We start from the raw sequence: 54,373 nt of genomic DNA, 5'->3' as shown, positions 1-54,373 counted from the left end.
CTCCTTGTTGACGTCGGTGCGCGGGGTGATGCGCACGTTGCCGTTCTTGGTCTCCTCCTTCAGGCCCTCGGCGGAGAGCGTGAAGGCGAGCAGTTCGAAGGCTTCCTTGGGGTGCTTGCTGTTGGGGTTGAGCGTGCGCAGCGCGCCGCCGGACATGCTGACGAAGTCCTGGCCGCGCAGGCCCTTGCCGGCCTCCATCGCGGGGATCTTCGCGTAGCCGACGGTCTGGTCGCGGTCGGCCATCTTGGCCACGCCGTCGGTGGGGTTGACGACGCCGCGCCAGAAGTAGTCGCCCTCCATCAGGATGCCGATCTTGCCTTCGGCGAACTGGGCGAAGGACTTGTCGCGGCCCTTGGCCTCCTGCTGGAGCTTGGGGTCACCCAGGCCCTGCGAGTAGATCTTCTGGTAGAGGCCGAGCGCGTCCTTGAGCGGCTGGGCGGCGCCGGTCCACTTGCCGTCCTTCTGCACCTCGCCGCCGGCGCCGGCCAGCAGCGGGAGCACGCCCTGCATGGAGGTGGCCTCGCCCATCGCGGTGCCGGCGTTGATCTGGATCGGCACGGGCACGCCGGCGGACTTGAGCTTGGCGCCGGCGTCGAGGATCTCCTGCCAGCTCTTCGGCTGCCAGTCGGCGGGCAGGCCCGCCTTGGTCATGAGCGTCTTGTTGAAGTAGAGGACGCGGCCGTCGGTGCCGACGGGCAGCGCGTGCTTCTTGCCGCTGAAGGTGGCCAGGCCCTGGACCGCTTCGGGGATCTGGCTCCAGCCCTCCCAGGACTCCGTCTCGGGGCCCGCCACCTCGGCCAGCGGCTTGATGTAGCCGGCCTCGGCGAACTCGCCCATCCAGATGCCGTCGATGTCGAAGACGTCCGCCCCCTTGCCGGACTTCAGGTCCAGGGAGAGCTTGGTCTTGTACTGCTCGTCGTCGACGCCGCTCGGGATGAACTTGACCTTGACGTCCTTCCCTTTCGCCTTCTGGGCCGCCTCGAACTGGGGGATGACCCACTTCGCGATGTACTCGGCGCCCTTGGCGTTCTTGCCGCCGGCGATCGCGTTCTGGGTGATCGTCAGCTCGATGGTGTCACCGCCGCCGCCGGACGACTGGCCGCAGGCGGCGGCCGACAGGGCCAGGACGGCGACAGCCGAGATTTTTCGCAATCTCATGCGAACCCTCCAGAACGTCCTAAATGGGGGTATATGCGGGTTTCGGGCAGGACGTAATTTGCAACATAGCGGACATCAGAATGTCATGACAATATGCCATGCTAGGTCCGAGTCCCGGGAGGTAGCTTGTTCGATCTGATCACGATCGGCCGCTGCGGCGTCGACGTCTATCCGCTGCAGACAGGCGTCGGACTGGCCCAGGTCGAAAGCTTCGGCAAGTTCCTCGGCGGCAGCCCGACCAACGTGGCCGTCGCGGCCGCGCGCCACGGCCTGAGCTCGGCGGTGATCACCGCGGTCGGCGCCGACCCGTTCGGCGACTACGTGCGCTCGGCCATCGCCGGTTTCGGCGTCGACAACCGCTACGTCGCCACCTTCGCCGCGGCGCCCACCCCCGTGACCTTCTGCGAGATCTTCCCGCCCGACCACTTCCCGATCTACTTCTACCGGGGCGAGCACCCTCCGGACCTGCGCATCACGCCCGAGTCCCTCGACCTCGACGCGATCAGGGCCGCCAAGGTCTTCTGGTTCAGCGCCACCGGGCTGAGCATGGAGCCCAGCCGGGCCGCGCACGCCGCCGCCCTGGCCGCCCGCGGCGACGCCGGCTGGACCGTCTTCGACCTCGACTACCGGCCCACGCTGTGGAAGGGACCCGCCGAGGAGGCGGTCCGCCAGGTGCTCCCCCGAGCCGACGTCGCCGTGGGCAATCTGGACGAGGTCGAGGTGGCCGTCGGCACCCGCGACCCGGAGGCCGCCGCGCAGGCCCTGCTCGACGCGGGGGTGAAGGTGGCGATCGTGAAGATGGGGCCCAAGGGGGTCTTCGCGCGCAGCCGTACCGAGACGGCGCTGGCCGAGCCGGTCGAGGTCGAGGTCGTCAACGGCATCGGCGCCGGTGACGCCTTCGGCGGCGCGATCTGCCTGGGCCTGCTGCGCGGCTGGCCGCTGGAGCGCACGATCCGCTTCGCCAACGCCGCCGGCGCCTTCGTCGCCGCCCGGCTCGCCTGCGCCGACGCCATGCCCACCACCGACGAGGTGACCCAGCTGATGGAAGGCCGCGCATGACAGATCTGACGCTCACCAGGGCCGACCGCTACGAGCGGCTCACCAGGATCCGGGCGACCCGGCCTGAGGAGATCGCGCACGCGGCGGCCAGGCGGCAGCGGCGCGGGCTGCCCGGCGACGGCGAGCGGCTGATGATCATCGCCGCCGACCACCCGGCGCGCGGCTCGCTCGGCGTGCGCGACCGGCCCTACGCCATGGCCAGCCGCCCCGACCTGCTCGACCGCCTGCAACTGGCGCTGCAACGGCCGGGCGTGCACGGCATCCTGGCCGCCCCCGACGTGCTGGAGGACCTGCTGCTGCTCGGCGCGCTGGAGGGCAAGCTGGCCTTCGGCTCCATGAACCGCGCCGGCATCCAGGGCGCCGTGTTCGAGCTGGACGACAGGTTCACCGGCTTCGACGCCGCCGCCATCGACGCCATGCGCCTGGACGGCGGCAAGATGCTGTGCCGTATCGACCCGGCCGACCACGGCACCGTCGCCACGCTGGAGTCCTGCGCGCACGCCGTCACCGACCTGGCCAAGCGGCGCCTCGTGGCGATGGTCGAGCCGTTCTGGTCCAGCCGGGCCAACGGCGGCCCCGTCCGCAACGACCTGTCGCCCGAGGCGGTCATCCGGGCCATCAGCGTCGGCCAGGCGCTCGGCGCCACCTCCGCCTACACGTGGCTGAAGATCCCGGCGATCCCCGAGATGGAACGGGTCATGGCCGCCACCACGCTGCCCGCCCTCCTGCTCGGCGGCGACCCGCCGGACATCGACGCCGCCTTCGCCGACTGGGGCCGCGCCCTGGAACTGCCGGGCGTGCGGGGCCTCGTCGTGGGCCGCGCCTTGCTCTACCCTCCTGACGACGACGTCGCCGCCGCCGTGGACGGCGCCGCGACCCTGGTCAGGGAGGCCTCACGATGACCCACATCCCGTACGGCAAGGCCGCCTCAGGCCCGTGGTCCGTGGAGATCACCCCCGAACTGGCCGGCTGGACCTACTCGGCCCTGCGCGTGGCCGACCTGACCGACGACGCCCCGGTGGCGTTCGAGACCGGCGAGGAGGAGATGCTCGTCCTGCCGCTGTCCGGCTCCTGCACGGTCACCTTCGCCGCCCCGGTCGAAGGCGGCACCACCACCTTCCACCTGGCCGGCCGCCCATCGGTCTTCGCCGGGCCGAGCGACTTCGCGTACCTGCCGATCCGCACCGAGGTGATCCTGCGCGGCAGCGGCCGTATCGCCCTGCCCGCCGCGCGCGCCACCCGGCGGCTGGAGCCGCGGCACGTCCCGGCCGACCGGGTCCCGGTCGAGATCAGGGGCGCGGGCGTGGCCAGCAGGCAGATCAACAACTTCTGCTCCCCCGCCGCCTTCGACTGCGACAAGCTCGTGGCCGTCGAGGTGCTCACGCCGGGCGGCAACTGGTCGTCCTACCCGCCGCACAAGCACGACACCCCCAACCCGGGCGAGGCCGTGCTGGAGGAGATCTACTACTTCGAGGGCGGGCCCGGCTACCAGCGCGTCTACACCTCCGAACGCGGTCACATCGACACCCTGGCCGAGGTCGCACCCGGCGACGTGGTGCTCGTCCCCTACGGCTACCACGGGCCGTCGATGGCCGCCCCCGGCTACGACCTCTACTACCTCAACGTGCTCGCCGGGCCGTCCGGCGAGCGTTCCATGGCCTTCTGCGACGACCCGCGCCACACCTGGATCCGCGACACGTGGGACGGTCAGGAGGTCGACCCTCGTCTGCCGTTCGGGAGGACCTCATGATCCGGCTGACCGTCGCCCAGGCGACCCTCCGCTTCCTCGCCGCCCAGCACACCGAGCGCGACGGCGCCGAGCACCGAATGTTCGAGGGGATCTTCGGGATCTTCGGGCACGGGAACGTGGCGGGGCTCGGGCAGGCGCTGGCCACGGACGCGGCGCTGCCGTACCTTCTGAGCCGGAACGAGCAGGCCATGGTGCACGCGGCGGCGGGCTACGCGCGGGCGAGCAATCGGCTGCGGACGCTCGCCTGCACCACCTCGGTCGGTCCCGGCGCGACCAACATGATCACCGCGGCGGCGGGCGCGACCATCAACCGGCTGCCGGTGCTGCTGCTGCCCGGTGACGTGTTCGCCACCCGCGTGGCCAACCCGGTGCTGCAGGAGCTGGAGGATCCGCGCTCCTACGACGTGTCGGTCAACGACGCCTTCAAGCCGGTCTCGCGCTACTGGGACCGGATCAACCGGCCCGAGCAGCTTCCGTCCGCGCTGCTCGCGGCGATGCGGGTGCTCACCGACCCGGCCGAGACCGGCGCGGTGACGCTGGCTCTGCCGCAGGACGTGCAGGCGGAGGCGTGGGAGTGGCCGGAGGAGCTGTTCGGGCGCCGGGTGTGGCACATCGGCCGGCCGCGGCCGGAACCCGCCGCGCTCGCCCGCGCCGCCGAGCTGATCAGACGCTCGGCCCGGCCGCTCATCGTCGCGGGCGGCGGGGTGATCTACAGCGAGGCGACGGAGGAACTGCGTGCCTTCGCCGAGCGGTACGGCGTGCCGGTCGCCGAGACGCAGGCCGGCAAGGGCGCCCTGCCGTACGGGCACCCGCTGGCGGCCGGCGCGGTCGGCGCGACCGGCACGACGGCGGCCAACGCGCTCGCCCGCGAGGCCGACCTGATCATCGGCGTCGGCACCCGCTACAGCGACTTCACCACCGCCTCGCGCTCGCTGTTCGACCAGGACGCGCGGGTCGTCAACCTCAACATCACCTCCTTCGACGCGGCCAAGCTGTCGGGCCTGCAACTGGTGGCCGACGCCCGCGCGGGCCTGGCCGACCTCGCAGAAGCCCTCGACGGCTGGGGTACGGCCGGCGTCTACCGCACCATGACGGCCGAGCTGACCCGCGCCTGGGACGCCCAGGTCGACGCCGCGCACGCCCTGGACGGCACACCGCTGCCCCAGCCCGCCATCCTCGGCGCGGTCAACGCCGCGGCCGGCGAGGACGGCGTGGTGGTGTGCGCGGCCGGTTCGATGCCGGGCGACCTGCACAAGATGTGGCGCCCGAGCGGCCCCGGCTCCTACCACGTCGAGTACGGCTACTCCTGCATGGGCTACGAGATCGCCGGCGGGCTCGGCGTCAAGCTGGCCGTGCCGGAGCGCGAGGTGTTCGTGCTGGTCGGCGACGGCTCCTACCTGATGATGGCCCAGGAGCTGGTCACGGCGGTCGCCGAAGGCGTCAAGCTGATCGTGGTGCTGGTCGACAACTCCGGCTTCGCCTCGATCGGCCGACTGTCGGAGAGCGTGGGCGCCGAACGCCTCGGCACCGCCTACCGCTACCGGGGCTCGGGCCGCTACGACGGCGGTCCGCTGCCGGTCGACCTGGCCGCCAACGCGGCCAGCCTGGGCGCGCGCGTGATCCGCGCCGAGACCGGCGACGACCTGCGCAAAGCCCTGGAGAGCGCGCGGGCCGCCGACGAGACCACCGTGATCTACGTGAAGGCCGACCCGCACGTGGACGCGCCCTCCTCCGAGGCCTGGTGGGACGTGCCGGTCGCCGAGGTCGGCAGCCCCGCCCGCGCCGCCTACGAGGAGGCCAAGCGCGCCCAGCACTGATTACCCGGCGCCGCCCGGGGGAACGCCCTGATCATGAAGCCATGGCGGGTGCTCGGATGGATCGCGCTGATCGCGGTGATCCTCTACTGCGTCTGGTTCATCAGGACCGTCGCCATCTCGGTGATCATCGGGGTGTTCATCACCGCCCTGCTCCTGCCGCCGTTCACCTGGCTGCGGGGCAAAGGACTGAACCGGGCCCTGGCCACGACCGTGGTCTGCCTGGGCGCGCTGGTGATCGGCGGGACCTTCTTCTGGCTCCTCGTCCCGGCCACCGTCGACGGGCTCGGGCAGCTGCGGGCCAGCCTCGGCAAGGCCCTGGACGACCTGCACAACTTCGCCCGCTCGCTCGGGCTCGACGACACCCGGCTGGCGGAGATGTCGAAGCAGGTCCAGGCGTACCTGGCCGAGCAGTCCCGCTCCATCGCCACCGGCGCGATCGCCGGGGTCCGCACCGCCGGCGAGATCGTGATCGGCGCGGTGCTGGCGCTCATCCTGGCCATCTACTTCGTCCACGGCGGCGACCGGCTGTTCGGCTGGCTGACCGACCTGGCGCCGGTCAGGGCCAGGCCGCACCTGCGCCAGGCGGGAGACGTCGTCTTCGGCGTCATCGGACGCTACATCCGGGGCATCGCGATGGTCGGGCTCGTCGACGGCTTCTTCATCGGGGTCGCGTTGTGGATCCTGGGCGTGCCGATCGCGCTGCCGCTGGCCGTACTGACGTTCGTGGGGGCGTTCCTGCCGGTGGTGGGGGCGTTCATGGCCGGGTTGTTCGCCGCGGTGGTCGCGTTCGTGGCCAAGGGCTGGCTGGTGGCGCTGATCGTGGTCGGCGTCACGATCCTGGTGCAGCAGGTGGAGGGCCACGTGCTGGCGCCGCAGATCTACGGCAGGGCGCTGGACCTGCCCGGCGCGGTCATCCTGCTGGCGATCGCCGTGGGCAGCGTGGTCGCCGGGATCACCGGCGCGTTCCTGGCCGCGCCGGTGGCCTCGGTGATCGTGGCGTTGATCAGGAATCGAGAGGCAGCTCGAGCTCCAGCTCATGCCTGATCGGGATGCCGTCCTCCGACAGCTCCGGGATGCTCGGCTTGAGCTCGCGCGTACGGGTGATCGCGTCCCGGCGCAGGGCGACCAGGTCGAAGCCGTAACGCTGGTAGAAGGCCAGCGCCCGGGTGTTGTCGTTCGTGGTGATCAGCGTCAGGCGGCGCATGCCACGCCGCTGCGCCACCTCGCGGACCGCGTCCAGCAGCGCCGTGCCCACCCCGGCGCCCTTGACGACCGCGTCGATCGTGACGATCTCCACGCTGCCGTCGCGCTCGGTGTAGGTGATCAGCCCGGCGATCCTGTCGTCGCCGGCGACCGCGACGAAACCGGGCAACGTACTCGCGTCGATCATCTCGCCCCAGGTCAGCGCGATGACGTGGGTGTCGCCCCAGCTCGCGGTCAAGATCTCGACAACCTGTTCCAGATCGCCGGGGACGATGGGTCGCACGGTGAGTGGCATAGGGCCCATTATGAGATCTCATGCGATGGGTGACATTCGACTGCTTCGGAACCCTGGTGGACTGGCGTCACGGGATCGCCACCAGCGCGGAACTGATCTTCCCCGGGTACGGCGGCCGCCTCCTCGACGCCTACATCCGGCACGAGATGGCCGTCCAGACCGAGACGCCGACGATGCTCTACCGCGAGGTGATGGCCGAGACCCTCCGCCGGGCCTGCGCCGCCGAAGGCCTGGACCTGGGCGCCGACGACGCCGGCGTACTCGCCAGGACCCTCCCCTACTGGCCCGTCTTCCCCGAGGTAGGCGCGGAACTGGGCGCGCTGCGCTCGGCCGGATGGCGCCTGGCCCTGCTCACCAACTGCGACCGCGACCTCATCGGCCTGACGCAGCGGCGGCTGCCCGTACCCTTCGACGCGATCGTCACCGCCGAGGACGCCGGAGGCTACAAGCCGTCTCTCGGCCACTTCGAACGTTTCCGTTCCGCACACGAGCCGTCGGAGTGGGTACACGTCGCGCAGGGCTACATCCACGACATGGTCCCGGCACACGCGCTGGGCCTGCGCCGGATCTGGATCAACCGCCTGGCCGAGACCCCCACCGACCCGTCGGTCCCGCAGACCATCCAGCCCGACCTCCACGGCCTGCTGGCCGCCCTTCAGTAGCGGCCACGCTCCAGACACCTCCGGGCGGCACTCCTGTAGCGGCCGCGTCACCACCGGCGCTGGTTCAGTAGCGCTGGTCCAGGACGTCGGCGATGCCCGCGAGGAAGGAGTCGACGTCCGCGATCAGGTATCCGGGGCGGACCAGCACGGTGGCGAACTTGGCGTCGCGCACGGCCTGCCCGGTCAGCGGGTTGTCGGTGGTGCCGCGCAGCGTGGCCACGATGCGGTCCAGGAAGGCGTCGATCTCGTCCTCGTTGTACCCGGTCCCCATCCGGCCCGACCGGAACGCCACCCGCTCGACCCGCGCCGCCTGCGTCTCGAACCACTCCTCGCGCAGCATCTCACCGGTCGGCTCGGTCATGGCCAGCGGCACCGGCGTCTTCGCACGCGTCTCCAGCGCCACGACGAACGCCTCCAGCGCGAAATCCACCGCCGTCTCGTTGTAGCCGCCGCGCCGGGCACGGAAGGTGGCCCGGCGCACCTCATCGGCGGTCACCGGCAGCAGCTCGCGCCCGCCCCGTCCAAGCGTGGCCTCGATGCGGCTGATGAGAGAGTCCACGTCGATGGGGTCATAGCCTGAACGCATACCCATGACGCGCGGAAAGCGGTTCAAGCGACGGTCCTCCTGAGATGTGCCGAGGGGGTGCCTATATTGTGGGGCTCTTTATCCGGAGAATGCGACCCACTCCATTACCGTTGGATCACTATGGACCTGTCCAACGTCTCGTTCCGCTACCGGCGGCGCGCCCCCGACGTGATCAGGAACGCGCATACCGTCCTGAACCCCGGCGACGTCATCGAGCTGACCGGCGCGAACGGCGCCGGCAAGTCCACCTTGCTCCGCCTGCTGGCCGGCCTGACCCACCCCACAAAGGGGCAAATAACAGCCCGCCCCACAACAGTCGGCTACGCCCCCGACCACCTCCCCACCGCACAACCGTTCCCCGTGTCCACCTACCTGGACCACATGGCCCGCATCCGCGGCGGCGCCACCTGGCGTCCGTGGGCCGACCGCCTCAACCTCACCCATCTCGTACGGCTCCCGCTCCGCGAACTGTCCAAAGGCAGCGCCCACAAAGTCGCCCTGGTCCAAGCCCTCATGGGCAAGCCGGGCCTGCTCCTCCTCGACGAACCCTTCGCCGGCCTGGACACCGACACCCGCGACGCCCTGCCCGCGATCGTGACCGAACTGGCGGCCGGCGGCACCATCGTGGTGGCCGGCGACCACGAGGCAGGCCTGCACAGCCTCCCCACCCTCCGCCACTGGACCCTGACCAACGGCATCCTCCAAGAACCCTCCCCGCCGGCGTGGACAGCCCCGCCCCCAGCCCGCACACCCGCGGTCACTGGACCAACGACCGGCCAGCCGCCCGCCCACGCCCCGAACCACACGCTTGGCCGCGCACCAGACCAGATGCCCGACCTCGTCCCGGACCACGCGCAGGCGGCATCCTCTGGCAGGGCGGAGGGATCCGGGCAAGCGGCGACCTCTGACCGAGCCGCTTTGTCCGTGTCTGCCGTGTCCGTGTCTGCCGTGGGCCTTGCACCCGGCGTGGACGCTGGTTTGCAGGTGGAAGTCGAGCGGCCGTTGGGTGGGCTGGAGGGCGGCGTGGTGGTGGAGGTGCGGGTGCCCGGTGGCGAGGTGGGATCGTTTCTGGCGCGGATGCGCGCGGAGGGTTACGAGGCCACGGAGGCGGCACAGTGATCTCGTTGACCAGATTCCGGATATCCGCCTACATCCGATCACATCGCGTCTACCAGGCACTCATCCCGATCCTGGTGCTGCTGGCGATCATCTACGCCAACCGAGCACCGGTCGGTTCCGAGGCCGCCGCATTGGCCGACTCGGCGGTACTGATCATCCCAGTCCTCGCCTGGGCCACCCGTTCCCTGCTGGACACCGAGCCCGACGAGCAACGCGCCATCTCGGCCACCACAGCCGGAACACGCACCCGCGAACTGACCGGCGGCCTCCTGGCGGCCCTGGCGGTGAACACGATCTTCGCCACTCTGGCACTGGCCTGCGGCCTGCTGATGGGACTGGAGGCCGGCCCGACGACCGACGTGCTGTTCGCCGTGACGATCCTGCACGTACTGGCGGCGCTGGCCGGACTGGCCCTGGGCGCACTGACGAGCCGGGTGATCCTGCCCTCCCCCGCCCTGTCCATCATGGCCCTGCTCTTCGGCTACCTCGCCATGCTGCTGATCAGCATCACCCCGGCCTACTGGCTGACGGTCCCGGTCACAGCCTGGTTGAAGGCGGCAGGATCGGGCGCCCTACCCTCGGACCTCCCGGCGCTGGGTGCCATCTCACTGGCGTGGTGCGTGGCAGGCCTCGCCTGGTACGCCTGGCTACGCCGCACCCGCCCCTGACGAACCCCCACCCTTAGCTGGTCGTCGCTTCCGCCCTTCGCGGGTCAACGGGGCCGTTGCGGCGGGGACCACGTCCGACGTGAGAAGCGATCCCCCCGATCGACGCCCGCACACGACGGCGGGTGGCGTGGGGTGGCGGAGCCGTAACGGATAGGGGGGTGAAGAGAGGCGACGGCGGCCTGAAGCAAAAGGAGGCCTGGAGAAGGAGATGGGCTACTCGGCGGCGGCTAGTTGGCCGCAGGCGCCGTCGATCTCGCGGCCGCGGGTGTCGCGGACGGTGACCGGCACGCCGTGGAACTGCAGGCGGCGCACGAACGCGCGCTCGTCCTCCGGCCGGGAGGCGGTCCACTTGGAGCCCGGCGTCGGGTTGAGCGGGATCAGGTTGACGTGCACCAGCTTGTTCTTGACCAGCTTGCCCAGCAGGTCAGCCCGCCACTCGTGGTCGTTGATGTCCTTGATCAGCGCGTACTCGATCGACACCCGGCGCTTGGTCTTGGCCGCGTACGCCCACGCGGCGTCCAGCACCTCGGCGACCTTCCAGCGCGTGTTGATCGGCACCAGCGTGTCGCGCAGCTCGTCGTCGGGCGCGTGCAGCGACAGCGCGAGCGTCACCGGCAGCCCCTCGTCGGCGAGCTTGCCGATCGCCGGGACGAGGCCGACGGTCGAGACGGTCACGCCGCGCGCGGAGATGCCCAGGCCGTCGGGGGCGGGTTCGACCATGCGGCGGACGGCGCCGATGACCTGCTTGTAGTTGGCCAGCGGTTCGCCCATGCCCATGAAGACGACGTTGTTGATCCGGCCGGGACCGCCGGGCACCTCGCCCGAGGCCATGGTGCGCGCGCCGGCGACGACCTGTTCGACGATCTCCGCGGTGGACATGTTGCGGGTCAGGCCGGCCTGGCCGGTGGCGCAGAAGGGGCAGTTCATGCCACATCCGGCCTGCGAGGACACGCAGATCGTGGCGCGGTCGGGGTAACGCATGAGCACCGACTCGACCAGCGCGCCGTCGAACAGCCGCCACAACATCTTGCGGGTGGTGCCCTGGTCGGTGGTGAGCTCGCGGACCGAGGTCAGCAGCGGGGGCAGCAGCGCCGACAGCTTCTCCCTGGCCGGGGCGGGCAGGTCGGTCATCGCCTCGACGTCGGTGGTCAGGTGCGTGAAGTAGTGGCGCGAGAGCTGGTCGGCACGGAACGGCTTCTCGCCGAGCTCGGCCACGGCGGCGCGGCGCTCGGCCATCGTGAGGTCCGCCAGGTGCCGCGCGGGCTTGGCCCGGCGGGGCGCTACGAAAGTGAGCTGGCCTGGCTGCTGGGACACGTTCCTGCCTCATCTCGACGGTTACCGACCAGGGTAGTGAACGTCTCGCCCGCGTTTGTCATTCCTACGGCCTCTCGCCTGTGATCGGGCGGCGATCTACAGTCATCTCGTATGGCGATTTATCGGGCGGGTGAGCAGCCGGGTGAGCACACCCAGGCCGAGGTCGTCCTCGTGGCCGGCAACCCTTACGGGAGCCGCACCCTGGTGATCGAGCGGGACGAGGACGCCTCGGTCGCCTACCTGTGCGCGCCTGATGGCACGGTCCACGGCGCCGTCTGGCTGGCCAACCACCGCAAAGCGCCCGGCGCGGTCGACCTGAGCCGCATCAACGCGGGCCTGCCGCCCGTCATGCCCCATGCCAACACCGTCCACCCCGGCGGCCGCCGCCCGCTCGGCCAGCTCAGCGCCCTGTGGTTCGAGGAGGGGGACGGCGTCGCCGTCTACGAGAACGACGACCTGCTGGCCGTCATCCCCGGCTGGGCCGACATGTCCAGGGGCATGCCCGGGTACGCCCGCGACGCCATAGGCGAGACCCCGTTCGCCTGGTCGCTGCCGGAGGCACTCGAAGGGCTGCTGCCCCGCATCTCCAACGCCCGCTCCTACTGGCGCTGGCGGCACCGCGAAGGCTCGTGGCCGGCGTTCCAGCAGTTCGTGATGGGCCACCTCGACCGCACTCTCGGCCCCGCCGGCCGTTACTGGGACGCCAGCGGCGAGCGCCTGCCCACGGTCGGCATCACCGAGCGGCCCCCGTTCGGCGAGCGCGAGTTCACCGTGCTGTCCACGGTCGGGATGAGCTGCCAGCGCATGCCGACGGTCGAGCAGTGGATCGACCGGCCGCGCGCGTACTCGCGGATCGAGCTGGCCGTCGCCACCCGCCAGGACCCCCGGGAGGTGGCGCTGGTGCTGGTCTGGCTGGCGCAGTACCCGTGGCATTCGGTCACCTGGCTCGGGCACGGGCACACCGCGCAGTGGTATCACGACCCGTCCACGTTTCCGCTCGGGGCCGACTATTCGGGCGTGCTCATGCTGGCCGACCCGCCGGACTTCCCCGACATGGCGGGGTTCGCGTTCGGAGGTGAGGCCGTACGGTGGCTGTGGCTCGTGCCCGTCACCACCGCGGCCTTAGAAGAACAGCGCCAGTAGCAGCCAGATCGGCACCAGCGTCGTGACCAGCGAGTCGAGCCGGTCCATGAGCCCGCCGTGGCCGGGCAGGATCGTGCCGAGGTCCTTGATGCCGAGATCACGCTTGATCATCGACTCGATCAGGTCGCCGATCGTGGCCAGCGCCGCCGCCAGCACCCCGATCAGCGCGCCCTGCCAGAACTCGCCGTCCATACGCCAGATGACCAGCCACGCCCCGACACCCACGCAGGCGAGCACCGATCCGGCGAAACCCTCCCAGGTCTTCTTCGGGCTGATGATCGACATCTTGTGCCGGCCGAACAGCACCCCGGCGAAGTATCCGCCGATGTCGCTGGCCACGGTCACCGCGATGAAGATCAGCACCCGGTCCGCGCCGTCCGGCGGCGACAGCAGCAGCCCGATGAACCCCGCCAGCAGCGCCGGATAGACCAGGGTGAACACCGAGGCGGTGGCGTCGCGCACGTACCCGTCGGTGCCCGAGCTGAACATCCGCCAGATCAGCATCACGAACACGAACACCGCGAACGTGCCCACCAGCGAGACCGCGCCGCCCCAGTACGCCCCGGCCAGCATGCCCGCCGTGCCCACCAGCGCCGGCGCCAGCGGCACCACGATGCCCCGCGTGCCGAACGCCTTGACCAGCTCCATCACACCGACGCCGACCGCCGCCACCACCACGAGGAGGAAGATCTCCTTGATGGTGTAGATCGAGACGATGACCGAAGCGCCCAGTGCGGCGCCGACCGCGATCGCCGCGGGCAGGTTCCTTCCGGTACGGCTGCCGCCGCTCGGGCTGGTGCCAGCCGTACTTTCTTCCACAGACTCTCCCAGGCCGGGATTTCTTGCCGATCACCCTGGAATGCCCCCAGCCCCGCGCGGGGGATGGGGGCACCACGGCTTGCCGTACTGGAGCCTAGACCTCGAGCAGCTCGGCTTCCTTGTGCTTGAGCAGCTCGTCGATCTTGGCGACGTGCTTCTGGGTGATGTCGTCGAGCTCTTTCTCGGCGCGGCGCACCTCGTCCTCGCCCGCGTCGCCGTCCTTGATCATCTTGTCAAGGGTCTCCTTGGCGGAGCGGCGGATGTTGCGCACCGACACCTTGGCGTGCTCGCCCTTGGCGCGCGCGACCTTGATGTACTCCTTGCGGCGCTCCTCCGACAGCTCGGGGAAGTTCACGCGGATCACCTGGCCGTCGTTGCTCGGGTTGACGCCCAGGTCGGAGTCGCGGATCGCCTTCTCGATCGCGGCCATCGAACCCTTGTCGAAGGGCTGGAGGATGACCATGCGGGCCTCGGGCACGTGGAACGAGGCCAACTGCTGGATCGGAGTCGGCGAACCGTAGTAGTCGGCGTTGATCTTGTTGAACATCGACGGCGTGACTCGGCCCGTGCGGATACTCGCGAAGTCCTCCTTCGCGACCGAGACAGCCTTGTCCATCTTTTCCTCGGCTTCGAGGAGGGTTTCGTCGATCACAGCGGCTCCCTGCTGTTTTGGTCGCCCGTCCGTAGGGTGGGCTCCCTGCTGCCTTGGTCGCCCGTCCGTAGGGTGGGCTCCCGTCTACTTGCCTGCCGGACTCACCAGCGTGCCGATCTTCTCACCGCGGACCGCCCGCAGGATGTTGCCCTCACCCATCAGGTCGAAGACCACGATGGGCAGGTCGTTCTCCTTGCACAGGCTGATCGCGGTCTGGTCCATGACCGTCAGATCGCGTACCAGGACCTCTGCGTAGTCCAGGTGGTCGAACCGCACGGCGTCCGGGTTCTTCCGCGGGTCGGAGTCGTAGACCCCGTCCACCTGCGTGCCCTTCAGCAGCGCCTCGGCGCCGATCTCCAGTGCGCGCTGCGCCGCGCACGTGTCGGTGGAGAAGTACGGGGTGCCGAGCCCGGCGCCGAAGATGACCACGCGGCCCTTCTCCAGGTGCCTGATCGCGCGGCGCGGCAGGAACGGCTCGGCCACCTGCTGCATCGTGATCGCGGTCTGCACGCGGGTCTCGACGCCGCGCTTCTCCAGGAAGTCCTGCAGGGCGAGGCAGTTGATGACCGTGCCGAGCATGCCCATGTAGTCGGCGCGGGCACGGTCCATTCCGCCCTGCGACAGGGTGGCGCCGCGGAACATGTTTCCGCCGCCGACGACCACGGCGACCTGCACGCCCTCGCGCACCGCCTCGGCGATCGAGTCGGCCAGATGGCCGACGACGACCGGGTCGATGCCCATCTCCTCGCCGCCGGCGAACGCCTCGCCGGACAGCTTCAGCATGACCCTTCGATACGAAGAAGCCGCCGACGTAGCTGGCTCCTGGTTCTCCTGCACGCGGCGGCCTCCTCGGTAGGTGGTTCTGATGTGGGGCTGAGGGCTTGACTAAGCCTAAGCCTGACCCACCTTGAAGCGAACGAAGCCGAGCACCTCGACGCCGTTGTCCGTGGCGTACTTGGCGATGGACTTCTTGTTGTCCTTCACGAACGCCTGCTGCAGCAGCGTGAAGTCCTTGTACCAGCCGTTGACGCGGCCGTCGACGATCTTGGAGATCGCGGCCTCGGGCTTGCCCTCGTCGCGCGTCATCTCCTCGAAGAGCGCGCGCTCCTTCTCGATGACGTCGGCGGGGACGTCCTCGGCCTTGAGGTACTTCGGCGCCATCGCCGCGGCGTGCTGGGCGATGTCCTTGGCGACGTCGGCGTTGGGCTTGTCGAGCTGCACGAGCACGCCGACCGCCGGCGGGAGCTGCGGGTCGGTCTTGTGCATGTACGCGCCGACGTAGCCGCCCTCGAGCACCGCGAAGCGGCGGATCTCGATCTTCTCGCCGAGCGCGACGTTGGCGTCGTCGAGGTGGTTCTGGACGCTCTTGCCGTTGTACTCGGAGGTGAGCAGCGCCGGCACGTCGGCCGGGCGGGTGGCCAGGATGTGGTCGACGACCTCGGCGGCGAGCTCCTGGAAGCGCTCGGCCTTGGCCACGAAGTCGGTCTCGCAGTTGAGCTCGAGCAGCGCCGCGGCACTGTCGCCGTCCTGCTTGAGCGCGACCAGGCCGTTGGAGGCGGTGCGCGACTCGCGCTTGCCGACGTCCTTGGCGCCCTTGAGGCGCAGGATCTCAACGGCGCGGTCGAAGTCGCCCTCGGCCTCCTCGAGCGCCTTCTTGCAGTCCATCATGCCGGCGGCGGTGAGCTCGCGAAGCCGCTTGACGTCGGCCATGTTCACGGAAGCCATTGCTTTTTCCTCGTGGGATCTTCGTCGTGGATCGGGTGGGGCGCCGGGATCCGGCCGCCCACCCTTCAAGCCTTCTGTGCCGGTACGGCTGTCGCCGCCGGCTGGTCGGCACGACCCGCGGGAGCCGTACCAGGAGCCTTGATCTTTACTTGCGCGCAGACCTCCGGCGCCGCTCGCGCGGGCCGGGACCGCTTTCGCGGGCCCGCCGCGCCTGCTACCCCGAGTTCGGGTCGTCAGGCGGCGGGCCCGCTCGTGCGGGACCTTCAGGCCTTCTCGGTCTCGTTCTCGACGCCGGCCTCGGCCTCGGCGGGAGCGGCCTCAGCCTCGGCGACGACCTCGGCCTCGTCCTCGGCGACAGCCTCGGCGGCGACGTCGGCGTCTTCGACGGCGACCTCGTCGGCGGCCGCGGGGGCGACCTCGTCGGCGACCTCGGGCGCGGCGGCAGCCTCGGGAGCGGCCTCGGTGACAGCCTCAGTGGCGGCCTCGGCGGCGGTGCCCTGCTCGATGAGCTCGCGCTCCCACTCGGCCAGCGGCTCGGCGGCGGCCGGCTTCTCGTCGCCGCGGGCGGCGCCGGAGCGGGCCATCAGACCGGCGGCGACACCGTCGGCGACGACGCGGGTCAGCAGGCCGACGGCGCGGATGGCGTCGTCGTTGCCCGGGATCGGGTAGTCGACCTCGTCGGGGTCGCAGTTGGTGTCGAGGATCGCGACGACCGGGATGCCGAGCTTCTTGGCCTCCGAGATCGCGATGTGCTCCTTCTTGGTGTCGACGATCCACACCGCGCTGGGCACGCGGCCCATGTCACGGATACCGCCGAGCGTGCGCTCCAGCTTCTCCTTCTCGCGGCGGCGCATGAGGAGCTCCTTCTTGGTGAGCCCCGACGCGGCGACGTTGTCGAAGTCGAGCTCCTCGAGCTCCTTCAGACGCTGAAGCCTCTTGTGCACGGTGGAGAAGTTGGTGAGCATGCCGCCCAGCCAGCGCTGGTTGACATACGGCATGCCGACGCGGGCGGCCTGCTCGGCGATGGCCTCCTGGGCCTGCTTCTTGGTGCCGATGAACAGAACCGTGCCGCCGTGGGCGACGGTCTCCTTGACGAAGTCGTAGGCGCGGTCGATGAACGCCAGCGACTTCTGCAGGTCGATGATGTAGATGCCGTTGCGCTCGGTGAAGATGAAGCGCTTCATCTTCGGGTTCCAGCGACGAGTCTGGTGTCCGAAGTGAACGCCGCTCTCGAGCAGCTGTCGCATGGTGACGACGGGGGCCATGTGCTGGTCCTCCAGGTCGGCGCGCCGTGGGGCGCGATTCTCGGTTGTGTCGCGGCAGTCGGGCACTGCCGCCCTGATGCCTCTGAGCCGCTCCTGCCGGAACCTTGCGGCCCGGACCGAGGGATCGGCTCGCGGTGAGGCATGCGAAGTCGGCCCGTCAGTGACAGGCCACCGGAAAGTCTACCTCCCGCGCTGACCTCACGGGTCAGACGGCGTCGTGGTCCTCCGTGGGCAATCCGGGCACCGGACGCTCGGGGCGCAGGTAGATGGAGTACTGCACGACCACGGTACGCGCGTCGCCCGGCGCGTCCTCCCGCGACCCCGCCTGATAGGGCGCCAGCAGCGCCTCCAGCTGCTCGCCCAGGAGGCGCATCTCCTCCGGCCCGATGTGCAGGAACTTCCGCCGCCAGGCCGATCCCGCCCGCCACTCCCGCGGCTCGCGGTCCACCTGGCCCATCGACCGCTTCAGGTCGGCGTGGGCCTCGTCGTAGACGGTGTGGATCAGCAGTTCCTTGGCGGCGCGCAGCTCCGGTGCGTCGTCGGGCTCCGTGGACACGCTCAGCCCCTGGCCGGTCGAGCGCCACACGCGCTCCCTGCCGTCGGCGCGGGGCGGGGCGTCCTCCACGAAGCCGTATTTCGCCAGCATGCGCAGGTGGTAGCTGGCGGCGCTCGGGGTGACTCCGGCGAACTCCGCGATCTCGGTGGCCGTCGAGGGTCCTTCGACCTGCAGCCGGTTCAGCATCTCCAGGCGGGCGGGGTGGGCCAGCGCGCGCATCACCTTGGGGTCACTGAGCACGTCGGTCATGTGCAAACCGTACCCGGACGAGACCTGAAGGATTGCTTTCACAGTTATGAAGGATTATCTTCATAGTTGTGAAGGGTTCCCTTCACAGTCTTTGGAGGAGCTCATGACCGTCCCCTTGCGCCGCAGGCCCGACTACCGCCTTCTCTGGGCCTCCCGGACGATCTCGGTCGCCGGTACGGAGGTGTCCAAGCTGGCCGTGCCGCTCACCGGCATCACGCTGCTCGCCGCGAGCCCGTCGCAGATGGGCCTGCTCACGGCCGCCGCCTTCGCGCCCGCGCTGCTGTTCGGACTGCAGGCCGGGGCCGTCTCCGACCGCCTGCGCAGGCATCGGCCGCTGATGATCGGCTGCGAGCTCGTCGCCGCGGCGGCGGCGCTGGCCGTACCCGCCGCGTGGCTGCTCGGGATGCTGAGCGTGCCGCTGCTGGTGGCCGTCGCGTTCGTCATCGGCACCGCCGGGGTCGTCTTCCGCGCCGCCAACTTCCCCCATCTGGCCACCGTCGTACCCGCCGGCCAGCGCACCGAGGCTATGGCCGGCCTGCAGGCGTCGTACTCGGTCGCCTCCGTGGCCGGTCCCGGGCTCGGCGGGTTGCTGGTGCAGGTGCTGACGGCGCCGCTCGCCGTACTGGTGGAGGGGGTGTCGTTCCTGCTGTCCGCCCTGCTGATGGGCCGCATCCGCACCCCCGAGTCACACACCCCCGCGGCCTCGCGCGGCATGCTGCGCGACGTCGGCGAGGGCCTGCGCGGCTGCCTCTCGAACCCCTCGCTGCGCGCCCTGCTGGGAGCCGGCGTGACCATCAACTTCTTCGCCATGGCCTACACGGCCGTCTTCATGCTCTACCTGGTCAGCGTCCTGTCCATCCCCAAGGGCCTGATCGGCGTGCTGGTGGCGCTGTCCGGGGTCGGAGGGCTGCTGGGGGCGTGGCTGACCGCCCGCCTGAACCGGCGTACCGGGACGAACCGGCTGCTCAAGTGGTCCGTGGTGCTGTTCCCCGTCGACTTCCTGACGGTCGGGCTGATCGGCGGGCCGATGTGGTGGAAGGTCCTCGCCATGGCCGTCAGCGGGGTGGCCACCGGGATGCTGGTCGTGACCTTCGCCACCTGCCTGGGTGCGGTACAGCTGCGTGAGGCCCCGGCCGAGCTGCGGGGACGGGTCAACGCCACGTTCACGTTCGCGGTGCAGGGAGTGCTGGCGGTGGGCGGTCTCGCGGGTGGCGTGCTGGCCGAGGTGGTGGGGTTGCGGGCGGTCATCCTCGTGTGCGCGGCCGGGATCGCGCTGAGCGCCGTCTGGATCTGGGCATCGCCGTTGCGGGGTTCCGAACTCGCCTCCGCCCGGCCGCGGTCTGGGGAGGTCGTGCGGGCTTCCATGTGGCCGCGCCCGTCTTCCGGGTACGGCCGGCGCGGTCATGTGCCGCCTGGGCGGGTCGACCAGACCATGGGATCGGCCATCTACGAGCTCACCCTGGTCAAGATGCGCTCACTGATGTGACCCCCGTGCTTTCTGTCCACAGGCCCGCTGACCGGCGGGGTTCGTCCACAGAACCCCGTTCACCCCCTCGCGGACCGGCGCCGCTCCCCCATCCTGGCCGCCATGATTCGCGCCTCCCTCGCCCTCCTCCTGGCCCTCGCCCCCTCCCCAGAGGCGGTGACCTGGCAGTGGCCCCTGACCGACCACGGAGTGGTACGCCGCTTCGCCCCGCCCCCTGCCCCATGGCTGTCCGGCCACCGCGGCGTCGACCTGCGGGCCGACCCGGGCGCCGCCGTACACGCCGCTGGCCCGGGCACCATCGGCTACGCCGACCAGCTGGCCGGCCGCGGCGTGGTCACCGTCCACCACCCCAACGGCCTGCGCACCACGTACCTCCCCGTCCTCCCGTCGGTGCGCGCGGGCCAGCACGTGACCACCGGCACCCGGATAGGCACCCTCCAGAACCTCGACCCGCCCCACTGCCCGCAGCACTGCCTCCACTGGGGCCTCCTGCGCGAACGCCGCTACCTGGACCCCCTCCTCCTGACCGGCACCGGGTTGGTCCGCCTCCTCCCGCACTGGCCGGCTCAGATCGGGGCAGAGTAAGACCATGCCGACCGGAGCACCCAGCCAGCCCGACGACGAGGCGGCGCAGATCATCACCGCGTTCGAACGCCACCTCAGGCTGGAGCGCGACCTGTCCCCCCACACCGTCCGCGCCTACGTCTCGGACGTGACCTCGCTCCTGCACCACCTGAGGGACCAGGACGACGGCGAAACGTGGCTGACCGGCCTGGACATAGCCACGCTCCGGCACTGGCTGGCCGCCCAGCACGCCGGAGGGCTGTCCCGGGCGACGCTGGCCCGCCGTACCGCGTGTGCCAGGACTTTCACCGCGTTCTGCCACCGCCAGGGCCTGATCCCCACCGACCCGGGCCTCCTGCTGGGCAGCGCCAAGGCGCCGAGGACGCTGCCCGCCGTACTGGACCAGCCCCAGGCCCAGGCCGCCCTGACCCCAACGGACGAGACGACCCCCAAGTCCCTGCGCGACCAGGCGATCCTCGAACTCCTCTACGCCACCGGCATCCGCGTGAGCGAACTGTGTTCCCTGGACGTGAACGACGTGGACCGCACCCGCCACGTCATCCGAGTCGTGGGCAAGGGCCGCAAAGAACGCACCGTCCCCTTCGGCCTCCCCGCCCTGCGAGCCGTCGACCTGTGGTGCGTCAACGCCCGCCCCCTCTGGAGCACCCCCAGGTCCGCCGATGCCCTCTTCCTGGGCACAAGAGGCGGACGCATCGACCCCGGCACCGTCCGCCGCATCGTTCACACCCGCCTGCGCCAGGTGGAGGGCGCCCCAGACCTGAGCCCCCACGGCCTACGCCACAGCGCCGCCACCCACCTCCTGGAAGGCGGCGCCGACCTGCGCAGCGTCCAAGAACTCCTGGGCCACTCCTCCCTGAACACCACCCAGATCTACACCCACGTCTCCATCGACCGCCTCCGAGCCGCCTACCGCCAAGCCCACCCCCGCGCCTAACTCTCGGCACCCCACCAACCCACCCCACCCCGGGGCCCGTTTCACGCTGCCCCGCACCCCCGCACCAAGTGCGACGCTCTCCGCAGCACGCTCGTTATCCAGCGGGAGTTATCCACACCCCACCCGCGACCACGCCCGGCCGTCCCCAGAACCCCGTTCGGCGATTTCCCGAGATCCCCGTCTGCGCGACAGTCATCGACATGTCCGCGAAACAAGACCTCGGCAGGCAAGGCGAGCAGCTAGCCGTCACATACCTGCAGTCCGAGGGCATGGAGATCATCGAGCGCAACTGGCGCTGCCGCCACGGCGAGATCGACATCATCGCCCGAGACGGCCCAACCCTCGTGGTGGTCGAGGTCAAGACCCGCTCCACCCGCTCCCACGGCTCCGCCCTGGAGTCAGTGAGCCCCATGAAGCTCTCCCGCCTCCGCATGCTCGCCGCGAAATGGCTGGCCGCCCAGCCGTGCGGCTACGAAACCGTCCGCGTGGACGTCATAGCCCTCGAACGCTTCGCCGGCGACTTCTCGATACGCCACATCCGGGGGGCGATCTGAATGGCCGTAGCCCGCACCAGAAGCGTCACCCTCATCGGCGTAACCGGCCGCACGGTGGAGGTGGAGGCCGACGTGGGCAACGGTCTGGCCGGCATCTCCCTGATCGGCCTGCCCGACACCGCCCTGAGCGAGGCCCGCGAGCGGGTGCGTTCCGCGATGGTCAACAGCAACTATCCATGGCCGGACGCCCGCATCACGGTCAGCCTTTTCCCCGCGAGCCTCCCCAAACGAGGCAGCCAGTTCGACTTGGCGATCGCGGTGGCCATCCTGGGCGCGGCCGGTGTGGTCCCCGCCGAACGCCTGGCGTCCTTCTCCTTCCTCGGCGAACTGGGGCTGGACGGCCGCCTGCGCCCCGTCCGCGGCATCCTCCCGTCCGTCCTGAGCACCGCGAAGGAGGGCGACATAACGGTCGTGGTCCCCACCGCGAACGCCGCCGAGGCCAGCCTCGTCCCCGACGTGAAGGTGGTCCCGGTCCGCGACCTCCGCCAGCTGGCCGAATGGCTACGCAGAGGCGACGACCCACCCGAACCGGAAATCCCAGAAACCCCGCCCACCCCCACGACCTCCCATGTACGGCCCAGCGTCGACCTGGCCGACGTCGTAGGCCAGCCGCTGGGCAGACGAGCCCTGGAAGTGTGCGCGGCGGGCGGCCACAACCTCTGGCTCCTCGGCCCGCCAGGCACCGGCAAGACCCTCCTGGCCGAACGCCTGCCCACCCTCCTGCCCGACCTGCCACTGGACCACGCCCTGGAGGTGACCGCCATCCACTCGGTAGCCGGTGTCCTGCCGCCCGACAGCCCCATGATGAGCAGGCCGCCGTTCGTAAGCCCGCACCACACGGCAACGCCCGCGGCCATAGTCGGCGGCGGCAGCACGATCATCCGTCCGGGCGCCGCGTCCCTTGCCCACCGGGGCGTCCTGTTCCTGGACGAGGCTCCGGAGTTCCAGCGCTACGTCCTCGACTCACTACGCCAGCCCCTGGAATCGGGCTACGTAACCGTCTCCCGGGCAGCGGGCTCCGTGACCTTCCCCGCACGCTTCATGCTGATCCTCGCCGCCAACCCCTGCCCATGCTCACAGCCGCAGGAAGGCAACCAAACCTGCCGCTGCGCCCCCGTCGTCAAACGCCGCTACCTGGGCAAACTCTCCGGCCCGTTGCTGGACCGCATCGACATGAAGGTCACGGTGGCCCGCTCCTCCCGCAGAGAACTGATGGCCGACCGCCACTTCGTCGAGTCCAGCGAGGTGGTGGCCGCCCGGGTGAAGGCGGCCAGAGAGCGAGCCGCCAGACGCCTGGCCCGCACCCCGTGGCGCACCAACGCCGAAGTCCCGTCCACGGCCCTCCACACCGACTTCCGCCCCACGAACGACGCCATGAAGCCCCTGTCGGTCAGCCTCGACACCGGCACGTTGAGCACACGAGGCCTGGACCGCATCATCCGAGTCGCCTGGACCCTCTCGGACCTGGCGGGAAAGGACCGTCCCGAGGTGGAAGAAGTCTCGACTGCGCTGGCCCTGTGGCTGGGGGTGGGCTGATGCCCCACAACGACGACCTCCTGGCCCGCGTGGCCCTCATGCGAGCCGCGGACGCCGGAGACAAGCTCATGGGCCGCCTGGTGGCCCAGTTCGGCGCCGTGGAAACCCTCCGCCTGATCCACGCCCACGCCAGGTCCTCAGGCACCCCCGCCCTCCTCACCACAACCCCGACCACCTGCCCCCCACCCACACCCCTGCCAATCCCCCTCCACCCAGCCACCCCGCTCGACCCCCACACAGCCACCCCGCTCAACATCCACGCAGCCGCCCCACTCGACCCCCACACAGCCACACCGCTCAGCACCGCGGCCCTCCCGACCGCGCCCCACCCCGAGTCGTCGACCGCAGCACCACACGTCAGCTCTCCTGCCACGTCCTGCCGGACCGCATCCCCCGCCATCGCTCCCAACGCGACATCCCCCATAGCCCCGCACCTCGTCTCGTCGCAGACCGCGCTCCTCCGCGCCATTCCTCGCCAGGCCGCCACTTGCGAGGGCCAGGGCTGCCATTGCCAACCGCCGTCCGTGGCCGCTCCTCCCCAGGCGGCGTCCCCGACCGTGCTCTCTCAGGCCACCTGCCATGGCAACTCACAACACCCCACCGGACAGCAGATACCGACCTGCTGCCGGGAAACTCCCGGACCTGCGGGTCCGCAGGATGTCCTGACCGGACGTGTCCTCCGGGCCGGAGACCCGCCGCACGCCTACCGCGGGGAGTGGGTCCAGCTCACGACCGAGGGCAACCTCGCGCTGCACCCGACACTCGAGCCTGAGTACCAAGGCGGCCACGCGTGCCGTCACCCTGGCGAGGAGCGCGACGGAGGCCAACGCCCCAGCGACCGGGCGGCCGCAACCGACCGGGCGGCCACGCGGGAGGCGACAGCGTCGGATGCGCAGGAAGCCAGGCTCAGTCGGCGGCTGCGGGCGTGGCAGGCGCGGCTGGAGGCCGCCGACCCGGAAGCGGATCTGGCGGCAGGCGAGAAGGCGGGCGCCCGGCTGATCATCCCCGGCACCCCCGAATGGCCCACCCAGCTCGACCAACTCGGCGACAGCCGCCCCCTCGGCCTGTGGGTGCACGGTTCGGCCGACCTCCGCTACTCCTGCCTGCGTTCGGTGTCGATCGTGGGCGCACGGGCGGCGACGCCGTACGGGATGCATGTGGCGGGTGAGTTCGCGGCGGGCATGGCCGAGTCCGGCTGGACGGTCATCTCAGGCGGCGCCCTCGGCATCGACGGCGCCGCGCACCGGGGGACGCTGGCCGCCGGGGGCACCACGATCGCCGTCCTGGCCTGCGGGGTGGACATCGCCTACCCGAGCGGTCATCACGACCTGTTCACGGAGATCAAGGCGGACGGCGCGGTCATCAGCGAATGCCCGCCAGGCGTTCACCCGACCCGCGCCCGCTTCCTGATCAGGAACCGCCTCATAGCCGCCCTCTCCCGGGGAACCCTCGTGGTGGAGGCGGCGCTGCGCAGCGGCGCGGCGAACACCGCTGCCCACGCGCTGACCCTGTCGCGCCACCTGGCGGTGGTCCCGGGTCCGGTCACCTCGGAGATGTCCGCAGGCTGCCACCGCCTGCTCCGCGACCGCAAGGCCGTCTGCGTGACCACCCCGGCGGAACTCATCGACCTGGTCGGCATGATCGGCGACGACCTGGCCCCGACCCCGCGCGGCCCCGTGGTGCCCCACGACACGCTCTCAGAGACGGCCAGGAGCGTCCTGGACGCCGTACCCGGCAGAGGTGGTGCGGGCACCGCCACAATCGCGGTAGCCGCGGGCACAGACCTCTCCACGACCCTCAGCGCCCTCGGCAGCCTGGCCGCCGCCGGCTACGTCCTCCGCACCCCCAAAGGCTGGCGCCTCAAACCCGGCGCCTTCTCCCGCCCCTGACCCCAAACCCAGAGCCCAGAGGCCCCACCTCTGGCAACCACCAACCGGGAGCACACATGGCACCAGACCGCCAGAAGAGATCGGATCGCCAGGGGACCTCGTGGTGCCGTGTCAAGCACAGCGCCCAGCGGACGAGGGCGGGCGCCCTGCTGTCCGGTGACCGAGGGCAGGCGCCCTGCTGTCCGGTGACCGAGGGCGGGCGCCCTGCGGTCCGGTGGCCGAGAAGACCCCACCGCGCGGGGTTGCCGAGGACCGCCACAGGCGGCGGACCACTATGGGCAGCCCCTTGGCGCACGGCTACCGGGAAGGCCTCGCCTCGCGGGCTTCGAGGAGCGCCACACGTGCCGGGCCGCTGAGGGCAACCCCTGGTACGCGGTGACCGGGAAGTCCGCACCGCACCTGTGTCGGCAGGGGCCGAATCTGTGTCGGCCAGGGCCAAGGGCAAGAGGGCTGGGGCCAAGGGCAAGAGGGCTGGGGCCAAGGGCAAGAGGGCTGGGGCCAAGGGCAAGAGGGCTGGGGCCAAGGGCAGAAGGGCTGGGTTGCAGGGCAAGTCGTCCGACGCGGAACAGAGCCCGTAGAAGACGTAGGCACCGGAGACGTAGGAAGCCGAAAGGCGCAAGCGGACGGGCGGTGCCGGTGACTCAAGGTGATGGGGCGCCGGACCGGGGCCGATGGGAGGCAAGGGGATGTTGAGCAGCATGCGAGAGGCCCCCAGTGTCGTCACGGACTCCAGAGGCCAACCCGGTAAGCCGAAACCCCTACTTGGAGAAGCCCTCCTTGGGCATCTCGAGGTCGGCCTTGGCCAGTTCTTCGACGTTCACATCCTTGAACGTCACCACCCGTACATTCTTAACAAACCGTGCAGGCCGGTACATGTCCCAAACCCACGCATCCTGCATCTTCACGTCGAAGAACACATCGCCGTTCCCCGCCGTCTTCACGTCGAGATCCACCGAGTTCGTCAGGTAGAAGCGCCGCTCCGTCTCCACGACGTAGGTGAACAGGCCCACGACATCCCGGTACTCGCGGTAAAGCTGCAGCTCCATCTCGGTTTCGTACTTTTCGAGATCTTCTGCGCTCATCGCGTCCCTCCTGTAGTTCCGAGGTCAGGCAACCCCGGCCCCCATTTCATTGTCACCCATCTCCCTTGCCACAGTGACGAAGGAGAACCGGTGATGCGAGCACGGACCGTGAGCTTCCAGTGCCCGCCGGTGCCGAGCGGTCGTGTACCCCTTGTGCTCGGCGAAACCGTAGGCGGGAAACTCCGTGTCCAGCGAGACCATCATCCGGTCTCGCGTCACTTTCGCCACGATGGAGGCCGCCGCCACGCATGCGGCGACCTGGTCCCCCTTCCATACCGCCAGCGACGGCGCCGGCAGGCCCGGCACGGGAAAGCCGTCGGTCAGGATGTATTCCGGGTCTGTCGTCAACTGCGCCACCGCCCGCCGCATTCCCGCCACGTTGCACCGGTGCAGCCCGCGCGCGTCGATCTCCTGCGGCGGGATGACGACAACCCCGACGTCGGCGCTCTTGGTGACCAAGGCGTAGAGGCGCTCGCGGGTGGCCGCTGTCAGGAGTTTCGAGTCCCCCAGACCCGGAATCTCCTTGCGGAGGATCACCGCCGCGACCACCAGAGGCCCGGCACAGGCGCCGCGACCGGCCTCGTCCACCCCGGCGATCGGGGTGAGACCGCGGCGGGCCAGCGCTCTCTCGTACGCGTAAAGCCCGGAATCTCGCCGGACAACGCTCGGTCGGGGGCGGAACGCAACTGTCATGACAGACGCAGCGTACGCCCCAATAGCCGCAAACCGCGACCGGAAAGGCGCTTACTTCACCTTGTCGAAGGACTCCGGTTTCTGGAAGATCTCGCCCCGGCCCAGCGGCCAGTAGCGTACGAACGCCTTGCCGACCACGTCCTCCTCGGAGATCCACCCGGCGGCGCCCTCCTGCTTGACGTGGTCACGCGAGTCCTGCGACATCGACCGGTGGTCGCCCATGAGGAACAGCTTGCCCGCCGGCACGGTGTACTTGAAGCCCTCGCCCGACGGCTCGTTGTCCGGGAACAGGTAGGACTTCTCGTCAAGCGCGACGCCGTTGACCGTGACCCGGCGCTTGGAGTCGCAGCACGCCACCTTGTCGCCGCCGACGCCGATGACGCGCTTGATGGTGTCCTGTCCGTCCCAGCCCTTGAAGACCACAATGTCACCCCGCTCCGGCTTGCCGGCGAGCTTGTTGACGAACACCCGGTCGTTGATCTGAAGCGTGTTCTCCATCGACTCCGACGGGATGTAGAAGGAGCCGACCACGAACGCCTGCAGCAGCAGCGCGATGCCGACGCCCAGCACCAGCAGGAGCACCGTCTCGCGGAATCCGCCCTTTTTCTTCTTCTTCTCGGCGGGCTCCGCCTTCTTGGTGACGGCCATCAGCGCTTCCTCCTCAGCACCCACCGCCGACGCACCAGCACCAGCGGCACCGCGAACGCGAACCCGGCGACCAGCGGCAGCCCCCCGGCCATGGCCTGCAGCGCGGGCTGCGCGAACGTCTCGGGGATCGGCAGCGTCGCCGCCCGCGAGAAAGGCCAGACGATGACGAACGCCCGCCCGATGACCTGGCTCTCCGGGATCGAACCGCCACCCGGATCGCCCTGGTGGGCACGCGAGTCGAGCGAGACCACGCGGTGGTCGCCCATCACCCACAGCCGCCCTTCGGGCACCGTGATCTCGAACGGCTCCCGCGACGGCACATTGCCCGGATAGAGGTAGCTTTCCTCATCGATCGCCACGCCATTGACGGAGATGCGGCCCTTGGAGTCGCAGCACTTCACCTTGTCGCCGCCGACGCCGATGACGCGCTTGATGTAGTCCTTCTCACCGGGAACCACACCGAAGGCCGTGCCCACCCAGCGGAAGAAGGCCGCGATCGGGTTCGACGGCTCCTCCATCACGAACTCGCCGTCCCAGGAGTCGACCCCGGAGAAGACCACGACGTCACCGCGCTCGATGTCACGCGTGTGGTAGACCAGCTTGTTCACCAGCACCCTGTCGTTCTTCAGCAGGGTGTTCTCCATCGACTCAGACGGAATGTAGAACGCCTGGATCACGAACGTCTTGATGATCAAGGCCAGTACGAGGGCCACGACGACCAGGACGGGAAGTTCCTTCCAGAACGACCCTTTCTTGTCCTTCTTTTTGGGGTCCTTGGCCTTCTGAGTCTCTTCGGCGACCACGTCCACCTCGTCCTTGACAGGGCGGCGCGCTGCGCCGTTCTCCTGGCTCTCGCTAGTCATCGCTGACGAGCCTAGATGATGCATGGGCTCGACAAGCCTCGACCGACGGTATACCCGCCCGCGAGTCGTTCCATATAAAGAAAAGCCCGGTACGGCCAAGCGGTACCGGGCTTTTGGATCGCGCCTTACTTGGCGGGCGCGTTCTCACGCTTCTCGCGGATGCGGGCGGCCTTGCCGCGCAGGTCACGCATGTAGTAGAGCTTGGCGCGGCGGACGTCGCCGCGGGTGACCAGCACGATCTTCTCGATGACCGGGCTGTGCACCGGGAAGGTGCGCTCGACGCCCACGCCGTAGCTCACCTTGCGGACGGTGAAGGTCTCGCGGGCGCCGGCGCCCTGGCGGCGCAGCACGAAGCCCTTGAAGACCTGGATACGCGACCGGTTGCCTTCGACGACTCGCACGTGAACCTCGAGCGTGTCACCGGGACGGAAGTCCGGCACGTCGCTGCGCAGGGTCGCTTTGTCGAGCTCCTGGATCTTCGTGTGCATGAGAGCTGTTACCTCAAAGTCTTCGCGAGCACGCGGAGGTCCACCCGGCCGCGGCTCGCGGCGGACACGCCTGCTTCCATGATGAACCCGGGCGTCCCCCGGGCACGGCGAACCAACCACATGACGGGTTGGCAGCGATTCAGTTTGCCACATGTTCGCGCGTGAAGCGAAACGAAGCCTGCCAAGAGAGCTCGGCCTCCAGAAGGACAACAAAAGGGCTCAGACGCAGAACGGCAGGGCCTCTCGGGCGAGGACCCCGGGGAACAAGCCCGTGGGAGGGCTCCGCCTGCACGACGCCGAAGGGGGTCCAGGTGGTCAGAAAACCCTGGGCCCGCGGCAGCCGAGGACGCGCCGCATGCAGGGATGACGAGGGCCGTTGGGCCAGGGGGCCGTGGGGGCCTCGCGCGCCCGCACGGTGGCGGGGGACGTCGGGCCAAGGGTGCGGGCGGCTCTGGCCGCACGGCTGTGAAGGGGGATGGCGAGGGGTGTTAGGGGGATTCCGGCGTGTGCAGTTCTTCGAGTAGGGCCCGGTCGTGTTTGTCGAGCGTTTCCGGGTCCAGGTCCGCCGCCAGTTCCGGCCGGTTCGCGACGGTACGGCGCAGGGCCTGGTCCCGTCGCCACCGGGCGACCTTCCCATGGTGCCCGCTCAGCAACACACCAGGCACCTCATGCCCCCGCCAAACCGGCGGCTTGGTGAAGACGGGCCCTTCCAGGAGATTACGCATCGAACCAGGAGCGAACGAGTCATCCACCACCGAGCACGCGTTGCCCAGTACACCGGGCAGCAACCGGCCGATCGCCTCCACCATCACCAGCACCGCGACCTCACCCCCGGCCAGCACATAGTCGCCGATGCTCACCTCGTCCACGCGCAGGCGCGAGCCGTACTCGGTCATGACGCGGGAGTCGATGCCCTCGTAGCGCCCGCAGCAGAACAGCAGCCACTCCTCGCGCGCCAGCTCCTGCGCCAGCTCCTGCGTGAACGGCCGTCCGCTCGGCGTCGGCACGATCATGCGGGGTGCGCCGTCGCCGATCACGGTGTCGATCGCCTCGCCCCACACCTCGGGCTTCATCACCATGCCGGGACCACCGCCGTAGGGGGTGTCGTCGACGGTCTTGTGCACGTCGTGCGCCCAGTCGCGCAGTTGGTGGAGGCGGACGTCGAGGGTGCCGCGCTCGCGGGCCTTGCCGATCAGAGAGACGTCGAGGGGGGCGAAGTACTCGGGGAAGATCGAGACGATGTCGAGGCGAAGCATGTCAGAGCAACCCCTCCGGCGGGTCGACGACCAGCTTGCCCCCGGGCAGGTCGACCTCGGGCACCAGCGCCTTCACGAACGGGATCAGGGCGTCTTCCCGGCCGCCGCCGCGGCGTACGACGAGGAGGTCCTGGCCGTGGTGGAGCACGTCGGTCACCTCACCCACGCGCGTGCCCGCGACGGTCACGACCGCGAGCCCGATGAGCTGGTGGTCGTGGAACTCGTCGGGGTCGTCGGAGGGCGCCACGTCGGCGGAGTCGATGACGAGCATGGTGCCGCGCAGTTCCTCGGCCGCATCGCGCGCGGTGAAGCCCTCGAAGCGCAGCAGCAGCACGCTCTTGTTCCAGCGGCGGCTCTCGACGACGAGCGGGCCGCGCGCGGCCGGGTCGGTGGTCAGCGCGGTGCCGGGCGCGAAACGCAGCTCGGGCTCGTCGGTGCGCACCTCCACGGTGACCTCGCCGCGGACACCATGCGGACGTCCGATCCGCCCCACTACCAGCTGCACGATCTTTTCCTTCTCTCCATGTACGGCACGCCCCAACGCGAGCGCCCCCATCGGAGAACCGATGAGGGCGCGTGAAACCAGCGGGCTAGCGGACCGTTTCGTGCAGGTCGAGCAGATCGACCCGGACGTACTTTCCGTCAGCCAGTGCGTTCACGACGGTGCGCAGCGCCTTAGCGGTGCGGCCGCCGCGGCCGATGACCTTACCGAGGTCGTCGGGGTGCACCCGGACCTCGAGAACGCGCCCGCTGCGAATGCGGCGTGCGCGGACCCGGACGTCGTCAGGATGTTCGACGATGCCCTTAACGAGGTGCTCGAGGGCCTCCTCGAGCACGTCAGCCCTCGCCCTCGGTGGGGGTCTCGGCCGGCGTCTCGGCGGGGGCCTCGGCCGGAGCCGGAGCCTCGTCCTTCTTCTTCGCCTTCTTCGGCGTGGTGCCGCTGTTGCCGGTGTCGCCACCGGACAGGGCCTCCTTGGCGGCGGCCTCGTAGACCGCGTGGCGGTCGGCGGGGGCCTCGGCCACCTTCAGCGGAGCCGGCGCGGCCTCGCCCTTGAACTTCTGCCAGTCACCGGTGAGCTTGAGCAGCTTGAGCACGGGCTCGGTCGGCTGCGCGCCCACACCCAGCCAGTAGGCGGCGCGCTCGGCGTCGATCTGGATGAGCGAAGGGTCTTCCTTCGGGTGGTACAGGCCGATCTCCTCGATCGCCCGGCCGTCACGCTTGGTGCGGCTGTCGGCGACGACGATGCGGTACTGCGGGTTGCGGATCATGCCGAGCCGCTTGAGCTTGATCTTGACTGCCACGGGTGTGGTCTCTCCTGCAATCGAGCGTGGGTGAACGGTTTGCCATCGAGTGGGGCACGATGGCGGGCCGCTCGAGGGACAGGCGCGGCCGGCGGGAGGTGAGAGGGCACCCGCCTGGTCACGGTGTTCCAACATGCCATTGTGCCAGACCGTGGGTACTGACAGCGACACGGCACGTGGGGCACGGCGGCGCGCGCCGTACCCCACGGGAAGCTATTTCTTGTCGTCGCCGGGAAGCTGGAACTTCGACGGGTCGAAACCGGGCGGAAGCTGCATCCCGGGCGGGAGTTTGGGACCGCCGCCGAGGTTGCCCAGCAGGCCGCCCTTCTTGGGGGGCGCGGCGTCGTCCTCGGGGGACGGGGCGGGCTTGCCCAGCGCCGCCTTGCGCGGGTCGCCGCTGACCCTGCGGCCCTTCTTGTTCTTCTTCTGCTGCTTGGCGGCCTTGTTACGGCCGCCCGGCATGCCGGGGATGCCCATGCCGCCGGCCATCCGCTTCATCATCTTCTGGGCTTCGTGGAAGCGGGTGATGAGGTTGCTGACCGCGGTCACCGTCACGCCGGAGCCGGCGGCGATGCGGGCCCGGCGGGAGCCGTTGATGATCTTCGGGTCGCTGCGCTCGCCCGGGGTCATCGAGCGGATGATCGCGGCGATGCGGTCGAGGTCGCGGTCGTCGATGGAGTCGAGCTGGTCGCGCATCTGCCCCATGCCGGGCATCATGCCGAGCAGGTTTTTGATGGGGCCCATCTTCTGGACCATCATCATCTGCTCGAGGAAGTCCTCGAGCGTGAAGTTCTCGCCCGAGGTGAGCTTGCCCGCCATCTTGGCGGCCTGCTCCTCGTCGAACGTCTTCTGCGCCTGCTCGATCAGGGTGAGGACGTCACCCATGTCGAGGATGCGGGAGGCCATCCGGTCGGGGTGGAAGGCGTCGAAGTCTTCCAGCTTCTCGCCCGTGGAGGCGAACATGATCGGCTTGCCGGTGATGTGCCGCACCGAGAGGGCCGCGCCGCCGCGGGCGTCGCCGTCGAGCTTGGTCAGGACCACGCCGTCGAAGCCGACGCCCTCCATGAACGCCTGGGCGGTGGTCACCGCGTCCTGGCCGATCATGGCGTCGACCACGAAGAGGACCTCGTCGGGCGAGACCGCGTCGCGGATGTCGGCGGCCTGCTTCATCATCTCCTGGTCGATGCCCAGGCGGCCGGCGGTGTCGATGAGGACCACGTCGTGCTGCTTCTGGCGGGCGACCTCGATCGACTGCCTGGCGACCTCGATCGGGTCGCCGACGCCGTTGCCGGGCTCGGGCGCGTAGGTGACGACGCCCGCGCGCTCGCCCATGACCTGGAGCTGGTTGACCGCGTTGGGACGCTGCAGGTCCGCGGCGACCAGCAGCGGCACGTGGCCCTGCTCGCGCAGCCAGCGGGCCAGCTTGCCGGCCAGTGTCGTCTTGCCCGCGCCCTGCAGACCCGCCAGCATGATGACGGTCGGCGGCGTCTTGGCGAAGCGGAGCCTGCGCGTCTCGCCGCCGAGGATGGCGATGAGCTCCTCGTTGACGATCTTGACGACCTGCTGCGCCGGGTTGAGCGCGCCGGAGACCTCCGAGCCCCGGGCACGCTCCTTGACCTGGGCGACGAACGCCTTGACCACCGGCAGCGCGACATCGGCCTCGAGCAGCGCGATGCGGATCTCGCGGGTGGTCGCGTCGATGTCGGCGTCGGACAGCCGACCCTTGGAACGGAGGGAGGAGAAGACCGATGTCAACCGGTCGGAAAGCGTCTCGAACACGTGGTTGGCCAGTCCTCGATGCGGTTATGCGTGGTCTGGACCCAGCCTAGTCGCTCCTTCAGCCATTCCAGCCGGGCACGGCCATGCGTACCGTAAGGGCGTGCTCGACCAGGTGGATGAGCGCGCTCTTGACCGAGTCCTTGGACCGGGCGTCCAGGCGCACCAGCGGGATGTGCGGCGCCAGCGTGAGCGCGTCGCGCACCTCGCCGTCGCTGTGGGGGTACTGGCCGTCCCAGCCGTTGACGCCCACGACGAACGGCAGCTGCGCCTCTTCGAAGTAGTCGATGGCGGGGAAGCTGTCGGCCAGGCGCCGGGTGTCCACCAGCACGACCGCGCCGATGGCGCCGCGCACCAGGTCGTCCCACATGAACCAGAACCGGTGCTGACCCGGCGTGCCGAACAGGTAGAGGATGAGGTCACGGTCCAGCGACACGCGGCCGAAGTCCATGGCCACGGTCGTCGTGGACTTCAGTGGTGTCATCCCGAGGTCGTCGATCCCCGCCGAGGCGTCTGTCATGACCGCCTCCGTGGTCAGCGGCATGATCTCCGACACCGCGCCGACGAACGTCGTCTTACCGACACCGAAGCCTCCGGCCACCACGATCTTCGTCGAGGTGAGGCCGGGGCTAGAGCCTGCGAAGTCCACTGAGCACCCTTTCGAGCAAAGACACGTCCGGCCTTCCGGCTTCCAGCGCTGGCTGGTGCACGCGGACCAGACCTTCTGCCGCCATGTCGGCGATCAGTACCCGCACCACGCCCAGTGGTATCCGCAGGAGCGCGGAGACCTCGGCGACCGAGCGCACCTGGCGGCACAGCTGGGAGATCGCCTGGTACTCGGGGGTGATGTGCGAGAACTCCCGGTGTTCGGCCGTGGCCGAGGACACCAGGGCCTCCATGGCGAGCTTGACCCGCGGCGCCGTGCGCCCGCCCGTCACCGCGTACGGGCGTACCGGCGAGGCGGGGTCGTTGTGGGGCGGCGGCGGGGGTTCCCAGCCGCCGCCGCTGTTCCAGCTAGGGTGGCTGTTCACGAGGCGTGCACCTCGCAGCTATGGTCGCTCACGCTGATCACCTGGTCTGGCTGGCGCGCAGTTCGGCGCGTACCGCGGGGGTCAGCACCTGCCCGGCACGGTCCACCATCAGGGTCATCTGGTAGGCGACCAGCCCCATGTCGCAGTCGGGGGCGGCCAGGACCGCCAGGCACGAGCCGTCGCTGATCGACATGATCAGCATGAGACCGCGTTCCATCTCCACGATGGTCTGGTTGACCACCCCGCCCTCGAAGACCCGGGCGGCGCCCTGGGTGAGGCTGATCAGCCCGGAGGCGATCGCGGCCAGCTGGTCGGCCCTGTCCGTCGGGAAGCCGGCGGAGGCCGCGAGCGGTAACCCGTCGGAAGAGACCACAACAGCATGGGCGACCCCGGGAACGGTGCTGACGAAATCAGTGATCAGCCAGTCGACCCCGCGCGCCGCGTGGCTCAGGTCGTTCATTCGCCCTCCTCCCTGCTATCAACGTGCTTCGAGCCAGGGGGATACGCCCTGCCTTCGCTGATGTCATCACGTGCTGCTCTGAAGCCCTGCTGGAAACTGCTCAGCCGGCTGCGTACCCGGTCGGGCGAGACGTTGCGTACCGGGGCCACGCCCTTCGGCGCGCTGGCGGTGTCGGCGGAGCCCGGCACCAGGTTGGCCTTGGGGACGCGCTTCGGCAGTCCCGCCGCCGTCGGCGCGTCTCGCACCGGCTCGCGTACGGCTTCCGCCGCGCTCCAGCCCGCGTCGGCCTTGGTCGAGCCCCAGTTGCCGCCGCCGTTGTCGTTGTGCTCGAACCAGGCCGACTCCACCGAGGCGAAGATCGGCAGGAACTCGTCGCCCTGGTTCACCGCCGGGATGGGCCCGGTGGCGGCCGATTCGGTCTCGGGGAAGTCGTAGCGGTTCTGCGGGCGCTGCGGTTGTTGCTGCTGCTGCTCGCGGTTGAACGACCAGGTGGACACCTCCTCCGATGGAGGCGCGGGCTGGCGTTTGGGCAGCGGGGGTTCGTTGCCCCAGCCGCCACCGCCGGTGTTGCGTGAGGGCACCCACACGTCCGAGGTGTCGGGGCCGCCGCCGCGCGGGTCGGACGGCCAGCCGCCGTTCCCGCCGCCGCCACCGCCGGCGGGGACGCCGCCTTCGGAGGGCCATTGGGGCATCGAAGGCCACGAGCCGCTCGCCGGGTTCGACGGGAAGGAGGGGTGGCCGCCGGGCATCTGCTGGCCCCACTGCATGGGCTGGCCGTTGAACGGCTCGACCACGGGCGGGGGCGGGGGCGGCGCGCTGACCGGGCCGGGTCCGGTGCCCGCGCCGGCCATGGCGGCGGCCTGGGCGCCGAGCAGCGCCTCCGGCAGCAGGACCATGGCGGTCAGGCCGCCGGAGCCGTGGGGGCGCAGTTGCACGCGGATGCCGTGGCGGTGGGCCAGGCGGGCGACCACGAACAGGCCCATGCGCCGGGAGACGGAGACGTCGACCGTGGGCGCGTCGGTGAGGCGGTCGTTGGCCTGGGTGAGTTCCTCGCCGGTCATGCCGATGCCGGAGTCGGTGATCGACAGCATGACGCCGCCGCCGTCGATGCGGCTGCCGGAGACGGTGACGCGGGTCTCGCGCGGGGAGAACGACAGGGCGTTCTCGACCAGCTCGGCCAGCAGGTGGATGACGTCGTTGACGGCCTGTCCGGCGACGGAGACGCCGTCGGGCACCTGGAGGACGACGCGCTCGTAGTTCTCGACCTCCGACAGGGAGGCGCGGGCGACGTCGACCAGCTTGACCGGCTGGCTCCAGCGGCGGGGCGGGTCCTGGCCGGCGAGGACCAGGAGGTTCTCGCTGTTGCGGCGCATGCGGGTGGCGAGGTGGTCGAGCTTGAACAGGTTGGCCAGCCGGCTCTCGTCCTGCTCGCCCTGCTCCAGGCCGTCGATGAGGGTGATCTGGCGCTCGACGAGGGTCTGGGAGCGGCGCGAGAGGTTGACGAACATGGCGTTGACGTTGCTCCGGAGCCTGGACTCCTCGCCCGCCAGCCGTACCGCCTCGCGGTGGACCTCGTCGAAGGCGCGGGCCACTTCACCGATCTCGTCCTCGGAGACGACGCCGATGGGCGGCACCTCGGGCGTGCTGGCGTCGACGGTCTCGCGCATGGTGCGCACGGTGTCCGGCAGGCGCTGACCGGCGATGTGCAGGGCCTCGCTGCGCAGCCGGCGCAGCGGGCTGACCAGCGAGCGGGCCATCAGGGTGGTGACGATCAGGACCAGGATCAGCAGCAGGCCGGAGCCGACCGCGGCGAACAGCGCGGAGGTCTGGGCGGAGTCCTTCAGCCCGCGGCTCTGCACGTTGATCGACTGTGACAGCCGCTTCTCCACGGTGCGCATGGCGTCGATGGCGCCGGTGATCGACTCGAACCAGCGGTCGGCGTCCGCGCGGGTGCGGGAGTCGAGGTCGATGGCGCTGCCCTCGGCGGCCTGCGACAGCGCGCGCAGGCGGAACAGCGCCGCGCGGTCGACGTCGGCGCCGGTGACGGTGTCCTCGTAGAACTGCAGCTCGTCGATGGAGGCGGTCGACCGGAAGGCGGCGATCTCGCTCTCCTGCTGGGCGCGGGCGCCGCCGAAGGCTTCCTGCTCGCCGGTCTGGAACGCGCCGGTCGTGGCGGCGGCGGCCAGCAGTCCGCGCTGCTGGGAGGCGGCGTCCTTCGCGCGCGTCAGGGCGCTGAAGGCGCGGACGCTGTTGCTGAGGGTCTCGTCGACGTCGCCCTGGCCGATCTCGTCGTGGAACTTCTGGAGCGCGTCGATGATCTGGGAGTACTTGCGCATCGTGGGCAGCGCGGGCAGCTGCGACTTGATGACCGTGTCGCGGGCGAAGGCGATCTCCTCGAGGCGGCCCTGCATCTGCTGGACCATGAGGCTGACGCTCTCGCCGTGCGCGTCGGAGATGACGGCGGCCTTCTGGTTGAACGCGGTGACGGCCTTGTCGACGGGGGTGAACGTGCCGCGTAAGTCGGCTTCCGCGGGCTTGCGGCGTCCTACGGCGACGTACTGGACGGCCCGGTCACGTTCCAGGGCGAGCTCGTGGACGAGCTCAGTGATGGAATCCCCCAATTCCGCCTTTTCCAGGACACGCTGATAGGCGTTGGCCCGGCCGATGGAGTCCACGATCTGCAGGCCGCCGATCCACACACCGACGGCGGTCGGGACGGCGATGAGCGCGATGAGCCGCCATCGCACGCGCCAGTTGCGGAGTCGGAACCTACCGCCACCGGCTTTGGAGTGTGCCTGCGTGGGCACCGGACTCTGCGTGCCACGCTGGTTCGCGCCGGATCGTTTCCTCACGTGACTGGCACTTCCTCGCGGGTTCCACGGGGTGGTGAGGGATAGACGGGACAACCCTCGGAACAAGGAGCTATTTGAGCACATCCTCCTAACTCAGGCCAACACTCCGGTCTCACCGAACTCATCAAGCATTGCAAATCACCCACTCCCTGCCATATCACATCTTCATTATCACCTCAAAGGTCATTATTTCGGACATACGACCCAGCCTTCGATATTTCGGACAACACAAATCGGATGATTTCATGGCAATTGCGACCGGGGCTCCGGTACGATCTCCGCCTGTTCGCACGGCTCCCACCTGTCGCTCGGGACGCTCGCGGAACCCTTGCACCACCCCGTCGAGGAGACTCATGACTTTCGGGCCTACCCTCCGCGTGTCCGTAATCGGGCTCGTCGTGGCCGTTTCCCTTGCCGCCTGCAGCAGCGGCTCAGGCTCTCCCTCTGGTTCCTCCGCAGGTGGGGGCCTTGAGAAGACGACGATCACCATCGGGGTCTCCCCCGTGCCGTCGTCCGCGCCGGTCTACATCGCCGAAGCGCGGGGTTTCTTCAAACAAGAGGGCCTCAACGTCAAGATGGAGGTCATCCAGGCGCCGCAGGCGGTCATGCCCAAGATCGAAAACGGCAGCATGGACATCTTCAAGGGCAGTTACGTGTCGTTCCTAAACCTTCAGGACAGTGGTCAGAAGATCAAGATCCTGTCCGATACCCTCCAGGGCGCGCCCGGCATCGCCGCTGTAGTCGTCCCGAAGGACTCCAAGCTGCAGAGCGCCAAGGAGCTCAAGGGCAAGACCATCGGCGTCAACTCGCTCAAGAACCTCGGCGAGCTCTCCGTCAGCGCCCACCTGCAGATCAACGAGCTCAGCCCGCAGGACGTCAAGTTCACCGCGATCGACTTCCAGGCGCAGATCGCCGCGCTGAAGACCGGTACCGTGGACGCCGCCTGGCTCGTGGAGCCGTTCCTGTCGGCGGCGCAGCAGGGCGGCGCGCGCGTGCTGCTCGACACCAACACCGGCCCGACCGAGTCGCTGCCGATCGACGGCTGGGGCAGTACCGACGCGTGGGTGGCCAAGCACCCCAAGACCGCCGCCGCCTTCCAGCGCGCCGTCCAGAAGGCGCAGCGCCTGGCCGCGACCGACCGTTCCGCGCTGGCCGAGGTGGTCCCGAAGTACACGCAGATCCCCAAGGAAGCGGTCATGACCATGGCCATGGGGACCTTCCCGACCTCGCTCAACGCGACGCGCATCCAGCGCGTGGCCGACCTCATGCACGAGTTCGGCTATCTGAAGAGCAAGATTGATGTCCCCACTATGGTCTTCAACGGACCCGAGCAGTAGCAGGAGCGAAAACATGAGATTAACGCGGGTCGTCACCGTCGCCTTCGCGACCGTTCTCGCCCTGGCCGCGTGCGGCGGCGGGCAGAAGGAGACGCCGAAGGCGCAGGGCTCGGCCCCCGCCGGCGGGCTGGAGAAGAGCACGATCACCGTAGGCGTGGTGCCCGTGCCCTCCTCCTCGCCGCTGTACATCGCCGAGAAGCGCGGCTTCTTCAAGGCGGAGGGCCTGACCGTCAAGACGGAGATCATCCAGGCTCCGCAGGCGGTCATGCCGAAGATCCTCAACGGCAGCATGGACGCCTTCCTCACCAGCTACGTCTCGCTGATGGCCATCCAGGACTCCGGCGCGGCCAAGCTCAAGCTGTTCCAGCACGTCCAGACCGGCGCCCCCGGCATCGCAGGCGTCGTCGTGCCCAAGGACTCGCCGGTCAAGGCGACGACCGACCTCAAGGGCAAGACCGTCGCGGTCAACGTGCTGAAGGCGCTCGGCCAGACCACCACCAACGCCCACCTTCAGGCGGCCGGTCTCAAGCCGGAGGACGTGAAGTTCGTGGCGATCCAGTTCGCCGACCAGCTCGGCGCCCTGGCCTCCAAGAAGGTCGACGCCGCCTGGCTGGTGGAGCCCTTCCTGTCGGCCGCGATCAAGGAGGGCGCGACCCAGATCATCGACACGACCAGCGGTCCGACCGCGGGCATCCCGATCGACGGCTGGGGCGTGTCGGAGAAGTGGCTGGCCGACAACCCGAAGACGGCCGCGGCCTTCCACCGCGCGCTGGCCAAGGCGCAGAAGATCGCCGGTGAGGACCGCAACGCCATCAACGAGGTGGTCCCGACCTACACCCAGATCCCCGCGCCGGCCGTCGCCGCGATGAAGCTCGGCACCTTCGGCATGGAGCCGGACATGGCCGCGTTCCAGAAGCTGGCCGACCTGCTCCACGGCTACGGCTATCTCAAGGCGAAGATGGACGTCTCGACACTCATCCCCGCCAAGGTCGAATGAGCACTCTCCGCAACAGACGAGGAATCCTGGGCGCCGCCGGCGTCCTGGGATTCCTCGTTCTCGTAGAGGGCCTGGGACGTCTCGGGGTCATCGATCCCGAGATCATCCCGCTCGTCTCGACCGTGCTGGCCACCACGGCCGAGATCGCCGTCGAGGGCGAGTTCCTGTCCGAGGTCGGCAACACCCTGCTGGCCTGTCTCATCGGCCTGGTGATCGCGATCGTCACCGCGGTGCCCGCCGGGCTGCTGCTCGGCACCGTTCCCGTGGTGGAGCGCTCCGTGCGGCCGCTGGTGGAGTTTCTGCGGCCCATCCCCTCGGTCTCGCTGATCCCGCTGGCGATGTTCCTGTTCCCCGCGAGCCAGGACGCCAAGATCGCGCTGATCGTCTACACCTGCGCGTGGCCACTGCTCATCAACACGATGTACGGCCTGAGCGACGTCGACCCCCAGGCCAAGCAGACCCTGCGCAGCTTCGGGTTCGGCGGCATGTCGATCGTGCTGCGGGTCAGCCTGCCCAGCGCGGCGCCGTTCATCGCCACCGGCATCCGCATCGCCCTGTCGGTCACGCTGATCGTGGCGGTGAGCGTCGAGCTCATCGCCGGTGGCGGCGGCGGGATCGGCAACTTCCTCTCCCTGGCCAGCGGCGCCAACCGCATCGACAGGATGCTGGCGGGAACGATCTGGGCGGGCCTGATCGGCCTGGCGGCCAACGCGTTGTTCATGGCCGGTGAGCGCCGGTTGTTCCACTGGCACCAGGGATCGACATCATGATCATACGCAGGCTCGCCTGGTACTGGCTGCTGCCCGTCGCCGTCCTGGCCTGGGAACTGGGCACGCGGCAGGCCGAGGCCACCTACTTCCCGCCACCGAGCGTCATCGTGGTCCGGCTGCACGAGATGTGGTTCTCCGGGCCGCTGTCACGGGTCTTCCTCACCGACGAGGCGATCGCCGACCTGGTCCCGAGCCTGGCAAGGCTCATGGCCGGCTGGGCCATGGCCGCGGCGGCGGGGGTGGCGCTCGGCGTCCTGCTGGGCCGTTCGCGCTGGCTGTCGGCGCTGGCCGACCCGCTGATCCACTTCGGCCGCTCGGTGCCGCCGTCGACGCTCCTGCCGATCTTCCTCATCCTGTTCAAGATCGGTACGCCGATGCAGCTGGCCTCGATCGTCTACGGCGTCGTCTGGCCGGTGCTGATCAACGCCGCGGACGGGGCGCGCTTCGTCGACAAGCAGTACATGGAGACCGGGGACGTCTTCCGGCTGAGCAGGACGCAGCGGGTGTTCCGCATCATCCTGCCGGCGGCGGCGCCGAAGATCTTCGCCGGGCTGCGGCTGAGCGTCTCCCTGGCGCTCATCATGATGGTCGTCTCCGAGCTGGTCGGCAGCAGCGAGGGCATCGGGCACCGCATGCTGGAGGCGCAGAGCGAGTTCGACATCCCGGCCATGTGGGCGGGCATCGTGCTGCTGGGCATTCTCGGGATCCTGCTCAACGCCGTGTTCATCGGGGTGGAGCGGATGACATTGGGCTGGCATCGGGCCAGCCGTACCCGCTGAGACGCCCCCTTCCCGATTCGCGAGGGGAGGGGGCGTCCGCGCGTCAGCCGTACAGGCGCTCGATGACCTCTTTCTGGCGGGCGACGAACCAGGCGCGGCCGGGCTCGGCGCCGGCCAGGCCGTCGGGGCGCTCGACGTCGTGGCGGGCGTACTCCTCGGCCCACAGGGCCGGTTTCACGCGGGAGAGCAGGTTGGTCATGCCGGGGCGGGTGCGGAAGCGGCGCAGCCCGTCGAGGTCGAGCTCGGCCGCGGCGATCACCGACTCCCCCGGCCCGGCGACGGCCAGCACGCGGCCCTCGAAGTCGAGGACCTCGGAGCCGCCGTTGGTGGAGTCGCCGGGGATGGAGATGCCGCTCAGGCCGCCGCTGTTGGCCGAGACCACGTAGGCCATGTTCTCGATGGCGCGCGCCCGGCGGCCGATCGCCTTGGGCGTCAGCGCCGGGGCGGAGGCCTCCGAGGTCGGGTGGCAGAAGACCTCGGCGCCGCGCAGCGCCAGCGACCTGGCCAGCTCCGGGTAGAGGATCTCCTCCGAGGCCAGCGCGGCCAGGTTGCCGATCTCGGTCCTGGCCACCGGCAGCACCGCGTCCATGCCGTAGACGCCGAGGTAGCGCTCCCACACGTCGTAGGGGCTGGGCGAGTACATGGAGTGGAGCCTGCGGTAGCGCAGCACGGTCTCGCCGTCCGGGGAGAGGATCACGCAGGCCTGGAAGAACAGCTCGGGGAAGTGCTCGTCGCTCTCGTAGGCGTTGACGCACAGGTAGACGCCGTGGCGGCCGGCGATCTCGGCGAGTTCCTTGTACTCCTCGCCGTCGGGGGCCAGGGCCGCCTTGTCCCGCCAGGCGGCGACGCTCTCGCTGATGGGGAAGCCGGTCAGCACGTACTCGGGCAGGACGACCAGGCGCAGGTCGGGACCGATCCAGGCCTTGGAGCCGCCGAGGCCCGCGTCCACACGGGCGATGGCCGCCCTGATCTCCGAACGCGGGTCGGCCAGCCCCGTCACCGCCCGGGTCTCCAGTTGCAGGGCCAGCGCCCGGTAGGCGGTCACCGGTGCCACCACGGGTCGGCCGCGGCCGAGCGGTTGACCAGGTGGGCGCGGCGGCGGACGAACCGGTTGATCGAGACCTTGCCCATGCGCGAGCCGCCGAGGCCGGAGAGCTTGAAGGAGTTCTTCTCCCCTTCGTGCACCAGCGCCGTCAGGGAGGCGTCGTTGACGCTGACCGCGCCCACCTCCAGCCGCCGCGCCAGCGCGCGGGCCTCCTGCTCGGTGGCGGCGAAGACCGCCCCGGACAGCCCGTACGCGCAGTCGTTGGCCAGCCGCACCGCCTCGTCGGCGTCGTCCACGGCCATCACCGGCAGGATCGGCCCGAACGTCTCCTCGGTCATGAGCGCCATCGAGTGGTCCACGCCCGACACCACGGTCGGGCGGCACCACAGCCCGCCGCCGTGGTGCTCGATCTGGCCGCCGGTATGCACGACCGCGCCGCGCTCGACGGCGTCGGCGAGGTGGCGCTCGATGACGCCGGCCTGGTCGGCCGCGATGATCGGGCCGATGGGGCCGCCCTCGCAGGTCAGCGTCACCTTGGCCGCCTTGTCGGCGAGCAGCGCGAGGAACTCCGCGTGTACGGCCCGCTCCACGTAGACGCGCTCGATCGACTGGCAGGCCTGCCCGGCGTTGGCGGTGCCGCCCCACAGGACGGCGGCGGCGGCCCGGTCGAGGTCGCTGCCGGCCAGCACGATGGCCGGGTCCTTGCCGCCGAGTTCCAGGAAGGCGGGGATGAACGCCTTGGCCGCGGCCTCACCGACCTTGCGCCCGGTGGGCACGCTGCCGGTGAACACGACCGCGTCGACGAGGTCGATCAGCGCGGCGCCGGTCTCCCCCGCGCCCTCGACCACCCGCAGGGGCAGCTCCTCGGGCACCAGCCTCATGAGCGGCTCGATGAACCTGGGTGTCACCTCGCTGGGCTTGACCAGCACCGCGCACCCGGCGGCCAGCGCCGGGATCGCGTCGATGAGGCCGAGCAGCAGCGGGAAGTTCCACGGGCTGATCACCCCGACCAGCTCGTACGGCACCGCCTCGCCGCCGACCACGATGCCGGGCAGGCCGGCGGGCTCGTCCTGGGGCGGGGCGAGAAGGGCGGGGGCCTGCCGTACCCACCGCTCGATCATGCCCGCCACGATCTGACGTTCCAGCACCGACTCGCCGGTGCGGCCGGTGTCGGCCACGAGCGCGGCGAGCAGTTCTTCGTCGGTGGCCAGCGCGGCCCCGAAACGGTTGAGCACGGCCCCTCGGTCCGCCTCGCGCCAGGCGGGCGCCGCCGCGCGCAGCTCGGCGGCCGTGGCCGTGAGCAGCGCGGGCGACGGTGGTGCGAGCAGGCGGTCGGTTTCCCCGGTGAGCGGGTTCCTGACCTGCGTCATGGTTACCTTCCGTTGGTGGTGCACCACTGGGCCCAGGTGGTGGCACCCCGGCCCAGTTGCTTGTTGTAGAACGACGACCAGGAGTTCTCGCTGGCGCCGGGGTCGGTGGGAGCGGCCTGGTAGAGCGGGTACTGCAGGTCGACCTTGGCACGCAGCCACGGCTCGACCTCAGCGTAGGAGTTGAGCGCCCAGCTTCGCGCGTGGTAGGTAAGCTGGCCCTGGACGCTCGCCTCCGGCAGGCACATGAAGGGCGCCCACGGGCTGGTGCGGCTCCAGCTGATCTTGGTCTTCATGGCGAGGGTGGGGACGGTGCCGTCGACGGTGCGGGCGGCGCGCTCACGGTCGTCGACGTAGAAGTCGAACATCTCCATCGCGCTGTAGTGACCGTTCTTGAGGCCGAAGCTCTCGCCGAGCGTGGTGGTGAAGTTGGTGTTGACCGGGATGTCGCTGGTCCACGCCGTTTCCTCGTGCCGCTGCTGCAGGGGCAGGCCGACGTAGGAGGGGGTGACGTTGAACGGGCCGAAGGCCACCCTGTCGTTGTTGATCGGCACGACCGGGTAGATCTTGCCGTCGACGGGGTTGGTCCACTCGGTGAGGATCTGCGTCGGGTTGGTGGGGCTGGTGTAGAAGACGATCTCGCGGGAGAGCTGGTGGATCTGCGTGGTGCCGGGCACGCGGTAGAGCCGGCGGATGTTGTAGCCCTCGAGGTTGAACAGCTTCTGGCCGTGACGGATCTTGGGGTCGAGGGCGTTGCCCTCCACGTTGGCGTAGACCGAGCCGGAGATGCGGAAGACCATGTCCTGGCCGTCGGGGCGGCCCATGGACTGCAGCTGGAGCTGTCCGGCGTCGTCGGTGACCGTCCGGTAGATGGGGCCCGGAGCCCAGGGGTCGTCGATGTCGGCGGCGACGGCGGCTCCCGGTGCGAGACCGGTCAGCATGACGGCGGATAAGGCGATAGCGAAGGACGGTCCACGGCGCTTCAACATCGTGTCTCCGGAGGTGGGGCGGCGATAGCGGGGGAAATACGATCATCATCGGAGAGACTCTGTCAACGCGCGTGTCGGCTCCGGGCAGAGCCCCCGGCCGCCCTCGGTCCGGGCGGCCGGGGCGGGGGTCAGGCCACCCGTCGCTCGTCGATCAGCGTGCGCTTGACGCAGACGCCGCCCTTGACCCACTGCCAGACGCGGCTCTTGCTCTTGCCGTCGTCGCTGAGCACGATCAGCTCGAACAGCCGCAGGTCCTCGTCGGCTGCCTTGTAGATCCAGCTCAGGTAGATCGTGGACGCGTCCAGCTCCCAGAACTCGCCCTTGATGCGCTCGGTGTCGAAGCCGCAGCGCCCGTTGCCCAGGTACGTGCCGGGGAACTGGAGTTCCTCGGTCCTGCCGTCGTCCCAGGTGTAGCGGTTGACCTGGTGGTAGGTCTTGTCGTCCACGATGGTGCAGGTCAGGTGGGAGCGGTGGCGGTCGATCAGGTTGCCGTCCGCGTCAAGGTGGGTGTACGTGCCCTCCCACTCGCCCTCGTGGCGGGCGAGAAGCGGCATGTCATCACGAAGCCCCATAGGAACACCTCTTGCAGGGTTGGTCATGGTTTGCGGCCGACGCCGGCGACCGCCAGTTTCAGCACCGGATGGCTCTCCTGGAACGGTTGATCGGGGTCGGGACGCCAGTCAGGCACCCCTACCAGCCCGGGATCGACCATTTCAAGACCCGCGAAGAAGCGGGCGATCTCATCCTTGGTGCGGTATCGGGTGTTCCGGGCCTCCAGCAGCGAACGGCTCTGCTCGTCGCCCCTGTTCAGGAGGTGGTGGATGAACACGTAGCTGCCCGAGGGAAGGGCGGCGACGAGTTCCTTCGTGAGGTGCCAGGGGTCTTCCTCGTCCTGGACGTGGTGGAGGATCCCGCAGAGGATCAGGCCGACCGGCCGCTTGAGGTCGATGTGCGCGGTCAGCTCGCGATCGCCCAGCAGGGCGGCGGGCTCGCGCAGGTCGGCGTGTACGGCGAGCGTGTTGACGTTCCTGGCCAGCAGCGCTCTGGCATGGACCAGGACATGGGGGTCGTTGTCCACATAGGCGACACGCACCCCGGGATCGACCGAGTGGGCCACCTGATGCACGTTTTCGGCTGTCGGTAACCCGGTGCCGATGTCGATCAGCTGGCGTAGACCGACCTCTCCGACCAGAAACCTGACGACCCTGCCCAGCACCGCGCGTTGCGCGCGGACCCCGATCTCGACACCGGGCATGAGCGCGCGGATGCGCTCACCCTCGGCCCGGTCGACACCGAAGTTGTCCTTGCCCCCGAGCAGGTAGTCGTACACACGAGCAGGGCTGGCCTCCGACAGATTCAGTCCGTAGGGAGCCTCACCATCGACGTCTGCCACGACACCCCTTACACCCAAACCTATGATCGCCCTCTGAGCCTATCCGGAAAGCCACCCTGCCATCTACACGACATACCAACATAAATACCCATAAAACCGGACAAAGTACGCGGTTTAATTTAAATCCGACGGTCAAAAGGCTAAAACTGACATATCCACTATATCTCCTTTAAATCTCTTCTCGTGCGTTACAGTGCGTGTCATCGTCGCTCACACCCCCTGGTTCATAAGGAGACACGGCATGCGGTTACGTGCCCTGGGGCGCACCGCCCTGATCGGCCTGGCGACAACCCTGGTGATTGCGGGGTGTTCTGGATCCGGGACCGAAAGCAAACCGGGGGGTACGGCCAACGCGTCGGGTCTGGAGAAGACCTCGTTGCTCATCGGCCAGTACCCCGGAGCCGACTCGGCGCCCCTGTTCATCGCCATGGAACGCGGCTTCTTCAAGGAGCAGGGACTTGATGTCAGGCAGGAGCCCATCCAGGCTCCGCAGGCCGTCTTGCCCAAGCTCAGCAACGGCCAGATGGACGTCGTCCTTGGCAGCTACGCCACCATCCTGACCATTCAGGAGGGCGGTTCGGAGAAGTTCAAGTACATCGCCGACTCCTATCAGGGAGCCAGCGGCGCGTTCGGCGTGATGGTCGCGAAGAATTCACCGATCAAGAAAATCTCCGACCTCAAGGGAAAGAAGATCGGCGTCAACGCGCTCAAGGGACTCGGCGTTCTCACCATGAACCCGCACCTGAAGATCAACGGCGTTGACCCGCAGAAGGACGTCACCTACGTCGAGATCGCGACCACCAACTGGCTGTCATCGCTGGAGAAGGGCGACGCGGACGCGGTCTGGATGACCGACCCGTACGTCAGCGAGGCGGAGAGCAAGCTCGGCGCCACCATGCTGATCGACACCATGTCTGGCCCCACCGAGAGCCTGCCCATCACCGGCTGGGCCGCCACCGAGAAGTGGATCAGCGAGAACCCCAAGACCATGGCCGCCTTCCAGCGCGCGATGGCCAAGGCGCAGAACATCGCCGCCACCGACCGTGACGCGGTGACCGCGATCCTGCCCACGTTCACCAAGATCCCCAAGGAAACGGCCGCGACGATCAACCTCGGCAACTACCCGACCTCGCTGAACGCCCAGCGCATCCAACGCGTCGCCGACCTGATGGCCGAGTACGGCTTCCTGAAGGCGAAGATGGACGTGAGCACGATGATCGTCAATCCGCAGGGATGACCGCAGCGATCGACGGAACGCGGCGCGAGCGCGACCCGCTCGCCCGCGTCCCCATAGCGAAGATCACCCGCCACGTCATCGGCGTGGCGGCTTTTCTGCTTCTGTGGGAGGTCGTCAGCCGGGCCGGGCTGTTCACCTGGCTGCCGAACGCCTCCGACTCGCTGATCAGGTTCGCCACGCTGGCCGCCGACCCCGTCTTCCTCGGCGACCTGGCCGCGACGCTGACCGCCGCGATCCTCGGGCTCGGGCTCGCGGTGCTGCTGGCCGTACCGGTGGGGCTGCTGCTCGGAACGGTGCCGGTGGTCGAGGAGACCACACGCGCCATCGTGGAGTTTCTGCGGCCCATCCCGTCGGTCGCGCTGATCCCGCTGGCGCTGTTCTTCTTCACCCCGGAGATCAACGCCAAGATCGCGCTGATCGTCTACGCCGCGTCCTGGCCCATCCTCATCAACACCCTGTACGGCGTGCGCGACGTCGACCCGGTCGCCACCGAGACCCTGCGCTCGTTCGGCTTCGGCGCGGGCGCGGTGGTGTGGCGGGTGGCGCTGCCGAGCGCGGCGCCGTTCATCTTCACCGGTGTACGGCTGGCCGCCTCGGTCACCCTCATCCTGGCCATCAGCGTGGAGTACTTCGTCGGCGGCGCCAGCGGCGTGGGCAGGTTCCTCATCGAGGCCAGCACCGGCATCGGCGAGTCGGCCATGCTCGACGTGATCGCGACGCTGATCTGGGCCGGGCTGGTCGGCCTGGTGGTCAACGCGGTGCTGCTGCGCGCCGAGCGGCGGTTGTTCAGGTGGCGCAGCTCATGATCAAGACTCTCGTCAAGCGGCTCTGGCTGATCCCCGTCGTCCTGCTCGGCTGGGAACTGGCCGCGGTCGCGGTCGCCAGCCCGTACTTCCCCGCGCCCTCGCGCATCGTGGTGCGGCTGTATGAGATGTTCGCCGCCGAGGAGGCGATCGGGCACGTCTGGCCGAGCCTGGCCAGGGTGGTCGGCGCCTGGTGCGTGGCGGTCCTGGTCGGCGTCCTGCTGGGCGTGGCGCTGGGGCGTACGCGATGGCTGGCCGACTACATCGACCCGCTCGTGGAGTTCGGCCGGGCGGTGCCGCCGCCGGCGATGCTCCCGGTCTTCCTGGTGTTGTTCAGCATGGGCACCGAGGTCCAGGTGGCCACGATCATCTTCGGCATCATCTGGCCGATCCTGCTGAACTCCATCGACGGCGCCCGCCACGTGGAGCGGATGCAGATCGAGACGGCGACCGTCTTCGGTATCCCCGCCCACCTGCGGGTCCTGCGCATCATCCTGCCCGCCGCCTCCCCCAAGATCTTCGCGGGGCTGCGGCTGAGCGTCTCGCTGGCGCTCATCCTCATGGTCGTCTCCGAGCTCAAGGGCAGCACGGAGGGCATCGGCTACCTGCTCAGCCTCGCCTCGAACAATGCCGACATGCCCGCCCTGTGGGCCGGCGTCGTGATGCTCGGCGTGCTGGGCTTCCTTCTCAACTCCCTGTTCCTCATGGGCGAGCGCCGCGTCCTCGCCTGGCACCACAACCGGAGGCGGTCATGACAGACCTGCTGATCAGGAACGTGCGGGTGGTCACCCACGAGCGTGACGAACCCGTCGAGGCGGACATCGCGATAACGGACGGCCGCATCACCGCGGTCGCCCCCGGCCTGCCGCCCGGCGACGACGTCATCGAGGGGAACGGCAAGCTCGCCTTCCCCGGCGTGGTCGACGCCCACCAGCACTGGGGCATCTACAACGCGCTGGAGGAGGACGCCTCGACCGAGAGCCGGGCGGCCGCCCAGGGCGGAGTCACCACCGCGCTCACCTACATGCGCACCGGCCAGTACTACCTCAACCGGGGCGGCCCCTACGCCGAGTTCTTCCCCGAGGTGCTCTCCCGGGCCGAGGGCCGCGCCTACATCGACTACGGCTTCCACCTGGCGCCCATGTCGAGCACGCACATCGCGGAACTGCCCGACCTGATCGAGAAGCACGGCGTGCCCAGCTTCAAGATCTTCATGTTCTACGGCGGGCACGGCCTGCACGGCCGTTCCAACGACCAGAGCCGCTTCCTCATGCTGCCCGACGGCGAGCGCTACGACTACGCCCACTTCGAGTTCGTCATGCGCGGCGTCCAGGCGGCCCGCGAGCGCTTCCCCGACCTGGCCGGCGAGATCTCGCTGTCGCTGCACTGCGAGACCGCCGAGATCATGACCGCCTACACCAAGCTGGTCGAGGAGGCCGGCGAGCTCAGCGGCCTGGCCGCCTACAGCGCCTCGCGGCCGCCGCACTCCGAGGGCCTGGCCGTCTTCATCGCCTCCTACCTGGCCCACGAGACCGGGCTGGCCAACATCAACCTGTTGCACCTGTCCTCGCGCAAGGCGCTGGACGCCGCGGTGCGCATGGCCGCCGCCTTCCCGAACATCGACTTCCGCCGCGAGGTCACCATCGGGCACCTGCTGGCCTCCGTCGAGACCGCGGAAGGGCTGGGCGGCAAGGTCAACCCGCCCATCCGGCCGCGGGAGGACGTCGAGGCGCTGTGGGAGTACGTGCTCGACGGCACCGTCGACTGGGTGGTCAGCGACCACGCCTGCTGCCGCGAGGAACTGAAGTACGGCGAGCCGCGGGACGACGTGTTCGTGGCCAAGGCGGGGTTCGGCGGCGCGGAGTACCTGCTGCCGGGGCTCGTCTCCGAGGGGCGGCGGCGCGGCCTGCCGTACGGAAGAATCGCGGCGCTCACCTCGTGGAACCCCGCGCGCAGGTACGGCCTGCGGTCCAAGGGCACGATCGCGCCCGGCTACGACGCGGACGTGGCGCTGGTCGACCCGGACCAGACGTGGACGGTGCACGCGGCCGACTCGGAGTCCACGCAGGAGTACACGCCGTTCGAGGGCTTCGAGCTGACCGCTCGGGTGACCGACACGTTCGTGCGCGGCCACCACGTCATGGACGCCGGTAAGATCATCGGCCGTCCCCTCGGCTCCTATCTCGTGAGGCCCGGTGTTCACTGAAGGCGAGCTCCTCTACCTGCGTGACCACACGATCGGCCGGCTGGCCAGCGCCGGCGCGGACCGGCGCCCGCACGTGGTGCCGGTGCGGTTCCGGCTGTCGGAGGACGGGCGGTCGCTGGAGATCGGCGCGCGCGACCTGCCCGTCCGCGGGCAGCGGCGCGCCTACCGCGACAACGCCGCCGAGAACCCGGAGCTGGCGATCGTCGTGGACGACTACACCGAGGACGGCGTGCCGCGCGGCCTGCTCATCCGCGGCACCGCCAAGCTCCACGACGACGGCGGCGAGCAGGTGGTGCGCGGCGGCGGTCCGCAGTGGCTCGAGCTGCTGCCCGCCTCGATCTCCTCGTGGGGGATCGACTCGGCCGGGTACGCGCCCCCGATCCGCCGCGCGTTCTAGCCGCCCTGCCAGGCCAGCACCCTGCGCTGTACGGCCAGCAACACCGCGTTGAGCGCGTACCCGAGGACCCCGATCAGCACCACCGCCGACCACATCCTGGGCAGGTCGCCGACCGCGTAGGCGTCCTGCAGCAGGTAGCCGATGCCATTGGACGAGCCGGGCATCAGCTCGGCGAAGACCATGAGGATCAGCGCCACGGACATGCTCAGCCGCAGGCCCGCGAACACCTTCGGCAGCGCCGACGGCACCAGCACCCGCCACAGCCGCTGGGCGGCGGTCAGGCGGAAGACCTGGGCGGTCTCCAGATGCTGCCGGTCCACGCCTTTGACGCCGTCGGCGGTGTTGAGCAGGATCGGCCAGATCGTGGCGAAGGCGATCGTGGCCAGCTGCATCTGGGTGCCGACGCTGAGCAGCACGATGAAGACCGGCACCAGCAGCGGGGGCGGGACGGCGCGGAAGAGCTGCAGCACGGGGTCGGCGTAGGCGCGCGCCTTCTCCGACCGGCCCAGGACGAAGCCCAGGACCACCCCGGTGACCACCGCGCCCGCGAGCCCGGCGGCCAGCCTGCCCAGGCTGGGGGCGAAGTGCTCGATCGCCTGGCCGGTGAGGATGTAGGAGCCGGAGAACCACATCTCGTACATGCGCGCCGCGATCTGCGAGGGCGGCGGGAAGAAGCGGTTGCCCGCCGAGCGCGACAGCGCCTCCCAGGCCAGCGCGCAGGCGGCGAACACCGCCCAGCGGATCACCGGTGGGTCCAGGGGAGCAGGCGGCGCTCGCCGCGTACCAGCAGGGTGTTCGCGAGCAGGCCGAGCAGGGCGGCCCAGACGGTGACGGCCAGCACCTCCACCGTGGCGTCGGGGACGAACGTGGACTGGGCCACGTGCACCCCGATCCCCTGGCCGGTGCCCATGAAGATCTCACCGGCGATGGTGGCGATCAGGGCGATGCCGGCCGCCAGCCGTACACCGGTGGCGATGAACGGCGCCGCGCTCGGCAGCGAGACCCGCACCATCACCGCGGTACGGCCGAAGCCGAAGGCGCGCAGCGTGTCCACGGCCACCGGCTCGACGTCGCGCAGCCCGTACACGGCGTTGAACAGGACCGGCCACAGCGCGACGTAGGTGACGACCACGACCCGGGTGGTGCCGCCGGAGCCGAGCATCATGCCGACCAGCGGGAAGAGCGCGACGCCCGGCATCGGGCGGAGGAACTCCAGCACCGCCCTGCTCGCCCGCTCCACGCCCGGCAGGCTGCCGAGCAGCAGCCCGGCCGGGATCGCGAGGGCGGTGGCCAGGAGGGTGCCGCCCGCCCAGGTGAGCAGGGTGCCCGCGAGGTGGGACAGGTAGCCGGGCTCCAGGGCGAGCGCCGCCGCCCTGGCCAGGATGTCCCCGGCGGGCGGCAGCGTGCCCCCACTCGCCCGGCCCAGCGCCTCAAGTCCGGCCAGCAACAGCGCGACGCCCACGGCGCCGCGCCGGCGGAGCCCGGTCAACCGCCCGGGGTGTAGATGAGGTCGGCGGCCTTGAGGCCGCCCTTGAGCAGGCCCTCGACCTTCATCTGGTCGATGACGCGCTGCAGGCGGGCGGCATCGGGCGCGGTCGGGAAGTCGACGAGCTTGATCGCCGCGGCGGTCGTGGCGTCCATCTTGGTGTAGGAGGGCAGTTGCAGGACCTTCTCGACGCTGACCCGGTCGGCGGCCAGGCTCTGCGCCTTGCCGAGTGCCGTGGCGAGGGCGGCGGCGGTCTTCGGGTTGGCGTCGATCCACTCCTGCTTGACGAAGTAGCCGGCGGTGGGCCAGTTCTGCGTGGTGCCGGAGGCCAGGTCGGTGACGAGGCGGAAGCCCTTGCCCGCGGCCTGGCTGGTGAACGGCTCGGTGAAGGCGGCGGCGTCCACCTGTCCCGCCTCGACCGCGGCGATCGTGTTCGGGACCGGCACCTGCACGTACTCGACCTTGGCCGGATCGGCGCCGGCGTCGCGCAGGACCGCGTTGAGCATGAGCGGCTGGACGTTCTTCAGCACCGCGACGGCGACCTTCTTGCCCTCCAGGTCCTTGACCGTCTTGATCGGCGAGGACTCCGGCACCATGACCGCCTGGACGCCGGGCTTGCCGACCGACCCCTCAGAAATGATCTTCAGTTTGGCGCCGTTGTCGATGATCTGCAGCAGGCTCACGTAGTTGGCGAAGCCCAGGTCGACCTCGCCGCTGTTGAAGGCGACGCTGCCCGCCTTGCTGTCGGTGAAGAACTGCGCGGTGAGGTCCAGGCCCTCGCTCTTGAAGACGCCCTTGTCGAGCCCCACGTGCAGCCCCGCCTGGTCGAGGAACGGCAGCGCCATCGCCTTGACCACACTCGACTCCCGGCCCGCGGCGGTCTTGCCCGGCTCCGCCGCGTCCGTCCCCGAGCCACATCCCGCCAGCGCCGTCGCGGCCACCAGGACCACTAACAGCGACATTCGGGAGAATTTCATGAAATTTCCACCTCTTCCGGCTTACGCCCCCTGCCACCCGAGCAGGCGGCGCTCGATCACGACGAACAGGGAGTTCACCACGTAACCGAGCAGACCGAGCAGCGCGATGGCGGCCCAGACCCCCGGGGTGTCGAACCCCCGCTGTGCCTGCAGCAGCTGATACCCGATCCCGTCGGTGCCGCCGAACAACTCGGAGATCACCATCATGATCAGTGCCAGCGAAAGACTCAACCGCAGACCGGCCAGGATCTTCGGCGCCGCCGCCGGGATGATGACCCTGCGGACCTGCTCGGCGCGGGACAGTCCGAACACGCGGGCCGTCTCGATCTGCAGGACCTCGACCGAGCGGGCGCCGTCGATGGAGTTCAGGAGCACCGGCCAGATGACGCCGAAGACGATCCCGGCCAGCTGCGTGGCCAGGCCTCCCTGCAGCAGCGCGAGGAAGAAGGGCAGCAGCAACGGCGGCGGCACCGAGCGGCCGAACTGGATCAGCGGCCCGGCGTAGTCCTGGGCCGCCCGCGAACGGCCGATCAGCACCCCCGCCAGCACACCGGCCGCGGCGGCCAGCACCCATCCGGTGAACATGCGGGCCAGGCTCGGCAGCAGGTTGGCCACCGCCTCGTCGGTCAGGAACAACCGGGCGGCCGGGCCGGAGAACCAGAGCTCGCGCATCCGGCCCGCGATGGCGGTCGGCGGCGGGAAGTCCGTGTCGGCCTTCAGCCGCGTGAGCACCTCCCACACGACCAGCACGGCGGGCACGAACCACAGCCTGTTCAGCACGCTCACTCCGCCGCTCCCCTGCGCGCCTCGTGCCAGCGGAACAGGCGGCGCTCCCCCGCCACCAGCAGCGTGTTGGCCAGCAGGCCGGCCGCGCCCGCCCAGAGGGTGGCGGCCAGCATGAGATCGGTACGGTTGCCGCTGCCCGCCTGGATGACGAAGACGCCGATGCCGGAGCCGCCTCCGGCCAGCAGTTCCGCGCTGACCGCGAGGATCAGGGCGACACCGGCGGCGATGCGGACACCGGTGGCCACGAACGGGGCGGCGCTGGGCAGGCTGACCCGCCACAGCACCGCCAGGGGGCCGAAGCCGAAGCTGCGCAGGGAGTCCTTGGCCAG

Annotated in this window: 58 protein-coding genes (2 of these 58 only partly in view); 24 read left to right on the top strand and 34 right to left on the bottom strand. The window is 69.7% G+C overall.

The window, feature by feature from the left end; translation table 11 throughout:
- Positions 1-1,158 carry the 5' portion of an extracellular solute-binding protein gene (locus ACFWYW_RS03145; protein WP_379620415.1) on the bottom strand. 216 nt of this gene lie to the left of the window's left edge, so 1,158 of the gene's 1,374 nt are visible here — the first part of the coding sequence; its start codon is at positions 1,156-1,158; the stop codon falls past the left edge of the window.
- A 126-nt stretch (positions 1,159-1,284) separates the two neighbouring features.
- Here ACFWYW_RS03145 and iolC point away from each other — a divergent pair, with 126 nt between their 5' ends.
- From iolC to ACFWYW_RS03120, 5 genes are read left to right on the top strand one after another with little or no spacing between them, the layout of a single operon-like run.
- The gene (gene iolC, locus ACFWYW_RS03140; RefSeq protein WP_379620413.1) at positions 1,285-2,217 is read left to right on the top strand and encodes a 5-dehydro-2-deoxygluconokinase; all 933 of its coding nucleotides are present in this window, start codon (positions 1,285-1,287) and stop codon (positions 2,215-2,217) included.
- Positions 2,214-3,119: a deoxyribose-phosphate aldolase gene (locus tag ACFWYW_RS03135; RefSeq protein ID WP_379620411.1), complete on the top strand. Its 906-nt coding sequence runs from the start codon at positions 2,214-2,216 to the stop codon at positions 3,117-3,119. The genes iolC and ACFWYW_RS03135 overlap by 4 nt, the downstream gene beginning before the upstream one ends.
- The gene (gene iolB, locus ACFWYW_RS03130) at positions 3,116-3,967 is read left to right on the top strand and encodes a 5-deoxy-glucuronate isomerase (RefSeq protein WP_379620409.1); all 852 of its coding nucleotides are present in this window, start codon (positions 3,116-3,118) and stop codon (positions 3,965-3,967) included. Before ACFWYW_RS03135 ends, iolB begins: the two co-directional genes overlap by 4 nt.
- Positions 3,964-5,784, top strand: coding sequence for a 3D-(3,5/4)-trihydroxycyclohexane-1,2-dione acylhydrolase (decyclizing) (gene iolD / locus ACFWYW_RS03125; RefSeq protein ID WP_379620407.1), 1,821 nt, complete (start codon positions 3,964-3,966; stop codon positions 5,782-5,784). The genes iolB and iolD overlap by 4 nt, the downstream gene beginning before the upstream one ends.
- A gap of 33 nt (positions 5,785-5,817) precedes the next feature.
- Positions 5,818-6,828, top strand: a complete 1,011-nt coding sequence (locus ACFWYW_RS03120) for an AI-2E family transporter (protein WP_379620406.1) — start codon at positions 5,818-5,820, stop codon at positions 6,826-6,828.
- Here the strand turns inward: ACFWYW_RS03120 and ACFWYW_RS03115 are convergent.
- Positions 6,788-7,282 carry a GNAT family N-acetyltransferase gene (locus ACFWYW_RS03115; protein ID WP_379620404.1) on the bottom strand — a complete coding sequence of 165 codons (495 nt, stop codon included), beginning with the start codon at positions 7,280-7,282 and terminating at the stop codon, positions 6,788-6,790. The two genes, ACFWYW_RS03120 and ACFWYW_RS03115, sit on opposite strands and share 41 nt — an antisense overlap.
- A 20-nt stretch (positions 7,283-7,302) precedes the next feature.
- Between ACFWYW_RS03115 and ACFWYW_RS03110 the strand changes: the two genes are divergently transcribed.
- Complete coding sequence (locus ACFWYW_RS03110; protein ID WP_379620402.1) at positions 7,303-7,944, top strand: HAD family hydrolase; 642 nt, start codon at positions 7,303-7,305, stop codon at positions 7,942-7,944.
- 64 nt (positions 7,945-8,008) lie between these two features.
- Here the strand turns inward: ACFWYW_RS03110 and ACFWYW_RS03105 are convergent, their stop codons facing one another.
- Positions 8,009-8,503: a DivIVA domain-containing protein gene (locus ACFWYW_RS03105; RefSeq protein ID WP_379620400.1), complete on the bottom strand. Its 495-nt coding sequence runs from the start codon at positions 8,501-8,503 to the stop codon at positions 8,009-8,011.
- A gap of 147 nt (positions 8,504-8,650) precedes the next feature.
- Between ACFWYW_RS03105 and ACFWYW_RS03100 the strand changes: the two genes are divergently transcribed.
- Both ACFWYW_RS03100 and ACFWYW_RS03095 read left to right on the top strand, forming a co-directional pair.
- Positions 8,651-9,649 carry an ATP-binding cassette domain-containing protein gene (locus ACFWYW_RS03100; protein ID WP_379620398.1) on the top strand — a complete coding sequence of 333 codons (999 nt, stop codon included), beginning with the start codon at positions 8,651-8,653 and terminating at the stop codon, positions 9,647-9,649.
- Between the two features lie 5 nt (positions 9,650-9,654).
- Positions 9,655-10,317 (top strand): hypothetical protein, encoded by a 663-nt coding sequence (locus ACFWYW_RS03095; RefSeq protein ID WP_379620396.1) that lies wholly within the window; start codon positions 9,655-9,657, stop codon positions 10,315-10,317.
- A gap of 213 nt (positions 10,318-10,530) precedes the next feature.
- Here the strand turns inward: ACFWYW_RS03095 and rlmN are convergent, their stop codons facing one another.
- The gene (gene rlmN / locus ACFWYW_RS03090) at positions 10,531-11,631 is read right to left on the bottom strand and encodes a 23S rRNA (adenine(2503)-C(2))-methyltransferase RlmN (protein ID WP_379620394.1); all 1,101 of its coding nucleotides are present in this window, start codon (positions 11,629-11,631) and stop codon (positions 10,531-10,533) included.
- 111 nt (positions 11,632-11,742) lie between these two features.
- Between rlmN and ACFWYW_RS03085 the strand changes: the two genes are divergently transcribed.
- The gene (locus tag ACFWYW_RS03085) at positions 11,743-12,774 is read left to right on the top strand and encodes a suppressor of fused domain protein (RefSeq protein ID WP_379620392.1); all 1,032 of its coding nucleotides are present in this window, start codon (positions 11,743-11,745) and stop codon (positions 12,772-12,774) included.
- On the opposite strand, the gene ACFWYW_RS03080 is transcribed toward ACFWYW_RS03085, so the two are convergent.
- From ACFWYW_RS03080 to ACFWYW_RS03055, 6 genes are all read right to left on the bottom strand, one after another.
- Positions 12,754-13,593 carry a phosphatidate cytidylyltransferase gene (locus ACFWYW_RS03080; RefSeq protein WP_379620390.1) on the bottom strand — a complete coding sequence of 280 codons (840 nt, stop codon included), beginning with the start codon at positions 13,591-13,593 and terminating at the stop codon, positions 12,754-12,756. The two genes, ACFWYW_RS03085 and ACFWYW_RS03080, sit on opposite strands and share 21 nt — an antisense overlap.
- A 94-nt stretch (positions 13,594-13,687) precedes the next feature.
- On the bottom strand, positions 13,688-14,245 hold the full coding sequence (frr, locus tag ACFWYW_RS03075; protein ID WP_379620388.1) for a ribosome recycling factor: 558 nt from the start codon (positions 14,243-14,245) through the stop codon (positions 13,688-13,690).
- Positions 14,246-14,329: 84 nt separating this feature from the next.
- Positions 14,330-15,028 carry a UMP kinase gene (gene pyrH / locus ACFWYW_RS03070; protein WP_379620386.1) on the bottom strand — a complete coding sequence of 233 codons (699 nt, stop codon included), beginning with the start codon at positions 15,026-15,028 and terminating at the stop codon, positions 14,330-14,332.
- Positions 15,029-15,136: 108 nt separating this feature from the next.
- Positions 15,137-15,970: a translation elongation factor Ts gene (tsf, locus tag ACFWYW_RS03065; RefSeq protein ID WP_379620384.1), complete on the bottom strand. Its 834-nt coding sequence runs from the start codon at positions 15,968-15,970 to the stop codon at positions 15,137-15,139.
- A 263-nt stretch (positions 15,971-16,233) separates the two neighbouring features.
- A complete protein-coding gene (gene rpsB / locus ACFWYW_RS03060; RefSeq protein WP_379640892.1) occupies positions 16,234-17,235 on the bottom strand; it encodes a 30S ribosomal protein S2 in 1,002 nt (333 codons plus the stop codon).
- A gap of 205 nt (positions 17,236-17,440) precedes the next feature.
- Complete coding sequence (locus ACFWYW_RS03055) at positions 17,441-18,040, bottom strand: ArsR/SmtB family transcription factor (protein WP_379620382.1); 600 nt, start codon at positions 18,038-18,040, stop codon at positions 17,441-17,443.
- Positions 18,041-18,143: 103 nt separating this feature from the next.
- Between ACFWYW_RS03055 and ACFWYW_RS03050 the strand changes: the two genes are divergently transcribed.
- From ACFWYW_RS03050 to dprA, 6 genes are all read left to right on the top strand, one after another.
- The gene (locus ACFWYW_RS03050) at positions 18,144-19,526 is read left to right on the top strand and encodes an MFS transporter (protein ID WP_379620380.1); all 1,383 of its coding nucleotides are present in this window, start codon (positions 18,144-18,146) and stop codon (positions 19,524-19,526) included.
- Between the two features lie 102 nt (positions 19,527-19,628).
- A complete protein-coding gene (locus ACFWYW_RS03045) occupies positions 19,629-20,111 on the top strand; it encodes a murein hydrolase activator EnvC family protein (RefSeq protein WP_379620378.1) in 483 nt (160 codons plus the stop codon).
- Positions 20,112-20,115: 4 nt separating this feature from the next.
- Positions 20,116-21,045: a tyrosine recombinase XerC gene (locus ACFWYW_RS03040; RefSeq protein WP_379620376.1), complete on the top strand. Its 930-nt coding sequence runs from the start codon at positions 20,116-20,118 to the stop codon at positions 21,043-21,045.
- Positions 21,046-21,245: 200 nt separating this feature from the next.
- Positions 21,246-21,599: a YraN family protein gene (locus ACFWYW_RS03035; protein ID WP_379620374.1), complete on the top strand. Its 354-nt coding sequence runs from the start codon at positions 21,246-21,248 to the stop codon at positions 21,597-21,599.
- Complete coding sequence (locus ACFWYW_RS03030) at positions 21,600-23,135, top strand: YifB family Mg chelatase-like AAA ATPase (protein WP_379620372.1); 1,536 nt, start codon at positions 21,600-21,602, stop codon at positions 23,133-23,135.
- Positions 23,136-23,659: 524 nt separating this feature from the next.
- Positions 23,660-25,024: a DNA-processing protein DprA gene (gene dprA, locus ACFWYW_RS03025; RefSeq protein WP_379620370.1), complete on the top strand. Its 1,365-nt coding sequence runs from the start codon at positions 23,660-23,662 to the stop codon at positions 25,022-25,024.
- Positions 25,025-25,782: 758 nt separating this feature from the next.
- On the opposite strand, the gene ACFWYW_RS03020 is transcribed toward dprA, so the two are convergent.
- The 14 genes from ACFWYW_RS03020 to ACFWYW_RS02955 all read right to left on the bottom strand — a co-directional run bounded on the left by ACFWYW_RS03020 (position 25,783) and on the right by ACFWYW_RS02955 (position 37,370).
- Positions 25,783-26,106, bottom strand: a complete 324-nt coding sequence (locus tag ACFWYW_RS03020; protein WP_184965553.1) for a DUF2469 domain-containing protein — start codon at positions 26,104-26,106, stop codon at positions 25,783-25,785.
- A gap of 24 nt (positions 26,107-26,130) precedes the next feature.
- Positions 26,131-26,799 carry a ribonuclease HII gene (locus tag ACFWYW_RS03015; RefSeq protein WP_379620367.1) on the bottom strand — a complete coding sequence of 223 codons (669 nt, stop codon included), beginning with the start codon at positions 26,797-26,799 and terminating at the stop codon, positions 26,131-26,133.
- A gap of 51 nt (positions 26,800-26,850) precedes the next feature.
- Positions 26,851-27,447, bottom strand: a complete 597-nt coding sequence (gene lepB / locus ACFWYW_RS03010; RefSeq protein ID WP_379620365.1) for a signal peptidase I — start codon at positions 27,445-27,447, stop codon at positions 26,851-26,853.
- On the bottom strand, positions 27,447-28,310 hold the full coding sequence (gene lepB / locus ACFWYW_RS03005; RefSeq protein ID WP_184965559.1) for a signal peptidase I: 864 nt from the start codon (positions 28,308-28,310) through the stop codon (positions 27,447-27,449). The genes lepB (ACFWYW_RS03010) and lepB (ACFWYW_RS03005) overlap by 1 nt, the downstream gene beginning before the upstream one ends.
- 125 nt (positions 28,311-28,435) lie before the next feature.
- Positions 28,436-28,798, bottom strand: a complete 363-nt coding sequence (gene rplS / locus ACFWYW_RS03000) for a 50S ribosomal protein L19 (protein ID WP_379620363.1) — start codon at positions 28,796-28,798, stop codon at positions 28,436-28,438.
- 488 nt (positions 28,799-29,286) lie between these two features.
- Positions 29,287-30,054, bottom strand: coding sequence for a tRNA (guanosine(37)-N1)-methyltransferase TrmD (gene trmD, locus ACFWYW_RS02995; protein WP_379620361.1), 768 nt, complete (start codon positions 30,052-30,054; stop codon positions 29,287-29,289).
- A 1-nt stretch (position 30,055) separates the two neighbouring features.
- Positions 30,056-30,559: a ribosome maturation factor RimM gene (rimM, locus tag ACFWYW_RS02990; protein WP_379620359.1), complete on the bottom strand. Its 504-nt coding sequence runs from the start codon at positions 30,557-30,559 to the stop codon at positions 30,056-30,058.
- A gap of 85 nt (positions 30,560-30,644) precedes the next feature.
- Entirely contained in the window at positions 30,645-30,890 is a 246-nt protein-coding gene (locus ACFWYW_RS02985; RefSeq protein ID WP_379620357.1) for an RNA-binding protein, read from the bottom strand.
- Between the two features lies 1 nt (position 30,891).
- The gene (rpsP, locus tag ACFWYW_RS02980; protein WP_379620355.1) at positions 30,892-31,356 is read right to left on the bottom strand and encodes a 30S ribosomal protein S16; all 465 of its coding nucleotides are present in this window, start codon (positions 31,354-31,356) and stop codon (positions 30,892-30,894) included.
- A gap of 213 nt (positions 31,357-31,569) precedes the next feature.
- Positions 31,570-33,135 (bottom strand): signal recognition particle protein, encoded by a 1,566-nt coding sequence (ffh, locus tag ACFWYW_RS02975; RefSeq protein ID WP_379620353.1) that lies wholly within the window; start codon positions 33,133-33,135, stop codon positions 31,570-31,572.
- 58 nt (positions 33,136-33,193) lie between these two features.
- The gene (locus ACFWYW_RS02970; protein ID WP_184965568.1) at positions 33,194-33,781 is read right to left on the bottom strand and encodes an ATP/GTP-binding protein; all 588 of its coding nucleotides are present in this window, start codon (positions 33,779-33,781) and stop codon (positions 33,194-33,196) included.
- Positions 33,762-34,163: a DUF742 domain-containing protein gene (locus tag ACFWYW_RS02965; RefSeq protein WP_376773507.1), complete on the bottom strand. Its 402-nt coding sequence runs from the start codon at positions 34,161-34,163 to the stop codon at positions 33,762-33,764. The genes ACFWYW_RS02970 and ACFWYW_RS02965 overlap by 20 nt, the downstream gene beginning before the upstream one ends.
- A gap of 37 nt (positions 34,164-34,200) precedes the next feature.
- The gene (locus tag ACFWYW_RS02960; RefSeq protein ID WP_184965570.1) at positions 34,201-34,623 is read right to left on the bottom strand and encodes a roadblock/LC7 domain-containing protein; all 423 of its coding nucleotides are present in this window, start codon (positions 34,621-34,623) and stop codon (positions 34,201-34,203) included.
- Positions 34,620-37,370 (bottom strand): nitrate- and nitrite sensing domain-containing protein, encoded by a 2,751-nt coding sequence (locus ACFWYW_RS02955; RefSeq protein ID WP_379620350.1) that lies wholly within the window; start codon positions 37,368-37,370, stop codon positions 34,620-34,622. Before ACFWYW_RS02955 ends, ACFWYW_RS02960 begins: the two co-directional genes overlap by 4 nt.
- A gap of 350 nt (positions 37,371-37,720) precedes the next feature.
- Here ACFWYW_RS02955 and ACFWYW_RS02950 point away from each other — a divergent pair, with 350 nt between their 5' ends.
- The 4 genes from ACFWYW_RS02950 to ACFWYW_RS02935 are packed head-to-tail and all read left to right on the top strand — an operon-like array spanning position 37,721 to position 41,358.
- Positions 37,721-38,812 (top strand): ABC transporter substrate-binding protein, encoded by a 1,092-nt coding sequence (locus ACFWYW_RS02950; protein ID WP_379620348.1) that lies wholly within the window; start codon positions 37,721-37,723, stop codon positions 38,810-38,812.
- Between the two features lie 13 nt (positions 38,813-38,825).
- A complete protein-coding gene (locus ACFWYW_RS02945) occupies positions 38,826-39,809 on the top strand; it encodes an ABC transporter substrate-binding protein (RefSeq protein ID WP_379620346.1) in 984 nt (327 codons plus the stop codon).
- Entirely contained in the window at positions 39,806-40,579 is a 774-nt protein-coding gene (locus ACFWYW_RS02940) for an ABC transporter permease (protein WP_379620344.1), read from the top strand. Before ACFWYW_RS02945 ends, ACFWYW_RS02940 begins: the two co-directional genes overlap by 4 nt.
- A complete protein-coding gene (locus ACFWYW_RS02935; RefSeq protein ID WP_379620342.1) occupies positions 40,576-41,358 on the top strand; it encodes an ABC transporter permease in 783 nt (260 codons plus the stop codon). The genes ACFWYW_RS02940 and ACFWYW_RS02935 overlap by 4 nt, the downstream gene beginning before the upstream one ends.
- A 43-nt stretch (positions 41,359-41,401) precedes the next feature.
- Here the strand turns inward: ACFWYW_RS02935 and ACFWYW_RS02930 are convergent, their stop codons facing one another.
- The 5 genes from ACFWYW_RS02930 to ACFWYW_RS02910 form a co-directional block, all read right to left on the bottom strand.
- Positions 41,402-42,403, bottom strand: coding sequence for a nitrilase-related carbon-nitrogen hydrolase (locus tag ACFWYW_RS02930; RefSeq protein ID WP_379620340.1), 1,002 nt, complete (start codon positions 42,401-42,403; stop codon positions 41,402-41,404).
- Positions 42,400-43,773, bottom strand: coding sequence for an aldehyde dehydrogenase family protein (locus tag ACFWYW_RS02925; RefSeq protein ID WP_379620338.1), 1,374 nt, complete (start codon positions 43,771-43,773; stop codon positions 42,400-42,402). The genes ACFWYW_RS02930 and ACFWYW_RS02925 overlap by 4 nt, the downstream gene beginning before the upstream one ends.
- Positions 43,774-43,775: 2 nt before the next feature.
- Complete coding sequence (locus tag ACFWYW_RS02920) at positions 43,776-44,759, bottom strand: DUF1838 family protein (RefSeq protein ID WP_379620336.1); 984 nt, start codon at positions 44,757-44,759, stop codon at positions 43,776-43,778.
- A gap of 128 nt (positions 44,760-44,887) precedes the next feature.
- Entirely contained in the window at positions 44,888-45,331 is a 444-nt protein-coding gene (locus ACFWYW_RS02915) for a DUF3598 family protein (RefSeq protein ID WP_379620334.1), read from the bottom strand.
- 23 nt (positions 45,332-45,354) lie between these two features.
- Entirely contained in the window at positions 45,355-46,152 is a 798-nt protein-coding gene (locus ACFWYW_RS02910) for an SAM-dependent methyltransferase (RefSeq protein ID WP_379620332.1), read from the bottom strand.
- A gap of 241 nt (positions 46,153-46,393) precedes the next feature.
- Here ACFWYW_RS02910 and ACFWYW_RS02905 point away from each other — a divergent pair, with 241 nt between their 5' ends.
- From ACFWYW_RS02905 to ACFWYW_RS02885, 5 genes are read left to right on the top strand one after another with little or no spacing between them, the layout of a single operon-like run.
- Entirely contained in the window at positions 46,394-47,389 is a 996-nt protein-coding gene (locus tag ACFWYW_RS02905) for an ABC transporter substrate-binding protein (RefSeq protein WP_379620330.1), read from the top strand.
- Positions 47,386-48,195 (top strand): ABC transporter permease, encoded by an 810-nt coding sequence (locus ACFWYW_RS02900; protein WP_379620328.1) that lies wholly within the window; start codon positions 47,386-47,388, stop codon positions 48,193-48,195. The genes ACFWYW_RS02905 and ACFWYW_RS02900 overlap by 4 nt, the downstream gene beginning before the upstream one ends.
- Complete coding sequence (locus ACFWYW_RS02895) at positions 48,192-48,947, top strand: ABC transporter permease (RefSeq protein ID WP_379620326.1); 756 nt, start codon at positions 48,192-48,194, stop codon at positions 48,945-48,947. Before ACFWYW_RS02900 ends, ACFWYW_RS02895 begins: the two co-directional genes overlap by 4 nt.
- Positions 48,944-50,398, top strand: a complete 1,455-nt coding sequence (locus tag ACFWYW_RS02890; RefSeq protein WP_379620324.1) for a dihydroorotase family protein — start codon at positions 48,944-48,946, stop codon at positions 50,396-50,398. Before ACFWYW_RS02895 ends, ACFWYW_RS02890 begins: the two co-directional genes overlap by 4 nt.
- Positions 50,388-50,795: a pyridoxamine 5'-phosphate oxidase family protein gene (locus tag ACFWYW_RS02885; RefSeq protein ID WP_379620322.1), complete on the top strand. Its 408-nt coding sequence runs from the start codon at positions 50,388-50,390 to the stop codon at positions 50,793-50,795. Before ACFWYW_RS02890 ends, ACFWYW_RS02885 begins: the two co-directional genes overlap by 11 nt.
- Here the strand turns inward: ACFWYW_RS02885 and ACFWYW_RS02880 are convergent.
- The 5 genes in view from ACFWYW_RS02880 to ACFWYW_RS02860 are tightly spaced (at most 36 nt apart) and all read right to left on the bottom strand, a layout consistent with a single transcriptional unit that may run on beyond the window.
- Positions 50,792-51,541: an ABC transporter permease gene (locus ACFWYW_RS02880; protein ID WP_379620320.1), complete on the bottom strand. Its 750-nt coding sequence runs from the start codon at positions 51,539-51,541 to the stop codon at positions 50,792-50,794. The genes ACFWYW_RS02885 and ACFWYW_RS02880 overlap by 4 nt on opposite strands.
- Positions 51,538-52,284: an ABC transporter permease gene (locus ACFWYW_RS02875; RefSeq protein WP_379620318.1), complete on the bottom strand. Its 747-nt coding sequence runs from the start codon at positions 52,282-52,284 to the stop codon at positions 51,538-51,540. The genes ACFWYW_RS02880 and ACFWYW_RS02875 overlap by 4 nt, the downstream gene beginning before the upstream one ends.
- Positions 52,281-53,243, bottom strand: coding sequence for an ABC transporter substrate-binding protein (locus ACFWYW_RS02870; protein WP_379620316.1), 963 nt, complete (start codon positions 53,241-53,243; stop codon positions 52,281-52,283). Before ACFWYW_RS02870 ends, ACFWYW_RS02875 begins: the two co-directional genes overlap by 4 nt.
- 36 nt (positions 53,244-53,279) lie before the next feature.
- Positions 53,280-54,044, bottom strand: coding sequence for an ABC transporter permease (locus tag ACFWYW_RS02865; RefSeq protein WP_379640890.1), 765 nt, complete (start codon positions 54,042-54,044; stop codon positions 53,280-53,282).
- Positions 54,041-54,373 carry the final stretch of an ABC transporter permease gene (locus ACFWYW_RS02860; protein WP_379620312.1) on the bottom strand. Its footprint extends 438 nt past the window's final position, so only the last 333 of its 771 coding nucleotides appear in the window; its start codon lies beyond the right edge, outside the window; it ends in the stop codon at positions 54,041-54,043. Before ACFWYW_RS02860 ends, ACFWYW_RS02865 begins: the two co-directional genes overlap by 4 nt.

This window comes from Nonomuraea sp. NPDC059023 (assembly GCF_042740095.1).
Taxonomy (GTDB): Bacteria; Actinomycetota; Actinomycetes; order Streptosporangiales; family Streptosporangiaceae; genus Nonomuraea.
Note: the sequence above shows the minus strand (reverse complement) of the source record. Positions and strands in the feature narration are given on the sequence as shown.

What these genes read in the sequence shown, in the direction of transcription:
- ACFWYW_RS03135 (WP_379620411.1), top strand. Translation starts at nt 2,214, where the DNA reads ATGACAGATCTGACGCTCACCAGGGCCGACCGCTACGAGCGGCTCACC.
- iolB (WP_379620409.1), top strand. Translation starts at nt 3,116, where the DNA reads ATGACCCACATCCCGTACGGCAAGGCCGCCTCAGGCCCGTGGTCCGTG.
- iolD (WP_379620407.1), top strand. Translation starts at nt 3,964, where the DNA reads ATGATCCGGCTGACCGTCGCCCAGGCGACCCTCCGCTTCCTCGCCGCC.
- ACFWYW_RS03120 (WP_379620406.1), top strand. Translation starts at nt 5,818, where the DNA reads ATGAAGCCATGGCGGGTGCTCGGATGGATCGCGCTGATCGCGGTGATC.
- ACFWYW_RS03115 (WP_379620404.1), bottom strand. Translation starts at nt 7,282, where the DNA reads ATGCCACTCACCGTGCGACCCATCGTCCCCGGCGATCTGGAACAGGTT.
- ACFWYW_RS03110 (WP_379620402.1), top strand. Translation starts at nt 7,303, where the DNA reads ATGCGATGGGTGACATTCGACTGCTTCGGAACCCTGGTGGACTGGCGT.
- ACFWYW_RS03100 (WP_379620398.1), top strand. Translation starts at nt 8,651, where the DNA reads ATGGACCTGTCCAACGTCTCGTTCCGCTACCGGCGGCGCGCCCCCGAC.
- ACFWYW_RS03085 (WP_379620392.1), top strand. Translation starts at nt 11,743, where the DNA reads ATGGCGATTTATCGGGCGGGTGAGCAGCCGGGTGAGCACACCCAGGCC.
- pyrH (WP_379620386.1), bottom strand. Translation starts at nt 15,028, where the DNA reads ATGCTGAAGCTGTCCGGCGAGGCGTTCGCCGGCGGCGAGGAGATGGGC.
- tsf (WP_379620384.1), bottom strand. Translation starts at nt 15,970, where the DNA reads ATGGCTTCCGTGAACATGGCCGACGTCAAGCGGCTTCGCGAGCTCACC.
- rpsB (WP_379640892.1), bottom strand. Translation starts at nt 17,235, where the DNA reads ATGGCCCCCGTCGTCACCATGCGACAGCTGCTCGAGAGCGGCGTTCAC.
- ACFWYW_RS03055 (WP_379620382.1), bottom strand. Translation starts at nt 18,040, where the DNA reads ATGACCGACGTGCTCAGTGACCCCAAGGTGATGCGCGCGCTGGCCCAC.
- ACFWYW_RS03050 (WP_379620380.1), top strand. Translation starts at nt 18,144, where the DNA reads ATGACCGTCCCCTTGCGCCGCAGGCCCGACTACCGCCTTCTCTGGGCC.
- ACFWYW_RS03045 (WP_379620378.1), top strand. Translation starts at nt 19,629, where the DNA reads ATGATTCGCGCCTCCCTCGCCCTCCTCCTGGCCCTCGCCCCCTCCCCA.
- ACFWYW_RS03040 (WP_379620376.1), top strand. Translation starts at nt 20,116, where the DNA reads ATGCCGACCGGAGCACCCAGCCAGCCCGACGACGAGGCGGCGCAGATC.
- ACFWYW_RS03035 (WP_379620374.1), top strand. Translation starts at nt 21,246, where the DNA reads ATGTCCGCGAAACAAGACCTCGGCAGGCAAGGCGAGCAGCTAGCCGTC.
- ACFWYW_RS03030 (WP_379620372.1), top strand. Translation starts at nt 21,600, where the DNA reads ATGGCCGTAGCCCGCACCAGAAGCGTCACCCTCATCGGCGTAACCGGC.
- ACFWYW_RS03020 (WP_184965553.1), bottom strand. Translation starts at nt 26,106, where the DNA reads ATGAGCGCAGAAGATCTCGAAAAGTACGAAACCGAGATGGAGCTGCAG.
- ACFWYW_RS03015 (WP_379620367.1), bottom strand. Translation starts at nt 26,799, where the DNA reads ATGACAGTTGCGTTCCGCCCCCGACCGAGCGTTGTCCGGCGAGATTCC.
- lepB (WP_379620365.1), bottom strand. Translation starts at nt 27,447, where the DNA reads ATGGCCGTCACCAAGAAGGCGGAGCCCGCCGAGAAGAAGAAGAAAAAG.
- lepB (WP_184965559.1), bottom strand. Translation starts at nt 28,310, where the DNA reads ATGACTAGCGAGAGCCAGGAGAACGGCGCAGCGCGCCGCCCTGTCAAG.
- rplS (WP_379620363.1), bottom strand. Translation starts at nt 28,798, where the DNA reads ATGCACACGAAGATCCAGGAGCTCGACAAAGCGACCCTGCGCAGCGAC.
- trmD (WP_379620361.1), bottom strand. Translation starts at nt 30,054, where the DNA reads ATGCTTCGCCTCGACATCGTCTCGATCTTCCCCGAGTACTTCGCCCCC.
- ACFWYW_RS02960 (WP_184965570.1), bottom strand. Translation starts at nt 34,623, where the DNA reads ATGAACGACCTGAGCCACGCGGCGCGCGGGGTCGACTGGCTGATCACT.
- ACFWYW_RS02950 (WP_379620348.1), top strand. Translation starts at nt 37,721, where the DNA reads ATGGCAATTGCGACCGGGGCTCCGGTACGATCTCCGCCTGTTCGCACG.
- ACFWYW_RS02945 (WP_379620346.1), top strand. Translation starts at nt 38,826, where the DNA reads ATGAGATTAACGCGGGTCGTCACCGTCGCCTTCGCGACCGTTCTCGCC.
- ACFWYW_RS02940 (WP_379620344.1), top strand. Translation starts at nt 39,806, where the DNA reads ATGAGCACTCTCCGCAACAGACGAGGAATCCTGGGCGCCGCCGGCGTC.
- ACFWYW_RS02935 (WP_379620342.1), top strand. Translation starts at nt 40,576, where the DNA reads ATGATCATACGCAGGCTCGCCTGGTACTGGCTGCTGCCCGTCGCCGTC.
- ACFWYW_RS02925 (WP_379620338.1), bottom strand. Translation starts at nt 43,773, where the DNA reads ATGACGCAGGTCAGGAACCCGCTCACCGGGGAAACCGACCGCCTGCTC.
- ACFWYW_RS02920 (WP_379620336.1), bottom strand. Translation starts at nt 44,759, where the DNA reads ATGTTGAAGCGCCGTGGACCGTCCTTCGCTATCGCCTTATCCGCCGTC.
- ACFWYW_RS02915 (WP_379620334.1), bottom strand. Translation starts at nt 45,331, where the DNA reads ATGGGGCTTCGTGATGACATGCCGCTTCTCGCCCGCCACGAGGGCGAG.
- ACFWYW_RS02905 (WP_379620330.1), top strand. Translation starts at nt 46,394, where the DNA reads ATGCGGTTACGTGCCCTGGGGCGCACCGCCCTGATCGGCCTGGCGACA.
- ACFWYW_RS02900 (WP_379620328.1), top strand. Translation starts at nt 47,386, where the DNA reads ATGACCGCAGCGATCGACGGAACGCGGCGCGAGCGCGACCCGCTCGCC.
- ACFWYW_RS02895 (WP_379620326.1), top strand. Translation starts at nt 48,192, where the DNA reads ATGATCAAGACTCTCGTCAAGCGGCTCTGGCTGATCCCCGTCGTCCTG.
- ACFWYW_RS02890 (WP_379620324.1), top strand. Translation starts at nt 48,944, where the DNA reads ATGACAGACCTGCTGATCAGGAACGTGCGGGTGGTCACCCACGAGCGT.
- ACFWYW_RS02870 (WP_379620316.1), bottom strand. Translation starts at nt 53,243, where the DNA reads ATGTCGCTGTTAGTGGTCCTGGTGGCCGCGACGGCGCTGGCGGGATGT.